At 59.6% G+C, this 55,543-nt stretch carries 61 protein-coding genes, 1 tRNA gene and 1 riboswitch (1 of these 63 cut by a window edge); of the genes, 4 read left to right on the top strand and 58 right to left on the bottom strand.

Features of this window, described 5'->3' with window-relative positions; translation table 11 throughout:
* The 29 genes from E6C55_RS14230 to E6C55_RS14095 form a co-directional block, all read right to left on the bottom strand.
* Window positions 1-388, bottom strand: partial view of a hypothetical protein gene (locus E6C55_RS14230; RefSeq protein ID WP_136370463.1) — the 5' portion only. It extends 155 nt beyond the left edge of the window; 388 of the gene's 543 nt are visible here — the first part of the coding sequence; its start codon is at window positions 386-388; its stop codon lies off the left edge, out of view.
* Window positions 389-558: 170 nt separating this feature from the next.
* Window positions 559-786, bottom strand: a complete 228-nt coding sequence (mtrB, locus tag E6C55_RS14225; protein ID WP_211093581.1) for a trp RNA-binding attenuation protein MtrB — start codon at window positions 784-786, stop codon at window positions 559-561.
* Between the two features lie 174 nt (window positions 787-960).
* Window positions 961-1,037 (bottom strand) — tRNA-Pro (locus E6C55_RS14220).
* An 84-nt stretch (window positions 1,038-1,121) separates the two neighbouring features.
* Entirely contained in the window at window positions 1,122-1,394 is a 273-nt protein-coding gene (locus tag E6C55_RS14215; protein WP_136370462.1) for an HU family DNA-binding protein, read from the bottom strand.
* A 124-nt stretch (window positions 1,395-1,518) separates the two neighbouring features.
* Window positions 1,519-2,493 carry an ABC transporter permease gene (locus E6C55_RS14210; protein WP_136370572.1) on the bottom strand — a complete coding sequence of 325 codons (975 nt, stop codon included), beginning with the start codon at window positions 2,491-2,493 and terminating at the stop codon, window positions 1,519-1,521.
* 11 nt (window positions 2,494-2,504) lie between these two features.
* Complete coding sequence (locus E6C55_RS14205; RefSeq protein WP_136370571.1) at window positions 2,505-4,010, bottom strand: sugar ABC transporter ATP-binding protein; 1,506 nt, start codon at window positions 4,008-4,010, stop codon at window positions 2,505-2,507.
* A gap of 111 nt (window positions 4,011-4,121) precedes the next feature.
* On the bottom strand, window positions 4,122-5,192 hold the full coding sequence (locus E6C55_RS14200; protein ID WP_136370461.1) for a sugar ABC transporter substrate-binding protein: 1,071 nt from the start codon (window positions 5,190-5,192) through the stop codon (window positions 4,122-4,124).
* Window positions 5,193-5,881: 689 nt separating this feature from the next.
* Window positions 5,882-7,360, bottom strand: coding sequence for a stage IV sporulation protein A (gene spoIVA, locus E6C55_RS14195; RefSeq protein WP_136370460.1), 1,479 nt, complete (start codon window positions 7,358-7,360; stop codon window positions 5,882-5,884).
* Window positions 7,361-7,625: 265 nt separating this feature from the next.
* Window positions 7,626-8,375, bottom strand: a complete 750-nt coding sequence (locus E6C55_RS14190; RefSeq protein WP_136370459.1) for a hypothetical protein — start codon at window positions 8,373-8,375, stop codon at window positions 7,626-7,628.
* A gap of 19 nt (window positions 8,376-8,394) precedes the next feature.
* Window positions 8,395-8,754 carry a 2Fe-2S iron-sulfur cluster-binding protein gene (locus E6C55_RS14185; RefSeq protein WP_136370458.1) on the bottom strand — a complete coding sequence of 120 codons (360 nt, stop codon included), beginning with the start codon at window positions 8,752-8,754 and terminating at the stop codon, window positions 8,395-8,397.
* A gap of 40 nt (window positions 8,755-8,794) precedes the next feature.
* Window positions 8,795-9,088, bottom strand: coding sequence for a 2Fe-2S iron-sulfur cluster-binding protein (locus tag E6C55_RS14180; protein ID WP_136370457.1), 294 nt, complete (start codon window positions 9,086-9,088; stop codon window positions 8,795-8,797).
* A 26-nt stretch (window positions 9,089-9,114) separates the two neighbouring features.
* The gene (locus E6C55_RS14175; RefSeq protein WP_136370456.1) at window positions 9,115-9,294 is read right to left on the bottom strand and encodes a DUF2768 family protein; all 180 of its coding nucleotides are present in this window, start codon (window positions 9,292-9,294) and stop codon (window positions 9,115-9,117) included.
* 140 nt (window positions 9,295-9,434) lie between these two features.
* A complete protein-coding gene (locus E6C55_RS14170) occupies window positions 9,435-9,710 on the bottom strand; it encodes a stage VI sporulation protein F (RefSeq protein WP_136370455.1) in 276 nt (91 codons plus the stop codon).
* An 87-nt stretch (window positions 9,711-9,797) separates the two neighbouring features.
* On the bottom strand, window positions 9,798-10,820 hold the full coding sequence (locus E6C55_RS14165; protein ID WP_136370454.1) for an NAD(P)H-dependent glycerol-3-phosphate dehydrogenase: 1,023 nt from the start codon (window positions 10,818-10,820) through the stop codon (window positions 9,798-9,800).
* Window positions 10,810-11,427 carry a glycerol-3-phosphate 1-O-acyltransferase PlsY gene (plsY, locus tag E6C55_RS14160; RefSeq protein WP_136370453.1) on the bottom strand — a complete coding sequence of 206 codons (618 nt, stop codon included), beginning with the start codon at window positions 11,425-11,427 and terminating at the stop codon, window positions 10,810-10,812. Before plsY ends, E6C55_RS14165 begins: the two co-directional genes overlap by 11 nt.
* Window positions 11,428-11,441: 14 nt before the next feature.
* The gene (gene der / locus E6C55_RS14155) at window positions 11,442-12,764 is read right to left on the bottom strand and encodes a ribosome biogenesis GTPase Der (protein ID WP_136370452.1); all 1,323 of its coding nucleotides are present in this window, start codon (window positions 12,762-12,764) and stop codon (window positions 11,442-11,444) included.
* A gap of 132 nt (window positions 12,765-12,896) precedes the next feature.
* Window positions 12,897-13,076 carry a capping complex subunit for YIEGIA gene (locus E6C55_RS14150; RefSeq protein ID WP_136370451.1) on the bottom strand — a complete coding sequence of 60 codons (180 nt, stop codon included), beginning with the start codon at window positions 13,074-13,076 and terminating at the stop codon, window positions 12,897-12,899.
* On the bottom strand, window positions 13,069-13,941 hold the full coding sequence (locus E6C55_RS14145) for a YIEGIA family protein (protein WP_230986690.1): 873 nt from the start codon (window positions 13,939-13,941) through the stop codon (window positions 13,069-13,071). Before E6C55_RS14145 ends, E6C55_RS14150 begins: the two co-directional genes overlap by 8 nt.
* A gap of 44 nt (window positions 13,942-13,985) precedes the next feature.
* The gene (locus tag E6C55_RS14140; protein ID WP_136370449.1) at window positions 13,986-14,603 is read right to left on the bottom strand and encodes a hypothetical protein; all 618 of its coding nucleotides are present in this window, start codon (window positions 14,601-14,603) and stop codon (window positions 13,986-13,988) included.
* A gap of 133 nt (window positions 14,604-14,736) precedes the next feature.
* On the bottom strand, window positions 14,737-15,966 hold the full coding sequence (gene rpsA / locus E6C55_RS14135; RefSeq protein ID WP_136370448.1) for a 30S ribosomal protein S1: 1,230 nt from the start codon (window positions 15,964-15,966) through the stop codon (window positions 14,737-14,739).
* A 139-nt stretch (window positions 15,967-16,105) separates the two neighbouring features.
* The gene (locus E6C55_RS14130; RefSeq protein WP_136370447.1) at window positions 16,106-16,702 is read right to left on the bottom strand and encodes a lysophospholipid acyltransferase family protein; all 597 of its coding nucleotides are present in this window, start codon (window positions 16,700-16,702) and stop codon (window positions 16,106-16,108) included.
* A 3-nt stretch (window positions 16,703-16,705) separates the two neighbouring features.
* Window positions 16,706-17,410, bottom strand: coding sequence for a (d)CMP kinase (gene cmk / locus E6C55_RS14125; RefSeq protein WP_136370570.1), 705 nt, complete (start codon window positions 17,408-17,410; stop codon window positions 16,706-16,708).
* A 118-nt stretch (window positions 17,411-17,528) separates the two neighbouring features.
* The gene (locus tag E6C55_RS14120) at window positions 17,529-17,732 is read right to left on the bottom strand and encodes a hypothetical protein (protein WP_136370446.1); all 204 of its coding nucleotides are present in this window, start codon (window positions 17,730-17,732) and stop codon (window positions 17,529-17,531) included.
* Window positions 17,733-17,738: 6 nt separating this feature from the next.
* Window positions 17,739-18,392 carry a flagellar brake protein gene (locus E6C55_RS14115; protein WP_168735638.1) on the bottom strand — a complete coding sequence of 218 codons (654 nt, stop codon included), beginning with the start codon at window positions 18,390-18,392 and terminating at the stop codon, window positions 17,739-17,741.
* A gap of 156 nt (window positions 18,393-18,548) precedes the next feature.
* Complete coding sequence (gene ypeB, locus E6C55_RS14110; protein WP_136370444.1) at window positions 18,549-19,913, bottom strand: germination protein YpeB; 1,365 nt, start codon at window positions 19,911-19,913, stop codon at window positions 18,549-18,551.
* 85 nt (window positions 19,914-19,998) lie between these two features.
* Window positions 19,999-20,154 (bottom strand): hypothetical protein, encoded by a 156-nt coding sequence (locus tag E6C55_RS33820; RefSeq protein WP_168735637.1) that lies wholly within the window; start codon window positions 20,152-20,154, stop codon window positions 19,999-20,001.
* A 62-nt stretch (window positions 20,155-20,216) separates the two neighbouring features.
* Window positions 20,217-20,915: a glutamic-type intramembrane protease PrsW gene (gene prsW, locus E6C55_RS14105; RefSeq protein ID WP_136370443.1), complete on the bottom strand. Its 699-nt coding sequence runs from the start codon at window positions 20,913-20,915 to the stop codon at window positions 20,217-20,219.
* 205 nt (window positions 20,916-21,120) lie between these two features.
* Window positions 21,121-21,723 carry a genetic competence negative regulator gene (locus E6C55_RS14100; RefSeq protein ID WP_136370442.1) on the bottom strand — a complete coding sequence of 201 codons (603 nt, stop codon included), beginning with the start codon at window positions 21,721-21,723 and terminating at the stop codon, window positions 21,121-21,123.
* A gap of 196 nt (window positions 21,724-21,919) precedes the next feature.
* Window positions 21,920-22,261, bottom strand: a complete 342-nt coding sequence (locus E6C55_RS14095) for a hypothetical protein (RefSeq protein WP_136370441.1) — start codon at window positions 22,259-22,261, stop codon at window positions 21,920-21,922.
* Window positions 22,262-22,451: 190 nt separating this feature from the next.
* Here E6C55_RS14095 and E6C55_RS14090 point away from each other — a divergent pair, with 190 nt between their 5' ends.
* Window positions 22,452-23,354: a polysaccharide deacetylase family protein gene (locus E6C55_RS14090; RefSeq protein WP_136370440.1), complete on the top strand. Its 903-nt coding sequence runs from the start codon at window positions 22,452-22,454 to the stop codon at window positions 23,352-23,354.
* Here E6C55_RS14090 and E6C55_RS14085 read toward each other — a convergent pair.
* Both E6C55_RS14085 and E6C55_RS14080 read right to left on the bottom strand, forming a co-directional pair.
* On the bottom strand, window positions 23,345-23,635 hold the full coding sequence (locus tag E6C55_RS14085; protein ID WP_136370439.1) for a hypothetical protein: 291 nt from the start codon (window positions 23,633-23,635) through the stop codon (window positions 23,345-23,347). The genes E6C55_RS14090 and E6C55_RS14085 overlap by 10 nt on opposite strands.
* Window positions 23,632-24,231 carry a CPBP family intramembrane glutamic endopeptidase gene (locus E6C55_RS14080; protein WP_136370438.1) on the bottom strand — a complete coding sequence of 200 codons (600 nt, stop codon included), beginning with the start codon at window positions 24,229-24,231 and terminating at the stop codon, window positions 23,632-23,634. The genes E6C55_RS14085 and E6C55_RS14080 overlap by 4 nt, the downstream gene beginning before the upstream one ends.
* Before the next feature lie 99 nt (window positions 24,232-24,330).
* Here E6C55_RS14080 and E6C55_RS14075 point away from each other — a divergent pair, with 99 nt between their 5' ends.
* On the top strand, window positions 24,331-25,251 hold the full coding sequence (locus E6C55_RS14075; RefSeq protein ID WP_136370437.1) for a hypothetical protein: 921 nt from the start codon (window positions 24,331-24,333) through the stop codon (window positions 25,249-25,251).
* A 237-nt stretch (window positions 25,252-25,488) separates the two neighbouring features.
* The gene (gene serA, locus E6C55_RS14070) at window positions 25,489-27,081 is read left to right on the top strand and encodes a phosphoglycerate dehydrogenase (protein ID WP_136370436.1); all 1,593 of its coding nucleotides are present in this window, start codon (window positions 25,489-25,491) and stop codon (window positions 27,079-27,081) included.
* Between the two features lie 342 nt (window positions 27,082-27,423).
* On the opposite strand, the gene E6C55_RS14065 is transcribed toward serA, so the two are convergent.
* The 27 genes from E6C55_RS14065 to E6C55_RS13930 form a co-directional block, all read right to left on the bottom strand.
* Window positions 27,424-28,692, bottom strand: a complete 1,269-nt coding sequence (locus tag E6C55_RS14065) for an MFS transporter (protein ID WP_136370435.1) — start codon at window positions 28,690-28,692, stop codon at window positions 27,424-27,426.
* A 67-nt stretch (window positions 28,693-28,759) separates the two neighbouring features.
* Window positions 28,760-30,190 carry an ATP-binding protein gene (locus E6C55_RS14060; protein ID WP_136370434.1) on the bottom strand — a complete coding sequence of 477 codons (1,431 nt, stop codon included), beginning with the start codon at window positions 30,188-30,190 and terminating at the stop codon, window positions 28,760-28,762.
* 3 nt (window positions 30,191-30,193) lie between these two features.
* Window positions 30,194-30,910, bottom strand: a complete 717-nt coding sequence (locus tag E6C55_RS14055) for a response regulator transcription factor (RefSeq protein ID WP_136370433.1) — start codon at window positions 30,908-30,910, stop codon at window positions 30,194-30,196.
* 30 nt (window positions 30,911-30,940) lie between these two features.
* The gene (gene ccsA, locus E6C55_RS14050; RefSeq protein WP_136370432.1) at window positions 30,941-32,200 is read right to left on the bottom strand and encodes a cytochrome c biogenesis protein CcsA; all 1,260 of its coding nucleotides are present in this window, start codon (window positions 32,198-32,200) and stop codon (window positions 30,941-30,943) included.
* Window positions 32,197-33,873 (bottom strand): cytochrome c biogenesis protein ResB, encoded by a 1,677-nt coding sequence (gene resB / locus E6C55_RS14045; protein WP_136370431.1) that lies wholly within the window; start codon window positions 33,871-33,873, stop codon window positions 32,197-32,199. The genes ccsA and resB overlap by 4 nt, the downstream gene beginning before the upstream one ends.
* Before the next feature lie 16 nt (window positions 33,874-33,889).
* Window positions 33,890-34,417: a redoxin domain-containing protein gene (locus tag E6C55_RS14040; RefSeq protein WP_136370430.1), complete on the bottom strand. Its 528-nt coding sequence runs from the start codon at window positions 34,415-34,417 to the stop codon at window positions 33,890-33,892.
* A 189-nt stretch (window positions 34,418-34,606) separates the two neighbouring features.
* Window positions 34,607-35,356, bottom strand: coding sequence for a pseudouridine synthase (locus tag E6C55_RS14035; protein WP_136370429.1), 750 nt, complete (start codon window positions 35,354-35,356; stop codon window positions 34,607-34,609).
* Between the two features lie 40 nt (window positions 35,357-35,396).
* Window positions 35,397-35,927: a spore maturation protein gene (locus tag E6C55_RS14030; protein WP_136370428.1), complete on the bottom strand. Its 531-nt coding sequence runs from the start codon at window positions 35,925-35,927 to the stop codon at window positions 35,397-35,399.
* Between the two features lie 6 nt (window positions 35,928-35,933).
* On the bottom strand, window positions 35,934-36,563 hold the full coding sequence (locus tag E6C55_RS14025) for a nucleoside recognition domain-containing protein (RefSeq protein WP_136370427.1): 630 nt from the start codon (window positions 36,561-36,563) through the stop codon (window positions 35,934-35,936).
* 24 nt (window positions 36,564-36,587) lie between these two features.
* Window positions 36,588-37,745 carry a D-alanyl-D-alanine carboxypeptidase family protein gene (locus E6C55_RS14020; RefSeq protein WP_407923729.1) on the bottom strand — a complete coding sequence of 386 codons (1,158 nt, stop codon included), beginning with the start codon at window positions 37,743-37,745 and terminating at the stop codon, window positions 36,588-36,590.
* 253 nt (window positions 37,746-37,998) lie between these two features.
* Window positions 37,999-38,487: a GerW family sporulation protein gene (gene ytfJ / locus E6C55_RS14015; protein ID WP_136370426.1), complete on the bottom strand. Its 489-nt coding sequence runs from the start codon at window positions 38,485-38,487 to the stop codon at window positions 37,999-38,001.
* Between the two features lie 84 nt (window positions 38,488-38,571).
* Window positions 38,572-39,264, bottom strand: coding sequence for a DUF2953 domain-containing protein (locus E6C55_RS14010; RefSeq protein WP_136370425.1), 693 nt, complete (start codon window positions 39,262-39,264; stop codon window positions 38,572-38,574).
* An 82-nt stretch (window positions 39,265-39,346) separates the two neighbouring features.
* On the bottom strand, window positions 39,347-39,961 hold the full coding sequence (gene scpB / locus E6C55_RS14005) for an SMC-Scp complex subunit ScpB (protein ID WP_136370424.1): 615 nt from the start codon (window positions 39,959-39,961) through the stop codon (window positions 39,347-39,349).
* Window positions 39,930-40,730, bottom strand: a complete 801-nt coding sequence (locus tag E6C55_RS14000; RefSeq protein ID WP_136370423.1) for a segregation and condensation protein A — start codon at window positions 40,728-40,730, stop codon at window positions 39,930-39,932. Before E6C55_RS14000 ends, scpB begins: the two co-directional genes overlap by 32 nt.
* Before the next feature lie 53 nt (window positions 40,731-40,783).
* Window positions 40,784-41,254, bottom strand: coding sequence for a 6,7-dimethyl-8-ribityllumazine synthase (gene ribH / locus E6C55_RS13995; RefSeq protein ID WP_136370422.1), 471 nt, complete (start codon window positions 41,252-41,254; stop codon window positions 40,784-40,786).
* Between the two features lie 106 nt (window positions 41,255-41,360).
* Window positions 41,361-42,665: a bifunctional 3,4-dihydroxy-2-butanone-4-phosphate synthase/GTP cyclohydrolase II gene (locus E6C55_RS13990; protein WP_136370421.1), complete on the bottom strand. Its 1,305-nt coding sequence runs from the start codon at window positions 42,663-42,665 to the stop codon at window positions 41,361-41,363.
* A 144-nt stretch (window positions 42,666-42,809) separates the two neighbouring features.
* A complete protein-coding gene (locus E6C55_RS13985) occupies window positions 42,810-43,487 on the bottom strand; it encodes a riboflavin synthase (protein WP_136370420.1) in 678 nt (225 codons plus the stop codon).
* A 5-nt stretch (window positions 43,488-43,492) separates the two neighbouring features.
* Complete coding sequence (gene ribD, locus E6C55_RS13980; RefSeq protein WP_136370568.1) at window positions 43,493-44,596, bottom strand: bifunctional diaminohydroxyphosphoribosylaminopyrimidine deaminase/5-amino-6-(5-phosphoribosylamino)uracil reductase RibD; 1,104 nt, start codon at window positions 44,594-44,596, stop codon at window positions 43,493-43,495.
* Window positions 44,597-45,027: 431 nt separating this feature from the next.
* A riboswitch (FMN riboswitch) is annotated at window positions 45,028-45,198 on the bottom strand.
* 1,204 nt (window positions 45,199-46,402) lie between these two features.
* Window positions 46,403-46,831 carry a peptidylprolyl isomerase gene (locus E6C55_RS13975; RefSeq protein ID WP_136370419.1) on the bottom strand — a complete coding sequence of 143 codons (429 nt, stop codon included), beginning with the start codon at window positions 46,829-46,831 and terminating at the stop codon, window positions 46,403-46,405.
* Window positions 46,832-46,893: 62 nt separating this feature from the next.
* On the bottom strand, window positions 46,894-48,225 hold the full coding sequence (gene lysA, locus E6C55_RS13970) for a diaminopimelate decarboxylase (protein ID WP_136370418.1): 1,332 nt from the start codon (window positions 48,223-48,225) through the stop codon (window positions 46,894-46,896).
* Between the two features lie 169 nt (window positions 48,226-48,394).
* On the bottom strand, window positions 48,395-50,572 hold the full coding sequence (locus E6C55_RS13965) for a spore germination protein (RefSeq protein WP_230986682.1): 2,178 nt from the start codon (window positions 50,570-50,572) through the stop codon (window positions 48,395-48,397).
* A 24-nt stretch (window positions 50,573-50,596) separates the two neighbouring features.
* Window positions 50,597-51,025: a stage V sporulation protein AB gene (locus tag E6C55_RS13955; protein WP_230986681.1), complete on the bottom strand. Its 429-nt coding sequence runs from the start codon at window positions 51,023-51,025 to the stop codon at window positions 50,597-50,599.
* A complete protein-coding gene (locus tag E6C55_RS13950; protein ID WP_230986680.1) occupies window positions 51,022-51,699 on the bottom strand; it encodes a stage V sporulation protein AA in 678 nt (225 codons plus the stop codon). The genes E6C55_RS13955 and E6C55_RS13950 overlap by 4 nt, the downstream gene beginning before the upstream one ends.
* Before the next feature lie 126 nt (window positions 51,700-51,825).
* Window positions 51,826-52,584, bottom strand: coding sequence for an RNA polymerase sporulation sigma factor SigF (gene sigF, locus E6C55_RS13945; RefSeq protein WP_136370417.1), 759 nt, complete (start codon window positions 52,582-52,584; stop codon window positions 51,826-51,828).
* Window positions 52,585-52,609: 25 nt separating this feature from the next.
* Window positions 52,610-53,056, bottom strand: coding sequence for an anti-sigma F factor (spoIIAB, locus tag E6C55_RS13940; protein ID WP_136370416.1), 447 nt, complete (start codon window positions 53,054-53,056; stop codon window positions 52,610-52,612).
* On the bottom strand, window positions 53,053-53,406 hold the full coding sequence (gene spoIIAA, locus E6C55_RS13935) for an anti-sigma F factor antagonist (protein WP_136370415.1): 354 nt from the start codon (window positions 53,404-53,406) through the stop codon (window positions 53,053-53,055). The genes spoIIAB and spoIIAA overlap by 4 nt, the downstream gene beginning before the upstream one ends.
* 206 nt (window positions 53,407-53,612) lie before the next feature.
* Window positions 53,613-54,830, bottom strand: a complete 1,218-nt coding sequence (locus E6C55_RS13930; protein ID WP_136370414.1) for a D-alanyl-D-alanine carboxypeptidase family protein — start codon at window positions 54,828-54,830, stop codon at window positions 53,613-53,615.
* Between the two features lie 321 nt (window positions 54,831-55,151).
* Here E6C55_RS13930 and E6C55_RS13925 point away from each other — a divergent pair, with 321 nt between their 5' ends.
* On the top strand, window positions 55,152-55,400 hold the full coding sequence (locus E6C55_RS13925; protein WP_136370413.1) for a hypothetical protein: 249 nt from the start codon (window positions 55,152-55,154) through the stop codon (window positions 55,398-55,400).
* The last annotated feature ends 143 nt before the right edge of the window (window positions 55,401-55,543 follow it).

Genomic DNA, 55,543 nt, shown 5'->3' with positions numbered 1-55,543 from the left:
ACAAGAGCTGGCGAATGCCGCTGGACTCTCCGAATACGCGCACGAGCAGTTGCCGGACGTTGTGCACCTTGACGAATGACAGGTCGACGAGCGTTGCCGCATCGCGCCAGACGGCGGACGCGTCGTTCTTGCCCGCCTGCACCGTCAGATCGACCGTCAGAATGCCGGATTCCCAGAGCAGCCTGCGGATGGACGTCTCGAGCGGCAGCGCGGCGAACGCGTCCACGATGCTCTCCTGGGAGAGAGTCTGGACCGACATCGGCGCGAACACGGCGTGCGGAGCGCCGCGCGCCTCCGCCGGAGCGCTTAATCTCGCCAACTGGCCCAACGCGACAACGGCCGCCAAGCTGACCGCCGCAAGCAGCAGCCCCGCCTTAACGTATGACATCGGCATCCCGCCTTCCGAGCTCTTTGTCCCTACCTTCTCATTGTACAAAGAAAAAAGGCAGGCTATGCCATCGCCTGTCCTTCCTCGGAATAGGGAATCTTGCCTGCCGCTCGGCGAGCGGGCCGCGTCGTCCCGATCAAGCTTCGTCTTCCGTCCGCCGCCGGTTCCGGTTACGCGTCGGTCTCGACCGTTCCGTACTTCGTCAGGATGGTCGCCTTGCCTCTGATCTTGATCGCCGAGGTATGGTCGGTAAATTGGGCGATCATCACCTCGCCGCGATCCAGCTTCTCCGTATGATGGAATCTTGTATCATGACCGCGGGTGAGACCGATCACGTTCACTCCGTTATCCTTCGCCTTGATGACGATATATTCTCCGCTGCCCTGCGACAGTTCCATGGTCCGTCCACCTCCTGTTGCGCTCTATCCTTCCACTATGAAGGAAGGGCCCGCCCGATGTCAATCGGAAGGGTTCGTCAATCGAAAGGGCTGCTCCACAGGTTGTCAAACCTAGTTGGAGCAGCCCCTTCTCTTGGGAACGAACTCATGAAGCAAGTCCGCTATGCTTATGTATGGTCGGAGTAGCGGGATTCGAACCCACGGCCTCATCCACCCCAAGGATGCGCGCTACCAGGCTGCGCTATACCCCGAAACAGGTTCGAGTGCCATTATAGCACAGGCTGGAAGAACTTCGCAATCCTCGATTCCGCACAATACTAAGCAAATTCGAATCTTTATTTAATGCCTTCCTTCAGCGCCTTGCCCGGCTTGAACGCCGGAATCTTGCCGGCCGGAATCTCGATCTCCACGCCGGTTTGAGGATTGCGGCCCTTGCGGGCGGAACGCTCTCTGACCTCGAAGTTGCCGAAGCCGACGAGCTGAACCTTGTCTCCGTTCTGCAACGCGTCGGAAATAACGTCGAAGACGGCATCCACCGCTTGAGTTACATCTTTCTTGGACAGATCCGTCAATTCGGATACTTTGGCAATCAGTTCAGTCTTGTTCATGACATTCACCTCCCTAAGGCGGAAACTGGCTTGTTAACTGTTTAACCGTTTCTCCAGAAATTATACACAGAGACGACTCGCCGTTTCAAGCGGGATTGGGCGCTGCGGCGTTCGCGAGGCGGATTTAAGCCGCCTTCTTGCGGTGGCTGTTCATGAAGGTGACGGCAAGCGCAAGAATCAGCACCGCTCCCTTGACGATGTCATTCTTGTAATATTCCACATGAAGCATCGTCAATCCGTTCGTCAACACGCCGATCAGCACGGCTCCGACGAAGGTGCCGACCACATTCGGGCGCCCCGCGCCAAGCACCGAATAGCCGACGAACACGGCCGCTACGGCTTCCATCAGCAGCGGAGATCCGGCGTCGATCTGGCCGGAGCCGACGCGGGCGGCGAACAGAATGCCGCCGATTGCCGCCATGACGCCGGACGCGATGTACGCGTACATGCGAACCCGCTTGACGCGAAGGCCCGACAGGCGAGCCGCCTCCTCGTTGCCGCCCGTCATGATCATCTGACGGCCCCAACGGGTGTATTTGAAGAACAAGTGAATGACAATGACCGCGATAATCATCAGAATAACCGGGAATGGAACGCCGAGCAGCTTGCCCTGTCCGATCCACAGAAAATTTTTTTCCATAATGCCCGGCGCCTTCGTTCCATCGGTCATCTGCATATTGCTGTAGATCGCATAGCCCTTCGTGTACGTCTTGTGAATTCCGTTGATGATGTACATCATCGCCAGCGTCGCAATCATGTCCGGAATTCTGACCTTGATGATGAGCAGCGCATTAAGAAGGCCGACGAGCGCGCCGATGACAAGCGGAACGACGAGGGTGACGACGAGCGGCATCTCGAACCAGACCATCATCGTCGCCGTCACGACGGTCGTCAGCGATACGGTCGCGCCTACGGACAAGTCGAAGCCGTCCACCGTGAGCGAGATCGTCACGCCGATCGCGATGAAGGTCACGATGGAGATGGAACGCAGAATATCCGTCAGGTTGCCGTACGTGAAGAAGTACTCGTTGTACAGCGAGAAGAACAGAAGCACAATCCCGATGAACACCAGAGCTCCGTATTTGTAAATATATTGCATCAGTTTGTTGTTCAAGCTAGCTCCTCCTGACCTGCGCTCGCGTAATATAACAGATTCTCCTGCGTGGCCTCGCCGCGAAGGAATTGCTTAACGATCCGGCCGTCGCACATGACAAGAATCCGGTCGGCCAATCCGAGCGCCTCGGCGAATTCGCAAGTCAGATACAGAATGCCCTTCCCCTGAGCGGCCAGCTCCCCGATGATCAGGAAGATGTCGCGCTTGGCTCCGATGTCGACGCCCTTGGTCGGCTCGTCGAGCACGAACACTTCGGCGGCCGTATTCAGCCACTTGCCGATCGCGACCTTCTGCTGGTTGCCCCCGCTCAAGAAGCCGGTCAACTGGCTCGCCGACGGCGTCTTGATGCCGAGCCGTTCGATGACGCCGGCGGCGTTGTCCTTCTCCTGGCGCCCGGACAGCACGCCCCACCGGCTCAGCTTCCCGAGAATCGGGAGACTGAGGTTGTGCAGCACCGACTCCTTCACGAGAATGCCTTCCTTGCGGCGCTCCTCAGGGACGAGCACGATGCCGGAATTCACGGCGTCAGCCGGCGCTCTCAGATCGGCGTTGCGGCTTGCGACCGCGACGGTTCCCCCGTCCGCCTCGTCGACGCCGAACAGCAGCCGGGACAGCTCGGTCTTGCCCGCGCCCACAAGGCCGACGACGGCGACGATCTCGCCTCGCCTCACGTCCAGGTCGACGCTGCGCACGCGATTGCCCTGCGACAGCCCCTTGACGGACAGCAGCACCTCACCGATCGGAACGTCCTGCTTCGGATACTCGTCGTCGAGACTTCTTCCCAGCATCGCATGGATAATGTCGGACGTGTCCAGCCCCGCCGTCGGTTCCGACACAATCATTCGCCCGTCTCTCATGACCGTGGCCCGGTCGCAGATCTGGAACACTTCGTGAAGCCGGTGCGAGATAAACACGAGTCCGATGCCCGACTTCTTCAGCTTGTCCATAATACGGAACAGTTGATCGGTCTCTTCCAGGCTGAGGGGGGCGGTCGGTTCGTCGAAAATCACGACTTTGGCTTCCTCGACCATCACGCGTGCGATGAGCACCAGTTGCTTCTCGGCGAGCGTCAGGTCGGCGACCTTCTTCCGCACGGGAACGTCCAGCCCGAGCTCGGCGAGCAGCTTCTCCGCCTCGCTGTACAGATCTCGCCACTTCACCCAGGCGCGCTGCCGCGCCGTCATCATCCGATCGAGGAAGATATTCTCCGCGACCGACAATTGCGCCACCAGAGAGGTGTCGACCTCCTGGTAGACGCAGTGAATTCCCGCCGCCTTGGCGTCCGCGGGAGAACGCAGGATCAGGTCGCGGCCTTCCAGCCGTATCGTCCCTTCGTCCGCCTCATAAGCCCCGGACAATATCTTCATCAGGGTGCTTTTGCCCGCGCCGTTCGCCCCGAGCAGAGCATGAATCTCTCCCGCCCGAACGGTGAACCCGGCGTCATGCAGCGCCCTGACGCCGGAGAACGACTTGCCGATTCCGGTCATCTCGAGCAAGCTCATCTTATCCATTCGCAGAATCCCTTCCCTTGTCGGCAGAATGCTTGCAGACAGCAGGAAACGGCGCGGCTATTCGCCAGCGCCGTAATCCAACCGCCGTTCCGAACGTATGACTTACTTCGCAGCGACGGCTGCCTCAAGCTCCTTGAGATAATCGGTGTTGCCTTGGTCGCTCTCGCCCCATCCTTCTACGTACTGGGACAGCTCGGCCGTCGTCACTTGCTTGTCCGTCGGCAGAGCGTCGCGGCTTACGTAGACGGAATCGATCTGTACAGCCGGCTCCGGCGTGTCGCCGTGCAGCGCTTGGTACAGGTAACGCACATGAACGGTGCCGATCGTCGTCGGATCGACCGCTGCCGATGCGACCCAAGGGCTCGTCGGATCTTGAATCATCGCCAGATCCTCGTCGCTCATGTCGATGCCGTATACCTTGATCTCGTCGCGGCCCGCTTGCTTGATCGCGTTGGCGGCGCCCTTGGCGAACTCGTCCCATGCCGCCCATACGGCCGTGATGCTGCCCTTCTCCGGATACTGCTTCAGGATGGCTTCCATCTTCGTCTGCGAATCCAATTGCGGGTTGCTCGCGTCGCCGAAGGAAGTGATCTCCTTGATGTCCGGATACTTCGCTTGGAAGGCCGCATACGATTCCTGACGACGCTCCATCGGCGCGAAGCCGGCCACCCACACCTTGACGATGTTGCCCTTGCCGCCCGCATCGGCAGCGAGCTGCTCAAGCGTCTGCTCGGCCATCTTCTGGTCGTTCTGAGACAGGTCCGTTACGCCGTCGATGCCGAGAGCCGCGTCGAACGCGACGACCGGAATGCCGGCTTCCTTCGCCTTCGCCACGCCGGCGGACAATGCGTCCGCATTGCCGTGGTCGATCAGAATGCCGTCGAACTTCTGGTTGACGGCCGCATCCAGGTTCGATGCCATCTTGCTGAGGTCGTTCTCGGATGCGAACACCGTCACTTCGCCGCCGAACTTCTTGACTTGGGACTTGACTCCGTCAATGTACTGCGCGGAGAATGTTCCCGTATTGAACTGCATGACGAGCGCGATCTTCTTGCCCGCCAGCGGATTATCCACACTGCCCGACTCGTTATTGTTGTTGCCGCACGCGGTGAGCGCCAGCACCAATGCCATCGCGAGCGTAAACCAGACGCCCCATTTTCTCTGTTTGATCATTCCCAACTGCCTCCTAAGTAATAATGGCTTGTCCTTATAAATCTAAAGTAAATATAAACCCAATATCCAACTATGTCAATTGGATTTATATAATTTAGCCCAATCGCTATGCCGTAGTACATTGTAGGACATATTTGTCGAATAAACAATTGATTTGTCGATATTCTCGCAAAAAAACCATATTCCCATGCGATCCGCGTACGGCGTAACCGCCCAACAACTCCAAACTGTCGCTCTTTCTCGCTCGCCCCGAGCTCTCCATCCCCCTCGAACTCTCCCACGTTCCCCGAGCTCCCCCTCGTTCCCCGAACTCTCCCGAACTCTCCCGAGCTCCCCCGAACTCTCCCGCCGCCGCGCGATCCGCTCGCCTCTTCCGATGCTCCTGCGATTTTATATGAATTTTCACATTCGTCGGCTTGGATTGGGAGGAGATTGCGGCGTTTTATGTGGTTTTTAGCATATATACGGAAATTCGATCCTGAATTCCCTCCATTTATGCTATTTTTCACATAGAATCGCCCAAACTGCCCGTTATAGCGCCGCACCAATGTGATTTTTCGCATAAAATTCGGCGCCCCCTCGGCTTCGGCGGGCGGGTTCTCCGACTTTAATAGGCGGCCCCCGCTCCGCCTTAACGACAAACAACCGGCCCCGGAGAAGCCCGGAGCCGGCCGTTCGTTCAACCATCGTTACAGAATAATCGCGATAAGTCCGCCGGAGCCTTCGTTGATGATGCGGCCGAGCGTCTCTTGCAGCTTGTAGCGGGCGTTGTCGGGCATCATCGCGATCTTGCCTTGAATGCCTTCGCGGACAATCGAATGCAGCGAGCGGCCGAAGATGTCGGACTCCCAGATCTTGATCGGGTCCTTCTCGAAGTCCTGCATCAGGTAGCGCACGAGCTCCTCGCTCTGCTTCTCCGTTCCGATGATCGGCGCGAACTCGGATTCGACGTCGACGCGGATCATGTGGATCGACGGCGCAGTCGCCTTGAGGCGGACGCCGAACCGGGAGCCTTGGCGAATGAGCTCGGGCTCGTCGAGCACCATCTCCGCGAGGGACGGAGCGGCCACGCCGTAGCCGGTCGTCTTGACCATCTCGAGCGCCTCGGCGAACCGGTCGTACTCGCGCTTCGCGTGAGCGAACTCCTGCATCAGTTGCAGCAGGTGGTCCTTGCCGCGAATCTCGGTGCCGACCACCTCCTGCAGGATGCGGTCGTACAGCTCATCCGGCGCGTACAGGTCGATCTCGGCGACGCCTTGGCCCATGTTCATGCCGCTTAAGCCCGCCTTGGCGATGAACTCGTACTCCAGGAAGTTCGAGACGATGCGGTCGACGTCGCGCAAGCGCCGGATGTCCTTCACCGTATCGCGAACGGAGTTCTCGTAGCTCGACCGCAGCCAGTGGCGCTCGTTCAGCACCATGACCCAGCTCGGCAGGTTGACGTTGACCTCGTGCACGGGGAACTCGTAGAGCACCTCGCGCAGCACGCTCATCACTTCTTCCTCGCCCATCGTGGCGACGCTGAGCGTGATGACCGGAATATCGTATTTGGCGGCGAGCTCGCTGCGAAGCGCCAGCGCTTCGTCGCTGCGAGGACGCGTGGAGTTGACGATCAGGACGAACGGCTTGCCGACTTCCTTCAGCTCCTGGATGACCCGCTCCTCGGCTTCCACGTAAGCGCTGCGCGGAATTTCCGCGATCGAGCCGTCGGTCGTCACGACGACGCCGAGCGTGGAATGCTCCTGAATAACCTTGCGGGTGCCGATCTCGGCCGCTTCCTGGAACGGGATCGGATCTTCGAACCAAGGCGTCGAGATCATGCGCGGGCCGTTCTCGTCCTCGTAGCCCTTGGCTCCTTCCACGGCGTAGCCGACGCAATCGACGAGCCGAACGTTGACCTCGAGCCCTTCCGCCACCTTGATCTGAACCGCGTTATTCGGTACGAACTTCGGTTCCGTCGTCATGATCGTCCGGCCGGCCGCGCTCTGCGGCAGCTCGTCGATCGCCCGGACCCGATCGGATTCATGGGCGATGTTCGGCAGCACGACAGTCTCGACGAACCGCTTGATGAAGGTCGATTTGCCCGTCCGGACGGCGCCGACGACCCCGAGGTAGATATCGCCGCCCGTGCGTTCAGCGATATCCTTGAAAATGTCCACTTTTTCCAATGAGATTCCCTCCTCTTCGTAATCGCGAAGCCTGCGTGGTCCGTCAGCGCGACGGAACTCGTACACGAACTTGGACTGCTATCATTCTATGAGCGATTGGACGGATTATGACGCTGTCCCATAAATATGTTGGAGATTGTCCTTCGCTCTCCCGCTTCCCTCCATACCCCATGAGCATATGAGCCTCGCTCCCGTCCTATGTCGCCCCGCGCAAACAAAAAATGCCGCCCTTCCCCATAAGGAAGAGCGGCCCGTCAGGCAGAGCTCAGGAGGCGACAGCGATCGGCTCGCCGTTCGACCAGCGATATTCCGGCGCCTTCACCGGCACGTAATAAGACGCATCGACAAGATACTCTCTCAGATCCTCGTCCGCCGCGGGCTCGCCCCCCGTCTTGCCGACGGCCGTTGCGATATCGAGCGCGTAGTCGAGGTACACGGCGCCGTTCTCGTCGATCATATAGTCCAGACTTTGGCCGGAGAACATGCTGTTTACCGAAGCCAGCTTCGTGCCAAGCTTGTCCGCATCGAGCGTCCAGAAGCCAGCGTACCGAAGCTCGCCGGAAGGAAGCCCCCCGCCGTGGTTGTCCCGATACGCATCGACCTTCTTCTGAACGTCCGACGCCTGCTGGTAGACGACGATATCGAGCAGCTTCACCTGGGGATCGGTCTCTTCGTCGATCAGCAGGAACTGGTCCTTGCCGCCGTTCTCGAACGCCACCTTCGGGATGCTGCCCAAGTAATTCATTCTCTTCAGCTTCGCCAGATCGAGCTTGAACTTCTCGTACTTCGGAACCGTCTCGTCCGCACTTACGATCGGCAGGAGCCCCGTGCTCGTCTGATACTGCTCGACCGCGTCCGTCACGGTCAGCACGGCCTGCCGGGCCGACGGGTCGTTCCCCGGCGTCTGCTCCTCCGGATAGAGGCAGCCGGAGAGCGCAAGCGCCATGACGGCCACCGCCGCCGCCGAAGCCGCCCGCTTGCCCGCCTTCAACCCCTTAGCTAGATTCCATCCCATGTCGGTCTTCCCTCCGCGTTCACCACAAATCTTCTTCCTGCTGCTCCAGCAGCCTGCGCCGGATCGCCGCCTTAAGCGGGTCCTCCGGCACCGTCAAGGCGACATCGCCCCGCACCCTTGCCTGACAGCTTAATCGCATTCCCTCGTCCAGCAGCGGGCCGAGCTTCCGCTCTTCCGGAGCGGTAGGCCGGTTCAAGCCGCCGGCCGTCTCCGGTTCGATGCGCACCTTGCACATCAGGCAGCCGGCAACTCCGCCGCACCGGGTCCGCACCGGCACTCCCGCGCGGCGCGCCGCGTCCAGCAGGGACGTCCCCGCGCGAACCGCTGCCGTCGGCCCATTCGGAAGGAAAGCCACCTTGCACAAGGGACCATGAGCCATCCCGCTCCCCTCCTTATCCGCTCTCCGGACCGGAGCCGCTTCAGAAGTATGTCTTGTTCCGGGCGACAATCGTCCCGACCCGCGCGACGACCGCCTGGCAGCCAAGCCGATAGCCCTGCTCCAGCTCGTCCTCGCCGAGCCGGTACCATTCCGCATCGGTCACCTCTTCGAGCAAGTCCGCCCCTTCCGATACGAGGCAGCGGCATCTCGCGCACGTTCCTCTGGAACAGTTGAACTGCCAATCGATCTTCGCTTGCGCGGCAAGAGTCAGCAGGCTGACCCCGGTGCGCGGCTCGACGGTGGCGGTGAGGGTTCTTCCCGTTAACGTAATCATTGCTGCAACCCCCGAGTAGGCTTCTCTTATACGATAGCGATGAATCCGCAGAGCATTCCGAACAGCAGGCAGGCGAATGCGACAAGCGACAGGCCGAAGCGGAGAACCCCCTTGGTCTTCGCCCGCGCGAACATCACAACGACCGCCGCCAATACCATCAAGCCGATCCCGACAAACGAGACCCACATCTTCATCATCGGATCCATAATCGCGACTCTACCCTTTCTGCGAACCCTGATAAAAATCCTGAATATTATACCATTTACGACTCGTGATGAAAAGAAATCCCCGCAGGCGACTGGCGCCGGCGGGGAATCTCCGCGATTCAAGGAACCGTGTGCTATTGCTATCTCTTCATCATCATCTTCATCAAGCCTTCGATGCTGTCGATGTTCATCCCGCTCTTCTTGACGGCGCCGACGATCTCCTTGACCGTGTCCTCCGACACCGGAACGCCCGCCATCGACGACACCTGCTTGATCAACTGGCGGATTTGCGCTTCGCTCTGCAGCGTGCTCGGCGTGACGCCTCCCGCGATTTTTTTGATCGAATTCTCGGATATCGTTTTGCCCGTCTTCTTGTTGACGGCGCCAAGAATGTCCTTGGAAAATTTCTTGTCCATATTCGCCCTCCTCCGGGATTCTGCCTTGTATCCTATGAAGGGGAGGGCCAAACGGTGTAGGCGGGCAGACTGGCGACAAGCGATCGTCTACAAGTTTAAATTCTCGTATTCGTGCGTGCGAACGCGTCCCATCAAGGCGCCGACCGCCTCGGAAGGAGATTTGCCTTCGAACAGCACCTTGTACAACTGCTGCGTAATCGGCATCTCGACGTCATGAAGCTCGGCCAGCCGCTGCGCCGCCTTCGTCGTGCGAACGCCTTCGACGACCATGCCCATCCGCTCCAGCACTTCTTCGAGAGCGAGGCCTTGCGCCAGCATGGAGCCGGCTCGCCAATTCCGGCTGTGCCGGCTTGTGCAGGTGACGATAAGATCGCCGACGCCGGCCAGGCCGGCGAACGTCATCGGGTTCGCGCCCATCGCGTTCCCGAGCCTCGCGATCTCGGCGAGGCCGCGGGTGATGAGCGCCGCCTTCGCGTTGTCCCCGAAGCCGAGCCCGTCGGACAGGCCGGCCCCGAGCGCGATGATGTTCTTGATGGCGCCCGCCGTCTCGACGCCGACGATGTCGGAATTCGTATAGACGCGGAAGTACGAATCGTTCATGAACAGGTCCTGGGCCGCCTCGGCGCAATCCAGACGCCTGGAAGCGACGACGACCGTCGTCGGATGCCGTTCGATGACTTCTTCCGCATGACTCGGGCCGGACAGGTCGACGATCTCGTCCTCGGGCCGCCCGAGCTCTTCCGACAGCACGACGGACATCCGCTTCATCGTATCGGTCTCGAACCCTTTGGTCGCGTGAACGATCAACGTATCGCGGCTCAGGAACGGAGCGGCCGCGCGAGCGACCTCCCGCGTTGCGGAGGACGGAGAGACGAACACGACGGCGGCCGCGCCCGTCACGGCCGAGGCGAGATCCGTCACGGCCATGATTCCTTCCGGCAGCTTGGCATCCTTAAGGAACCGCGAATTGCTGCGTTCTTCGTTGATCTCCTTCGCCTGATTGGCATTGCGGGTCCAGAGCGTTACCTCGTGGCCGTTGTCCGCAAGCACCCTGGCGAGAGCGGTTCCCCAGCTTCCCGCGACCAGCACGGTTACGGCTTTACGCTCCATGAGGCTCTCCCTTCTTCCCGCTGCCAAGCTTGTTCTCGGTTCCGTTCAGAAGCTTGACGATGTTCCTCCGGTGCCTCGCAATGGCCAGGACGGCGATAACGACCGCGCCCCAGATATAAGGAGCGCTCCAGCCCCCGATCGCCAGAATGATCGGCACAAGCACGACGAGCAGCATCGAGCCGAGCGACACATAACGCGTGACAACGATAATAATAATCGCGATGATGCCGGCGATAAGAACCGGGATGAAGCAGAGGCTCGCCATAACCCCGACGGTCGTGGAGATTCCCTTGCCCCCCTTGAAGCGGAAGTAGATCGGCCAATTATGGCCCGCAATCGCGGCCAGACCGCACAGAACGGGCACCCAATCGGAATCGCCGCCGAGCCACCGGCCAAGCAGCACGGCGACAATTCCCTTCAGGATATCCAGCAGGAACACGGCGATCCCCGGCCCCTTGCCGAGCACGCGGAGCGTGTTGGTCGCTCCCGCATTGCCGCTGCCGTGTTGGCGAATATCGGTCTTCATGAGCCAGCGCGCGATGAGGATGCTGAACGATACGGAGCCTAGCAAATAACTGATCGCAATCGCGATAATGGATGCGGTCACGGAAGCAGTCTCTCCTATTCTTGGTCGGACTTGCGCCGAGTGAACAGCCTCAGCGGCGTTCCTTCGAAGTCGAACGCAGCCCTGATCTTATTTTCCAGAAAACGCTCATACGAGAAATGCATCAGCTCCGGATCGTTGACGAACACAAGCAGAGTCGGCGGCTTGACCGCCACCTGGGTGACGTAATTGATCCGCAGCCTTCTGCCCTTGTCGGTCGGAGGCGGCGTCACGGCCACCGCATCGGATACGATGTCGTTCAGGACATGCGTCGGAATGCGCATCGCATGCTGCTCCGCGACGCGGTCGATGACCGGGAACAGCTTCTGCAGGCGCTGCTTCGTCTTGGCGGACAGGAACACGATCGGCGCGTAAGACATGAAGAGGAAGTGGTCGCGGATGGTGGTCGTGAAGTTCTGCATCGTCTTCTCGTCCTTCTCCACGGCATCCCACTTGTTGACGACGAACACCGATGCCTTGCCGAGCTCGTGCGCGTAGCCTGCGATATGCTTATCCTGCTCGATGATGCCTTCCTCGCCGTTGATGACGATCAGCGCAACGTCGGCACGCTCGATCGCCTTCATCGAACGCATGACGCTGTACTTCTCCGTCGTCTCGTACACCTTGCCGCGCTTGCGCATGCCCGCCGTGTCGATCAGCACGTACTTCTGTCCGTCCTTCTCGAACGGGGTGTCGATCGCATCGCGGGTCGTGCCGGCGACCTCGCTGACGATAACGCGCTCTTCTCCGAGAATCGCATTGACGAGCGAGGACTTCCCGACGTTCGGTCTGCCGATGAGGGCGACCTTGATAACGTCGTCGTCATATTCCTGGTCTTCCTTGACCGGAAGCAGCTTGACTGCCGCATCCAGCAAGTCGCCGATCCCGATTCCGTGAGAGCCCGAGAGCGCGACCGGGTCTCCGAAGCCCAGGCTGTAGAACTCATAAATATCGTCCATCCGTTGAAGGTTATCCACTTTGTTGACCGCAACGACAACCGGCTTCCCAGAGCGGAACAGAATCTGGGCCACCTCATCGTCCGAGTTCGTCACTCCGGATTTGGCATCCACCATGAACACGATAACGTCCGCTTCCTCGATCGCAAGCTCTGCCTGCACACGAATAAGACGAAGCATGCCGTCATCTCCGTCGATCTCGATGCCGCCGGTATCGATCACGCTGAACGCGACGCCGTTCCATTCTCCGGTTCCATAGATACGATCCCGGGTCACTCCGGGCTTGTCCTCCACGATGGCCAGCCGGTCGCCGATAATCCGGTTAAAAATCGTGGACTTGCCAACATTCGGCCTCCCCACGATGGCGATTACGGGTCTTGCCATGCCTTCACTCCTCAATTAGCTTCATCATACATACAACCATCATCATAACAAAAAAATCCGGGAATGGCTAACGCTTCTTCTTGCCCCTTCCCTCTCCTGCTTTTCAATCGTCCTTCGGCGTCAGGGCGGCCTTCAATGCCGATCCACCAGAATGTACAGGTCCTCGGCAAGCCGGTGCGCGGCCGCGTCAACGATTTTCTCGATCAGCCCGGCCAGAGCCATCGTCTCCTTCGCATCGCCCGCGTAGAAGATAGGCAGGCCGCCGCCCGCCTTCGTCCTGTCGCTGGTCACGACCGCCACGATATTAGCCATTCGGCATCGCCCCTCCCTTGCGATGGTTCGCTTCCGTCGGCATCCGGACCGCCGCTTCGAGCAGCGGAACGTCGCTGACAGCCCTCAGCGCGACCTCGCGGTCGTGCTCGCGCGGCAGCAGCAGAATGCCCAGCCGGCCGGAATGCAAGTCGAGCTTGGCCAGCGGCAGCAGCGCCGGCTCCCCGTCGTCGCGATAGACGCCAAGGCGCACCGACACGTCGTGCAGAATCGCCTGGCGCTGCCCGAGGTTCGAGATCGTCACCTTCGCATCGTCGCTTCTCGGCGTGAGCACGAAGCCCATCCCGATCTCGCGGATGATTCTCTGATTGTCTTCAAGCCCGACATTCATCATGTAGATCCCGCCGACGGAGACGTCCGGTCCATCCACCTCGACCTCCGCGAACTCGATCGTCGCCGCGTCCTTGATCGTCTTCCCTCTTCGGAACCGTATAACGATCAACAGGCAGAGAATGCCGACGATCGCACCGACGATCCAGCCGAACAAGGCGACTCCCAAACTCGTCAGGAAGGCCGCCAGAATCGACAAGTAGTTGCGGCCTTCGAAGACGACGGCCGTGCCTTCTATGTAAGTAATCCCCCGCGGGACGAGCTCCTGCTGGTCGATCGCGCTCAGCGTGTTGCGCTCCATGTTGCGCACCTCGCGGAATTGCTGTGCGGCCATGCCGAGGAACGTAATCGCCGTGAAGTCCTTCTTCAGCAGCGCCGGCACCGCGACCGACCCGAGAGCTGCGGCGATCGTGCCGAGCGCAAGGTGAATGATCTTCCCGTGCGGATAAGCCGGGTATTGGCGGTAGTCGCTCTTCAGCATAAGGAATCGGGTCGCCACTCCGATAACGGTTCCCATCACGACGCCCGTCAGATCCGATTGTTCGAATACCCGCCATGCATTCACGAGCGTTCCCCGCTTTCTCTCCAAGTCAATCTGCTCCAGGCAGCCGCCAGCCTCTGCAGCAGGTAGAACACGATCCGGGAGCATCCGATCGCAAGCCACCAGCCGGCCATCCAGTCGGAATCGCCAAGGATGGCGAAGCCTCGCGACTCGGCGTGAAGCCAGACGTCGGCCAGATGAGCTGCGATCGCTCCTAAGCTGACGGCCAGCCATTGCTCGAGCGGATCGCGCAGAAGCACAGCCGCAATCGTCCCGACCAGCGCCGCGATCGCCCATTCCGGATTCCCGGCGAGCAGGAAGGGGAGCAGGAATGCCAGCTTCCCGAGGAACAACGCGATGGAGCCGAGCAGCAATCCCGCGGCCAGCGCGGTCCAGCGGCGCACCGCCTCCAAGCGCAAGCAAGCGGCCAGCGCCGCAACGGCAATCAGGACGAGCCCGAGATTCACTTCGGCAAGCGTCCCGAGCGGAACGACACGGCCGAACGCGAACGGCCAAGCGGCGAGGAATAAGGAGACACTCCATTCCGGCACCCCGAACGCAAGCTCCTTGCGCCAGCCGCACCACCAGAGAATCAGCGCCGCCAGCCAGACGACGAAGCACAACAAGCCGGGCTGCATCCTCTCTCCCCCTCCCCCGCTCCCGCGAACCTCATTCCGGGCATCGTCCGCCCGACGTCGCTTAGTATTTGCCATTCCACGCAAAAAAAGCCCCCGGAAGCGAATCCTTCCGGGGACTTGATCGTCATTGGACTTATTTGAACTTGCTCAGCTTGTCGCCGAACTTCTCGCCAAGCGTGAAGCTCATCGTCTCTGCCGGCGGCAGGTCCACGTTCTCGCGCGGAGCACGCGGTCCGCGAGGAGCACGATCGCCGCGCGGTTCGCGTTCTTCGCGAGGAGGAGCTTCTTCCGTCTCCTTGATGGAGAGGGAGACGCGCTTCTCGGCCGGGTTGAAGTCGAGAATCTTCGCCTTCACTTCTTGGCCTTCCTTCAGCACTTCGAACGGCGTCGCGATGTGGCGATGCGCGATCTGGGAGATATGAACGAGGCCTTCCACGCCCGGTGCGATCTCGACGAACGCGCCGAAGCTGACGAGGCGCTTCACAACGCCCGTTACGATCTCGCCGGTCTGGAACTGGCCGGCAGCCGTCTCCCAAGGACCCGGTTGCGCGGCCTTGATGCTCAGGCTGATCTTGCCGATCGACGGATCGACCTTGAGAACCTTGACCGTCACGCTTTGTCCTTCGGATACAGCGTCGGCCGGATGAGCCACGTGTGTCCAAGCGATCTCGGATACGTGCACGAGGCCGTCGATGCCGCCGATGTCCACGAACGCGCCGAACGGAGTCAGGCGTTGAACCGTTCCTTCGATCACTTGACCCGGAACGAGGCTTGCCATGATCTCTTGCTTCTGCGCTTCGTATTCCGCTTCCAGAACTTCCTTGGCGGACAGGATCACCTTGTTGTTCTCGCGGTCGATCTCTTTGATCTTCACGCGAATCGTGCGACCCTTGTAGCCGGAGAAGTCTTCCACGAAGTGGCGCTCGACCATCGAAGCCGGGATGAAGCCGCGAACGCCGATGTCGGCGACCAGGCCGCCCTTAACGACGTCTGCGATCGTTACTTCAAGCACTTCGCCGTTGTCGAACTTCGCTTGAAGCTCATCCCAAGCCTTCGTGCTGTCGATCTGACGCTTGGAGAGAACGAGGCTCTCCTTCGCATCGTTGATGCTGACTACCTTCGCTTCGACTTCTTGGCCGAGTTGAACGGCTTCCGAAGCGTTATCCAGGCTTACGGAAGACAGTTCGCGAAGCGGAATGACGCCGTCGTATTTATATCCAAGGCTAACGAACGCTTGGTTATCATCGATTTTGACGATCGTTCCCTTGACGGTGTCGCCCTTCTTGATGGATACGACATTCTCGAGCGCATCCTGGCTTACCGCTTCGGAAGCCGAATCCTGAACATTGATTTCTTCAGACATGAAAATACCTCCTCAGATCTACCCCAACTTTATTTAAACCCGCTTCGTTCGCGGCGTTTAAATCGCTCTTAGTTAACCCAATTATACCCGTAGTATGATGGATATTCCGGCTAATCATTCATGCCGAACCGATTCGCCGTCAGTTCGTCGGCTTGCCGGTGCGAAGCAACTCGCGAATCCGGGCCATCAATTCGTCGGTCGCGGCGTCCAGATCCTCTTCGCCCTTCACCAGATACGGCGAGAGATCGAGCGGCTCGCCATAGATGGCAACCATCTTGCGGAACCAACGGTACTCTCCGACGAGAGCGACCGGAACGACTGCGGCGCCGGCCCTGACCGCCATGCTGATCGCGCCTCGCTTGCCCATCGCCACGCCTTCGACCCGCTCTCCCTTCCGGGTGCCCTCCGGGAAGATTCCCATGACCTTGCCTTCGCGAAGAAGGTTGATCGCGGTGCGAATCGCTTCCTTGCTGACGCCGCCGCGCTTGACCGGGAAGGCGCCGACCGCCCGAATCGCGGCACCGAACACCGGGATGCGGAACAGCTCTTCCTTCGCCATGTAGTGAACCATGCGAGGGACGGCGATGCCTAACGTAATGGGATCGAATAAACTCTTATGATTGCTTGCGAGCACCACGGCGCCGTCCTTCGGAATGTTGGAGACGCCTCTGGCTTCGAACCGGAACGCGACCTTGAAGAAGGCACGCAACAATGATCTGGCAAACCCGTATAGCATAATTTACTTCTCCCCCGCCGAAATGGTTCTCGTCGCAGCTCTTCCCCATTCCGAGATTCGATCCGCGACCTCCTGAACGGACAGCCCGGTCGAATCGAGGTACCTCGCGTCCGGCGCTTGCAGGAGAGGCGCGAATTCCCTCTCTTGGTCCTTCCGGTCCCGCTCGGCGATATCGATCTCCAGTTGATCAAGCGTGATGCCCGGGTTGTCCCCCAGCTCCTTGAACCGCCGCAGCGCCCTCTCTCTCGGCGAAGCGGTCAGGAACACCTTGAGCTCGGCGTCCGGAAGCACATGGGTACCGATATCTCTGCCGTCCATGACGACGCCCTTCGAATCGGCCATTCGCCGCTGAAGGTCCGCCATTCGCCGACGCACCGCCTCGATGGCCGAGACGGCCGAGACGTTCCGGTTGACCTCGTGGGTTCTAAGCTTGGCGGTGATATCGCTTCCGCCTGCCAGCACGCGCTGACCGTCGTCTCCCGGAAGAAGCTCGATCGCAAGCTCGCGAGCGAGAAGGCCGATCTCCGCCTCTTGCTCCGAAGACAATCCGCGTTCCAAGGCAATCGCAGTGACTGCCCGGTACATCGCTCCCGTATCGACATAGATATACTGGAGCGCGTTAGCGACGAGACGGGCTACGGTGCTCTTGCCGGCTCCGGCCGGCCCGTCGATCGCAATATTGATTCGGTGACTCGACTGAACTCCCATAGTGTAAGACAAGAGCCTCCTAATCAACTACCGTTAAGAAAAAAGCAGGCAGGCGCTGCCTGCCGCGGATGAGAAAATTATACCACAGCCCGCCCCGCGAATGCAAAAACAAGCGCAATCAGCGAACGCTGCGGCTCGAAACGTAAGGAATCCCTTCCCATTCGTCCGTATTCGTCAGATGATGTCTAAGCAGCGGGAGCCGAAGCGCAATCTGCGCGACGAGCAGCGCGACCGCAAGCCAAGCCGCGGTCCGGAGCAGGATGCGGCTTCCCCGCTTCAGCCAATCTTCGTCCCGATTCGGGGCGCTTGAGCGATTCCTCACGGATCATCAGTCCTTGCGCATGTCGAGTTGTCGCTCGAAGCAATAGCGGATGACCTTCTGCTGCTCCGAGTCCTGAATGTCGTCGAACCTCATCATAACCATGTAATGCTTCGGCTCCACTTCGTTCACCCGGACGACCTCGCCGATGAACTGGGCGTGCGTGACGGTATTCGTGCGGAAGGGGACGAGCAGCCAGCAGTTCAGCTTCATTCCCTTGACGATCGGCCACTTGCGCTCGCAGCGGAACGAGATGCCGCCGCCGCCGACATCCGCCGTCAATGCCGTGAAGCGCACCTTCTCGCCGAGTCTCACCGCGATCTCAAGCTCCGTCTCTACCCGCAGGAAGCTGCGCCGCTGCTCCTTCGAGATCTCGTCCGGATGCGGCATGCGGATCTCGATCAGCGTGACGACGTCCTTGGCGATGCCTCTGACAACGGTCGTGAATTGATGTTTGACGCCGTCGGCCGTATAGTAGCTGGCCGTCATCTGCTCCCCGGGCTGGGTGCGATAATACCGTTTGGTCTCTTCGTTCATCGGAATTTCGATAAAGATCGATTCCGCGGTCAAGTCCGCGATTCGGGATCGATAAGTGGGCGCTTGATCCTGGCCGGCTTCGCCGGATATTTGCAAGAACATGGTCTGATTAACTTTGGGAAGCACCCTGAACCCTCCAACTCGCGCGGCATCTTCCATGCGAATTCGCACGGTTTTTGTCCAATTATACCACGCAAGCGGGAAGTGCGGCACCGTCCTTTTGAAGAAAAAACCGCCTCTCGCTTGGGGCAAGCTTAAGGCGGCCGGGCATTCGTTCTTCCGTTACTTCAGCAGCGCCTTGGCCGATTCGGGAATCTTCTCGATCGATTCCTCGACGCCCGTGTCGGCATTGATGTACATCCGATAGCTCGAACCGTTGACCTTGCCGACGAATTCATGGCAGAGCACTTGCTTCTTCTCTTCGTTCTCGATCAGCGACAAGCTGTAGCCCTGCACCTTGAATTCCGGATGGAGCACCTTGGCGGCCTCCTGCTTCGCGATCTTCGGAGCGGCCAGCTTCGTCGTCTTCTCCGCGAAGACATGGTCCTTGGCCTGCAGGCCGACCGCCTCCCCGTTGTCCATGGCGATGCGAACCGTCACCTTGTCCGGATAGACCTTGACATTGTCTTGCTGCCTGACGAACGTGAACACCGAGACGTGATCGTACTGATCGTACGTGATCGGCGTCATGTCCTTGTAGCCGTGCCGAAGAAGGAATTGGGACGCCTTGTTCCTCGTCTCGTCGAGGCTCAGCTTCCGCACGGCGACCTTCCGGGGGTTCATGTACCACAGAAGCTCCCCGCCCTTGCGGGTGTAGTCGAGAGAGAGCTGATCTCCGTTCTTGCTCTTGATCGTGACCGAGTAGATCGGCATCTGCGTCTTCGTGCCGGTCTCTTCGACCTTCACCTCCGACTCCTTGTCCGAGAAGGCGCGCGTACCGAGGAAGGAGAGCGCCTTCTGCTTGATCTCGTCCGAGGAGGTGTCCGGACCGGTCAGCATCTGCACCGTCTTCTTGCTCTTGGTCGACATCGAAGACGGTCCCCAATCGTTCTCGGGGTACGATCCGATCTTCTTGTCGACCGCCTTGAAGCCGTCGATGATCGTGCTGCCTCCCGGCTCGTCCTTGCTCGCCATCGCCACCTCGACGTCCATCCAGCGCAGACGGTCCGAGAGCACCGCGCTCTCGACCTTGTCGAGATCCTTGTTGATGTCCGAAGCCTTGGCGTACAAGGACTTCATCGTCTTCAATTCGTCATTCGTCAGCGGCTGCTTGGTCAGATCCCGCACCGATGTCGAATAAGCGAAGTCGGAGATGCGGGACAGGAAGTCGCTCGCCTGATTAAACGGCAAGAGCGCGAGCGGAAGCTGGTTGACCTCGTTCTGGGCTTCGCTCGTCAGTCTCCATACCTTGACCAGCCCTTTGCGCTGGGCCCCTTGGGAGACGGAATTGACGGCAAGGGTCTGCCCAAGCTCGTCCTGCAGGCGTGACATATGGTTCGTCAAGTCGTGGAACGCACGTTGGTACTGATTCTCCGCCTTGATCAGCACCGAGTTTTTCTCCTGATGCTCCTGGTAGCCCCAGATCAGCGAACCGACCAGCAAGATCGCCGCGATGGGGAACAGAACCGAGCTAAGACGCGCATACATGCAAAAGCCGACCCCTTTCATTCCCATACTGCATTTCGGCGTTAGTGTGGGATGAGGAGGCCGACTTTATTCATGCGGCGGCATTCTAGCACTTCTCTTCGATGGCGAAATCGTCCGCATTGCTGCAGACGCACATCTTGAACCCGGTATCGATGCGCCCGCGGTCCCTTCGTCCCCGGAGGACGAACTTCTCGCCGCACCAATTGCAGCGAATCGTTACTTTAACTCTTAGCGACGACAATCCCATTCCCTCCAACCCGCTTCCGGCTTCGAGGCCGATACTAGGAAGTATGGTCAGGCTTGTCAGAATTTAATCTCTTCCTCGCGCTTGATCCAGCGGAACGGCGATCGGGCATTGGCCCGATTGACGCTGCGGATGCCGCGCAGCCAGAGCACCACCATGAACGGCACGACCACCCACAGCCAATCGGACGGAACCGTCTGCATCAAGAAGTCGTACAAGCCGTGAACGAACCAAGGCGTGAGCAAGGAGATCGCCAGGTGGAGCTTGACGGCTCGTCCGGTAGAGAACTTCGCCCTTCCGAGCGAATAGCCCATATAGACGCCGAACAGCGCGTGGCCGGACACCGGAAGCAGCGCTCGGCTGAGCAGCATGCCGAAGGTAGCCTGCTCGGTGAAGGCGTACAGGACGTTCTCGACCGTCGCGAAGCCGAGCGAGATGGCCGTCGCGTAGACGATGCCATCGTAGGGCTCGTCGAATTCGGTGTGATTATAGATGATGTGGAACAGCACGAACCACTTGACGAACTCCTCCACGCCCGCCGAGATGACGAACGAGAAGGCCACGGGCGAATCGTCGCCCATCCAGAGCATCAAGCCTCGCTGTATGATCATGACCGGCAGCACGATCAGGACGCCGGCCAAGAAGAGCTTCATGACGACATGCAGCGGTTCCGCGTCATAACGATCCTTCCAGTAGAAGTAGGCAAGCAACGCGACCCCTGGAGCGATGGCTGCTGCGAGCACTGACAAGAGTAGCACTCTGCGCCCTCCCCCCTTTCTCATACATATCCCCATTATACAACGGAGCGGCCTTCCCGACATCCCCATGGGACCAAGTTCCTCTTCCGAATCCGGATATCGTGAACAAAAAACGAACAAATCGCGTACGGCGGCTTGCGCTCGCTCGCGACTTGTTCGCATGGCGTACTGCTGGCGATTCCCGAATCGGCCTTGTGCGCCAATCTCAGGAGAAGTTGTCGGCGAGCACCTTGACGGCGTTCGATCCGATGACGAGCTTGCCGTATTCCTCCAGAACGGCCGGCGTAACGGAAGTCGCTTCCCCGAATTCGGCGAGAACGGCGATAAGCGCATGATAGCTTCCCGACTCGAGACTGGCGGGATCGAAGCAGAGGATCCAATGATTCTGGTAACGATACATTCGGCCCTCTTCCGTCAGGTGCGCACTAAGCATCTTGGCCGCACCGATGGCGTCTTCAATATCCCGGAATCGATATATGATGGCTTCGCTCTGTTCGAGCGTAACTTCCATTTCGTACACTTCTTCGTCGATCTCGTCGTCCGACGAAGAATCGGAATCCTTGTCGACCTTGCCTCTTGTGACGATGACGACCATTCCTTGGGCAGGCATTGCGAATACCTCGACTGCAAGCGGCCCCGAAGCGTCGAAGCCCAGCTCGCTGTAGGCTTGATCCATCATCTCGCTAAACAGCTCGTGAACCTTCGGAATCTCCCGCCACATGTCTTCCTTCTGAATTCCGCGTTCCGTCAAGTCGTCAAAGGTAAGGAAAATCCTAATCTTGTCTTGGCTAAGCCGCTCCATCCTCATGACAGGATCCTCCCTTCTGCACACGATGGGTGATATCAGCGTATGACGTGGCATATAATGTGTGAGTGTTTTTTGCTTTTACAGCATTTTATCACTTCTCCCTATGAATTGCACTAGGGAAAACCAACGAAATGAAAAAATCGGCACCCGGCTTCAATTCTGGAAGCGAAGGATGCCGATTTTTTCAGATGTTGGCTTAATTCCGGTGCTCTCCGCCGCGGGAGAAAATCTCGTCCATGGCCTCCTTGACGTCCGGGTCCCGCTCCGCCAGATGCGACAGCTCGGACAGGCCGCTCCGGTGCGAATCCGCATGCTCCGAACGGGAATGGGAGTCGCGGCCTCTTGCCGAAGAATTATCTTTGCCCCCGAATTTCCGGGTCACCATCCGGCCGATGGCATCCTCCTTCATCCCGCTCCATCGGCTCTTCATATGCTCTCCGACCATGCCGGCGGCTGCGTTGACCATCCGGCTGCGCCGGGCGATCATCACGAGGGTCGCCCCCGCCAAAGCGCCCATCAAGAATGTCGTCGTCTTCATCATACGCCCTCCTGCCCGTGGTACAAATAGTGCGGCCTATTGGCCTTCATCGTGTAGTGTGGCCGGATCTGCGAAGCTCATCCTCCAACAAATTAAGGAAGACGCACCGTACCCCGCCGGATCGGGTTATGCTATGATCAGCAGTAGCACACGGACAATCCCACTACTTAGATGAAGGAGCTCAGATGCCATGCGCCGCTTATCCGCCGCTGCAGCCATTCCCGTTCTGCTCTACGCCCTGTCCGCTTGCGGCCATTCGAATTCCGAAGATCGGGCCTCGCTGCCTACCGCCGCCTCGAGCGCCGGGACGCAGGCGCCCTCCGCTTCGGCATCGCCTGCCCTGCCTTCCGCGCCGGCAGCCGAAGCCGCTTCGTCCGCCCCGGCCGCTTCCGCCTCTTCCGAGGAGTCCGCGGAACCGTCATCGGCGGCGGATAACGGGGTGCCGCTGTACCGCATGAACGCCAACTACGATATCGTTCCGATCGACAAGGACAAGACGGAACGCAAGGTCGTCCTTCTCACCTTCGACGACGGGCCGAAGGATTCGACTACACTCGCGCCCATCCTCGACACGTTGGACAAGCACCATGCGAAGGCTATTTTCTTCGTCAACGGTTACCGGGTCAAGAAGCATCCCGAGCTGCTCCAGGAGATATTCGATCGCGGACAGACGATCGGCAATCACTCGTGGGACCACATCCAGCTCGGCAAGGAGTCGGCCGATACGATCCGCAAGCAGCTAAGCGACGTTCAGGATATCGTGAAGGCTACGGTCGGCTCTCCTCCTGTGTTCTTCCGCCCTCCCCACGGGTCCGGGAACGCGGACACCCATGCGATCGCGAAGGAGCTCGGCCTGCTGTATATGACATGGTCCGACGGCTCCCTCGACTGGGAGATGAGCGGCGACAAGATCAAGGACAAGACGGCCGCCATCACTCGGAACATTACCGATCAACTGCACGCCGGCAGCAACATTCTGATGCATGAGCTGTCATGGACGGCGGAAGCTCTGGACAGCGTTCTGACGACGCTTGAGGACAAGGGCTACTCCTTCGTCGATCCGGGCCTCATCGACGTCTCCGATCAGCCTTGACTGCGGTTGCCCCACCAGATGAGGCCCGCGACCAGAGCGAAGAAGACGAGCACGAGCAGCCGGTAGAACCAGCGGCTCCAGGAGCCTTTGTTCGAGGGGTGGACCGACGCTCTGGGCGGCATGCCCGTCTCCGGAATGCCGGACGACTCCGCCGCTCTGGCGATCGCCTCCTCGAGCTCCTCGAGCGTCCGAGGCTCGCCCGTCCGCTCCTCCTCGGAGAAGGCTTGCCGCTTCGCTTCCATGTAACGCTCCCAGGTACCCGAACGATCTTGCCCGCTCATCGGTCCGTCTCCTTCCGGAACCGAATGATCAGCCCCATGATCAAGTCGAAGACGAAGTGCGCGGCGATCGGGGCCCATATCGTTCCGGTATGATCCTGAACCCATCCGAGCGAATAGCTGATGCCGAACACCATGCCCGTCGGGATCCAATGTTTTAAGTAGCGGACGTGAATGGCCGCGAACAGGATGCTCGTCCAATAAGCTCCGATCGCGTGCTGGATCGCGCCGCGGAACAGCAGCTCCTCGCAGACGCTGACGACGAGGCAGATCAGAACGATGTGCCAGAGCGGCCGCTTGCGGAACATCTTCTCGTTCACGCCGCCGTCGTCCATTGCCTGCTCGGGCACCCACCTGGAGATCGCGATGTCGAACAGGACGATAATCGCCGCGAGCGCCGCCCCCCAATACAGGAATTCGGGGGTCTCCGGCAACCGGAACAAATTTATCACGTTTCTGCCCTGTAAAATTACCCATAGGAAACCGATAATGAAAGTAATCAGTTGCGTCAAATACAAATTGATAAGCAAGAGACGATCGTCGAGCTGCCCGATGTCTACCTTGCGCACCTTGATGTTGCGGATGTCGAATTTTTTCATTTGCCCTCTGATTCGTTTCAAGTTTTGTGTTGTGCAACGTTTTGTGCTCTGCCAAGTCTATGCCCGATTCTACCAATTGACCGCAAAGAGGAGTTACCGATGGACAAACGCCTAGCTCGCACCGATATTTTATTCGCATTGGGATTTCTTTTTATGCTCGTCGTAGCGGTCGCTGCCTTCTTCTACGGCGTCCAAGTCGGCACCGAACGAGCGAACGACGGCACGCAGCAAGAGTCTGCCGCCGCGCACGAAGAAGTCGAAGCTTCACCGAACGCTTACTCCCTGCAGGACCTGGTGTCTTTCTATCATACCGTATTTTTGCCCTATCGGGAATTCGTCAACGAATGGAACGAAGCCGAGCGGAAGTGGCTGTCCGTGGAATCCGCCGACCGCTCCTCCGCGATCAAGGAGCTCGTCAAGCTCGCTTCCGCGCAGTACGATTCGGCGAAGATCGCCTATATCCCGCCCGTATCGCCGCTGCTGCAGGAGGCTCAGGACGATTACCTGAAGAGCCTTAAGCTGTACATCAACAGCCTCTCCTCGTTCGCCTCCAGCGCGAATGAAGGAACCGGCTCCATCCTGCTCAGCCAGATCAAGAAGGACGCCTTCTACAAGGAAGCCGTGAAGATGGCGCTGGCGGGTCAGACGGCGTACTATCGGTCGATGGCCAAGTGGGCCTCCATCGTCGACATGACGACGGATTACGATTCGCAGGCCAAGACGCTTCTCGAGCTGTCCGAGTGGAAGTCCCTTCCGCTCATCACCAAGAACCTGCTCTCGGCCAAGTATATGGAGGAGCAATCGCTGACGGGAAGTTTCCTTCCGCAGGACCTGACCGCCCGAATCGACGGCTTCCTCGCCTCCGGTCAGGCCGAGACAATGAAGCTCAAGACGATGGGCTCCGTGGCGGACCTGCTGACGAGAACGGACGCCGTGCGGGACGGGGATTTCCTGCAGCAGAAGTCAAGGTTCTACGGCTCGCAGATGCTGCCGCAGCTTCCGTTCTTCTCCGCGAGCTGACAGAATAAGCGCAACGTCAGAAGCAATGTGCGATTTTAGCCATTGCTTTTGTCTGTATTATTGCTATAAAATGAGTTACGTTATGGAAAGACAGACAAGCTTTCTTTATGCACGTTTGCTAAATGCAGCATCATTCATCCGTTCACGGCATCACTCTCGGCGTAACGTTCTTCGCTTGGATGCGATGGGCGCCGCCTGGAGTGATTTCTACATTTAATAAGCTTAGGGGGCTTTCAAATGTTTAAAGTGTTGGTATCGGACCCGATCAGCGATCTGGGCATTTCGCTTCTTGTTGAGGCGTCCGACATCTCCATCGACAAGAAGACCGGACTTTCCGAAGACGAACTCGTTCAGATCATCGGCGAATACGACGCTCTTCTTGTTCGCAGCCAGACACGCGTGACCGAACGAATCATGACTGCAGGCAAGCAATTGAAGGTGATCGGACGCGCCGGCGTTGGCGTCGACAACATCGACCTCGAAGCCGCCACGAAGCGCGGCATCGTCGTCATCAACGCTCCGGACGGCAACACTATCACCACTTGCGAGCATACCTTCGCGATGATGATGGCGCTCGCCCGCCATATTCCTCAAGCCTATCTGAAGACCGTCGGCGGCGAATGGGACCGCAAGTCGTTCGTCGGCGTCGAGCTTCGCAACAAGGTGCTGGGCGTTCTCGGCATGGGCCGCATCGGCAGCGAAGTGGCTGCGCGCGCGAAGGCGTTCGGCATGACCGTGCTCGGCTATGATCCGTTCCTGACCGAAGAGCGCGCCGAGAAGCTCGGCGTGAAGCTCGCCTCCGTCGAGGACGTCGTCCGCGAGGCCGACTTCATTACGGTGCACACGCCGCTGACGCCGGAGACCCGCCACATGATCGGCAAAGAACAGTTCTCCCGCATCAAGAAGGGCGTCCGCATCATCAACTGCGCACGCGGCGGCATCATCGACGAGCTGGCTCTCGTTGAGGCGATCGACGCCGGCATCGTTGCCGGAGCCGCATTCGACGTGTTCGAGGAAGAACCGCCGACGAAGGAGCACCCGTTCCTCTCGCACCCGAAGATCATCGTGACTCCGCACCTTGGCGCCTCCACCGTGGAAGCGCAAGAGAACGTCGCGATCGACGTGTCCGAGCAATTGCTCCACATTCTTCGCGGCGAGCCGTACAAGAATGCGGTCAACATGCCGCCCGTCCCGGCGGACGTGCTGTCCAAGCTGGAGCCGTACTTCCCGCTCGGCGTGAAGCTCGGCAGCTTCGCGGCCCAGATCGCTTCGGGCCCGGTCAAGGAGATTGTGGTCGGTTGCTCCGGCGAGCTCGCGGACGTCGACACGCAGCCGCTGACTCGCTATATCGTTCAAGGCGTGCTGGCTCATCACCTCGGCTCCGACCAGGTCAACGCGGTTAATTCGATGCACCTGGCCAAGACGCGCGGCGTGAACATCGTCGTGAACAAGTCCCACGCCAGCAAGGGCTTCACGAACCTTGTATCCGTAACGCTGCGCACCGACAAGGAAGAGCGCACCGTTGCCGGCGCCCTGCTGAACGGATTCGGCGCCCGCATCACGCAGATCGACCAGTATCCGGTCGACGTCGCTCCGGAAGGCAATCTGCTCCTCATCTCGCACAATGACAAGCCGGGCATCATCGGCCGCGTCGGCACGCTGCTCGGCAGCAACGACGTCAACATTGCGACGATGCAGGTCGGCCGGAAGCTCGTCGGCGGTGCCGCCATCATGGTTCTCGGTGTCGACAAGGCGGTTCCGAAGGACGTTATCGCCCAAGTCGCGGATCTGACGGACCTCGTGACCGCGAAGGAAATTCAGCTTTACTAAAGCGTGGCAGGAGTTCGACGGCGAACAACAACTCGGGCCGTCCCGACGTCATTTATGACGTCAGGGCGGCCCGAGTTTTGTTATATTCGCGATACTGTCGAGACTGCCGGAGCTGCCGAAGCCGCCCATGCTGCCGTACATCCGGGTTTTATGTGAGAATCCACATTGGCGCAGCTCGAAAACGGGCAGGTTGGGCGATTATGCGAAAAATCACATCCATAGCAGAAATTCCGGCTCGAGCCGCCGAATGTATGCTAAAAACCATATAAAAGCGGCACAAACGAGCCTTGAAGCGTCAGATGTATGCTAAAAATCACCTAAAACGCCGCGATTCCGCTCAATTCAAGCCTTCTCCCGTTCGATTGTCCGTCCGCTGATCTCCTGCCCCTTCTTCCGTACAAGCGGGACGATGAGCATGTGCAGCAGCGCCGCGAGAACGAGTACAATCGGCATCGCCCGGGAGTCGGGATCGTCGGCGAACAGAATGAGGAAGAGGATCGACAGCACGCGCCCGATATTCAGGAACAGCTCCTTGATAACGACCGACTCGATTCGGAACTCTCCGCGCAGCGGAAGGAAGTCCATCAACCGATAGTTGTAGGAGGTCAGCGTGTTCACCGTCAGCGGATTAAAGAATGAGAAGATGGCCATGAAGAGCAGCACACTCCACCAATCGATATCGATGAGCAGCAAGCAGGCGGCCGACGTGACCAGCGACGTGCTGAGCGCCAGGCTGCCGCGCACGGAATCCCGATCGCTGCGGCGGGAGATGTACAACCCCATCGAGATCGTAAGCATGGCGAAGAACATGGTGAGCAGGCCGACCCAGCGCTCGCTGCCGACGGTCTGATAGAGCAGAATGTTCGGCAGGAACAGCATGATGCCCTGGAAGATTCCAAGCAGCAGGAAGCCGAACAACCCCTGCAGCCAGACAGGCTCCTTCTTCAGCACGGACAGCGTGTACTTCAAGTAATATGTCCGGTGATGGGACGGCTTCTTCCGAATTCGGGTGCTGAACAGCGCGGCGATCATGAACATGAAGCAGGCGACGGAGAACATCACGATATACCCTTGAAGCCCTTCGAACCAGCCGATCAGGAAGCCGGCGAGCGCCGGTCCGATCAAGCCCGCCGTATTGAATACGACCATGTTGATGCCAAGATACCGTCCCCGCCCTCGCGAATCTACCACGTCATACATCAGAACAAGATAGCCGTTCCAATAGAGCCCCAGAGCGAAGCCATTGCAGAGAGCGAACAACGGGTAATAATCGACGACGCTGTCTCTTGCGATAACGACGACCAGATAGAATACGGCGATCAGGACGATGCCGACGCGGTACGTGACCATCCGGTCTCTCCGCTTCGCAATGTAGCCGCCGACGGCGAACGCGATCGGAGTCACGCCGTAGACGATCAGATTAAACATCCCGTTGATCCATAGGTTCTCGGTCAGCCGCCAAAGATACAGGTTCAAGAACAGCCCGGACATCGAAGCTCCGAATTGGAAGCATCCATGGATGAACAGCGACACGATCGCCTCGCCGCCAAGCCCGAGCTTCCTCTTCAAGCTCTCGGACGCGGTTGTCTGCAAGCGCCTCCAACTATACATGCTGATCCCTGCCTCTTCCCCGGGAAGGCGGCAAGCTCATCGCCGCCTTCCGCGATCTCTAAGATGATTACGACTTGCCTTGCATCGGAAGATGAATGGTGAAGGTCGTTCCGCTTCCCACCTCGCTGGCCGCTTCGATTCGGCCGCCGTGGGCTTCGACGATATTGCTGACGATCGCGAGGCCAAGCCCGGTCCCCCCGCTCGCCCCGTTCTGATCGCGCTTGCGGGCTTTGTCCGCCTTGTAGAACCGCTCGAAGATATAAGGCAGATCTTCGGCGGGAATGCCTTGGCCTTCGTCGGCGACGACAAGCTTCGCCTCGTTGCCCTTCTTCGTCGGAACCAGCTCCGCGTGAAGCCGGATCGAGGACCCGGTCGCCGTATGACGGATCGCATTGTCCATCAGGTTCGTCAGCACCTGCTCCAGCCGGTCCCCGTCCGCTTCCTGAAGGACAAGCGGCTCCTTGCTCTCCTCATAGAGCAGCGCAATTCCCTTGTCCTTCGTAAGCGCCGCGAACTTGCGGTACACGCGATTCATCAGTTGCCGGACGTCGAGCACCTGGGAATTCAGGTCCAGGTGTCCCGCCTCCATGCGGGCGAGATCGAGCAGGTCCTTGACGAGCCGTCCCATCCGCAGCGATTCGTCGTGGATCACCTGGACGAGCTCCTTCCTCTCCTCCGCCGACGTGACGATCTCGTCCAGCAGCGCTTCGCTGTAGCCCTGCACCATCGAGAGCGGCGTCCGGATCTCGTGCGAGATGTTCGCCACGAAGTCGGTGCGCAGCTTCTCGACCTTGAACTCCTCCGTCACATTCCGGAACACGGCGACGGCGCCGCGCACGCCCTCGGCAGAGACGAGCGGGGTCATAACGACGGAGAACACCTCGTTCTTCACGTGAACCTTGCTCGTCATGTCCTGGCCGCAGCGAATGACCTCGTGGAAGATCTCCTGAATCGGACGAGGCACCTCTCCCTCCCCGTACGCTTCCTCCTCGCTCCAGTCGGTGGCGATCCAATCGCCCAGCAGATGCTTGCCCGGCGGATTCGTCAGAATGACCTTGCCGTCGGCGTTAAACGAGATGACGGCATCCGTCATGCTTCTCAGCACGCTGCTCAGATGGTCCCGCTCATGCTGGAGGATCTGGATAAGCGAGTCGATCTCGGCGGCCATCGAGTTGAACGTGTTCGCCAGCTCGCCGATCTCGTCCGTGGAACGAATGGCGACGCGGGCGGTGAAGTCGCCCTGGCCGATCTGGCCGGCCGCTTCCTTGATTTCGCGCAGCGGCTGTGTAATCTTCTTCAGCAGGAAGAACGCGAAAAAGGTTGTCAGCAAAAAACCGACAGCCCCTGCGTAAATAAACAAATGCTTAACCTCGCTGGAATCCACGAAGTTAAGGTCGATATAATTCAGGAAGAACAAGCCGTTAACGGAGATGACGACAGCCACCAGCGCGATGATCGTCAGCCATAGCTTGCCGACGACGGTTTTCCAGATGGCCATCGCTTACTTCGCCACCTCAAGCTTGTAGCCGACTCCCCAGACGGTCGTGATCATCGAAGCGGCCTCGACCGATACCCGGTTCAGCTTCTCGCGCAGACGCTTGACGTGGGTGTCGACCGTGCGGAGGTCGCCGAAGAAGTCGTAGTTCCATACGTCCTTGAGCAGCTCTTCGCGCGAATATACCTTATCCGGCGAGCTTGCCAGGAAGTGCAGCAGCTCGTATTCCTTCGGCGTCAGGTTGACCTCCTGGCCGTCCGCCGTGACGCGATGGGCATCGTGCTCGATAACCAGATGGGGGAAAACGATATTGTTGCTCGTGGCCAGCTCCTTCGAGAGGAATGCGGTCGCGGACGAGCGGCGGAGAATCGCCTTGATCCGGAAGATCACTTCGCGCGGGCTGAACGGCTTGACGACGTAATCGTCGGCGCCGACCTCGAAGCCCTGCACGCGGTTCACTTCCTCGCCCTTCGCGGTCAGCATGATGACCGGCGTCGCCTTGCTCTGCCGAAGGCGCGTGCATACCTCCATGCCGTCGATGCCGGGCAGCATGAGATCGAGAACGATCAGGTCGTAATCCATCTGCAGCGCCTTGCGCAGCGCGGATTCGCCGTCCTCCGCTTCCTCGATGACATAGCCTTCCTTCTCCAGGTACATGCGCAGCAGACGACGGATTCTCTCTTCGTCGTCCACCACCAGAATGCGATTGCCTGCTTCGTTCACCCGAATCGACTCCCTTGCCTTAATGGATAGTTACACTCCCGCGTACGAATGAAGCCCCGCTATAACCAAGTTTACCCCGATCAAGGTAAACAGAACGACGATAAAGCCGATGACGGCGAGCCACGCCGACCTCGTTCCCTGCCAGCCGCGAGACAGCCGGAGATGGAGATACGCGCTGTAGAACAGCCAGGTGATGAGCGCCCATACTTCCTTCGGGTCCCATCCCCAGAAGCGCGACCAGGCAATCTGCGCCCAGATCATCGCGAAGATAAGCGCCCCGAGCGTAAACACCGGGAAGCCGATCGCGATGGAGCGGTAGCTGATCTCGTCCAGATCTTCCGGATCGATTCCGTCAAGGTGCGGATGAATGACGGCAGCCAGCGGCTTGCGTGCGATGAGGCGCGCGATTCCGTACAGGATTGCGCCGGAGAGGAGCGACCAGATCACCGTGTTGAGCTTGCGGCCCGCGTTGACTCCGTTCATCCAGGAAGGAGCTTCGAACAGCGGCTCCGACAGCCCGAGGAACGACTTCATGCTCACCGTCTCGCTGTTGTACGGAGCGACGATCGGCGGCAGGTCGTACTTCACGGATGCGGTCGAATCCAGCGCTTGGCCTTGCTGGTCGATCTCGAAGTTCTCTTGCCGGAATTCGGCCTCGTAGCCGCCGGCGCGGAAGCCGAAGACGGAGACGAGGAAGCCGATGATGACGATGATGAAGATCAACACCCATTCCACGCCGCGCTGCTGCCTGACCGCCGACTTCTCCTTGCTCTTGAAGTCGACGACCCGCAGCAATTGCACAAGCGCCGCCGCGAAGCTGACGGCGAAGAACGCTTCGCCGCTCGCGGCCGTCGTGACGTGAATCTTGAGCCAGATCGAGTTCAACGCCGGAATGAGCGGCTGAACCTCCGAAGGGAACACCGACGCATAAGCGATAATGATGACCACAAGCGGAGTCGCGAACGCGCCGAGCAGCGTCGTGCGATAGATCAAGTATACAACAATGAAGGCGAACATGATGGCCATGCCGAGGAATGTCATAAATTCATACATGTTGCTCGTCGGAATGTGGCCGCCGCCCTTCCAGCGGGTGAAGAAGAAGACAAGATGGCTCACCCAGCCGAGGATCGCCAGGGAGAAGGCGATTCGCGACCATCTCTTCTTATGGACCTCGATGTCGCGATTGCTCCAGCGGCTCCCTCCGATCGCGATGCAGAAGCCGATGAACGAGAAGCAATAGAGAAAGAATGCGATAATGAATGCGTCGCTGCTGACCGATAGCCAATTCAATGGGTATTCCTCCTGTTATCGAGTGCCTTGGGATTCACTTCGATGCCTGCCTTCTTGAGGGCGCCGGCGACTTCGTTGCGAACGCCGAACGTGTTCTTGTTCGTGTGCGCGCCGAGCGTAAGCACGCCGCCGTCGATCCGGAGCCAGACGCGGCGATGCTGCCAGTAGAAGCCCATGACGAGGCCGATCATGGAGATCGCGGCCCCGACCCAGATGAATGGCATGGCGCGATCGACGCGCACGTTCAGGTAAGTCGTGTATTCGGAGTACGACACGTTCTCCATCTTCCCGACCTTGAAGGAGAAGCGGCCCGTGTTGTTGCCGCTCTTCTTGAAGCTCTCGTTAAGAAGCTGCTGAAGCTGCTTGTCCTCCGCGTTCGGAAGCGGGAAGTAGATGTACATCTCTCCGCTCTCTTGCAGGCCCGGCCCCGTGACGATGAACACGAACGCCGGGTTGTTCGGGTCGCGGGACTTCGTCATCGGGCGGCTCTGCTCGTCCATTCCGAAGTCCGGGAAGAAGTCGCTTAACTTTAAGGTATAAGGGCCCGCCGTATAAGTCAATGGCGGATTCGACACGGGCAGCTCGAACGGCCCGTATTCCTCTCCCGTCTGCGAATCGACGAGCAGCGGCTTGACCGTAATGAGCCGGATTCTCTGCTCGTAATTGTATTGATAGAGTTTGAGCCCCTTGTAGGACAACGGGCTGTTCACCTGGATGTCGTGGCGCTCGACTTCCTGCAGAACCGGGTCCTTGATCGGATCGTCGCAGTCGGCCGTGCATTCGTACAGAACCGCCTTCGTCTCGTAGAGCTTGGCGCGCGCCGTGCCCTTGAGCGCGTCAGGAAGCTCCTCGTCCTTGTAGTATTCGACGGTGAAGTCCTCGTTCTTCACGTAATAGTTCGTATTCGGAATCTGCTTCGTCTGCCCCTCGTCCATCGACACGTATTGGTCCATGTGCCAGGCGGGCACACCTCTTCCGAGCACCGCGAGCAAGAAGACGATCAGCCCGATATGGTTGATATACGGTCCCCACCGGCTGAAGCGGTTCTTCTCCGCGAGCAGCGCCGTCCCGTCGCGCTTGACGTTGTAGCGCTTGCGCTTAAGCTGCTTGCCGAAGCTCTCGACCCATGCCTCCGGCTCCCCTTCAATCGTTGTGCTGAATATCGTCTGCTGACGATTGATGAACGTCAGATGCTTGCGCACCTGCTGCTTCGAGAGCGCTTTATACAGCGGCAGGACGCGGTCCAGGCTGCAGATGACCAGCGAGGTTCCGATCATGACGAGCAGGCCGACGAACCACCACGATTCGTACGTTCGCGAGAATCCGAGCGCCTGATAGATGGCTCCCGACGTGCCATACGCCGCCCGATAATAGCCCGCCGGATCATCCAGATTGATGAAGGTGCTCTCCTGCGGGTAGATTGTCCCGACCGCGGCTCCGACCAGCGTGATGATAATGAGATAAACAGCGATTTTGACAGATGAGAAAAAATTCCACACGCGGTCGATCAACGCGGGATTGCTCTTCTGGGAACGGCGGGCTATCCCGTCGTAACGCATCTCCAGAGGGCTATCCAGCGGCAGGTCCTCAAGCAGAGGCTTGCCGCAGTATTCGCAGAGAACGGTGCCCGTCGGATTCTGATGCCCGCATTCGCACTTGGTGTTCTGAAACAACTTGTGACAGCCTCCCCTATTGTCCGAACAGTCGCCTGATGCGAGAGTCGATGTCCTCCTCGCTCATCGGACCCCCGATGACGATATCCTGGATCTCCCCGTCCGCCGTAATGAAGAACGTCGTCGGGTATTCCTTGAGTCCGTACTTCTTCTCGGTCTTCTTGCCGCGATCGAGCAGAATCGGGAAGTAAGCGCCGACTCCTTCGGCGAATCGCTGCACCGCGATTCGATCCTCGCTCAGGTTGATGCCGACCAGCTCCAGCCCCTGGTCCTTCCACTTCTCGTATTCGTACTGCAGCGCCGGCATCTCGTTGCGGCACGGCGGGCAGAACGTCCCCCAGAAGTTGAGCACAAGCGGCTTGCCCTTGTAGGAGTCGAGGTCGTGAACCTCTCCCTGCAGATCCGCCAGCGTGAACGCGGGCGCGGCTTGTCCCGGCTTGAGCACCGTCGACGTCTCGAAGAAGGAGCGCCCGATGGCATAGCCCCCGATCAGAAGAACAAGCGCGAGAATGACGTATTGAATCGGCTTGCGGTAACGCTTCACAGTCTCACCACCGGTATGTATTCGCTTCGCAGTCGCATGGCCCCTTATCGGTCATTATCGGCAACACGAAACGCCCCATACCGGGGCTGCCGTTTTTTTGCCGATTTTTCACCGAATTAGTTCCATTATAACGAAAACACCGGGGTCAAGGATATCCCCTGAACCGCCGGTTATGAACATTGTGTGACGTCAATCTTCCTTGGAGGAAGGCGCCTGTGACGATTCTGCGTCTTGAAGAAGCTCCTGGAGCTCCGTCTTCGACAGCTTCCGGTGCTTGCCCCGTTGAAGATTGTCCAATTGAAGGCTGCCGAACGAGATTCGCTTCAACCGAATGACCGGATGGTGGATGGCTTCGAACATGCGGCGCACCTGGCGGTTGCGGCCCTCGCGGATCGTAATGCGAATCGTCGCCTGCTTGTTCTCTGTATCGACATCGTGGTATTCGACTTCGGCCGGCGCCGTCATGCCGTCCTCAAGCTTGATGCCCTTCGCCAGCTTCTCCAGCGCCGAGCCGTGCGGCACGCGCTCGACCGTCGCAAGATACGTCTTCGGCACGTGATGCTTCGGATGGGCCAGCTTGTTCGCCAGCTCCCCGTCGTTCGTCAGCAGGAGCAGCCCTTCCGAGTCGTAGTCCAGCCGACCGACCGGGTACACCCGCTCCTTGACATCCTTCAAGTAATCCGTCACGACGGACCGCCCCTTCGGGTCGCTGACCGCCGTAATGACACCCTTGGGCTTATTGAATACGATATACACTTTCTTCTCCTTAAGAATCTTCTTCCCGTTAACCGCGATCTCGTCGACGGTCGGGTCCGCCTTGACTCCGAGCTCCGTCACCGTCTCTCCGTTGACGGTCACCTTGCCGCCCGTAATCAATTCCTCGCACTTGCGCCGGGATGCGATGCCGGCATTCGCGAGAATCTTCTGCAAACGTTCCAAGTCGGTTCACCTCATCCCCCATCATACCTTCAAGACGGGTTTAAAACAACAGCCAACATGCGGCCACCGCCGCAAAAAAACCGACCGCGTCCGAGAAGAGGCCGACCTTGAGCGCATAACGGGTGTTGCGGATGCCGATCGCGCCGAAGTAGACGGTCAGCACATACAGCGTCGTATCGGTGCTGCCCTGGATCGTGGCGGCGATTCGGGCGATCATCGAGTCGGCTCCGTGCGTCTTGATCAGATCGGTCGCATAGGCGAGGGAGCCCGCTCCGGTAATCGGGCGAAGCAAGCCGAGCGGCAGCACGTCGCCGGGCACCCCGATCCGCTCGAACAGCGGGCGGACCAGAGCGACCATGGCATCCATCGCGCCGGACGCGCGGAACATGCTGATCGCGGTCATCATTCCGACAAGGTGGGGGATGATGCCGACGGCGGTGCCGAAGCCTTCCTTGGCGCCGTCCACGAACGTCTCGTAGACCGGAACTTTGCGCAGCGCCGCGTAGAGGGGAATAAGCACGATCATCATCGGCACCGCCCAGGCGGACACCTGATGGAGGAAGGCGACCATCGCTCGTTACCCTCCCTTCGTCTCGGCGGAGCCGCCGACCGGAAGCGGCGGCAGGCGATGCCGGTCCCGGCTGCGGTACCAGCGGTCGGCGGCAATCGCGGCGCCGGTCGCCACGAACGTCGCAAGCAGCGTGCTCACGACGATGTCCGTCGGGCTCGCCGAGCCGAAGTTCATGCGGATCGCGATCATCGTCGTCGGGATCAGCGTAATGCTCGCCGTGTTGAGCGCGAGCAGCGTGCACATCGCCGGCGTCGCCGTGTCCTGGGAAGGGTTCAGCTTCTGCAGCTCCTGCATCGCGCGAATGCCCATCGGCGTCGCCGCGTTGCCAAGTCCGAGCAGGTTGGCGCTCATATTCGTCAGAATATAGCCGAACGCCGGATGATCGGCCGGAACGTCGGGGAACAGCCTGCGCACGAGCGGCGCGACGAGCCGCGCCAGCTTGCGCACGAGCCCCGCCTGCTCGGCGATTCGCATGAGGCCAAGCCAGAACACCAGGATGCTGACGAGGCCGATGCACACCGTCACGCCGGTCTGCGCGCCTCCGAACGCGGCTTCCGTCACCTCGCGCACACGGCCTTTGACTGCCGCGAACGCCACGCTGACCACCATCATGCCAAGCCAGATCCAATTGACCATTCTGACCTCTCCCTTCCCTGCTCCTTACTTCTTGATTCTCTCCGCGAACGTCCGCCGCTTCTCCGGCTCGTTCGCCGGCTGCCGCTCGGCGATCAGGCCGACCGTGGCGATCGGGCGCTCCTCCAGCCGCACGGACAGCTTCCCTCTCGCTCCGAACACATAATCGATCGTATCCGAAGCGATGGGCTGGATTCGCAGCCGGAGCTTCTCCCGCTCTCCCTCCGCAAGCGGATAACGGAAGTCGTTCACGGCGACGTACGGGTAGCCGGCGACCGCTTCTCCCTTGCGGACAATCGTCTGCAGCGGGTACTTCGCGAAGCCGTGATCGAGCAAGCGGCGGTGATCGAGCCAGTCGTCCCGGTCGTTCAGCGTAACCGCGACGAGCTGCTGCCCGTTCCGGGTAGCCGAGCTGACGAGGCAGCGCAGCGCCTTCTTCGTATACCCGGTCTTAACCCCGTCCGCACCGTCGTATTGGAACAGCATCTTGTTCTTGTTCGCCCACTTGTAATCCCAATTCTCGTTCGGATTCGGCGCCGTCTTCACCTTCGTGCCCACGATGGTGCGGAACGTCTCGTTACGGAGGGCGTACGAAGTGAGCCGCGCCAGATCGTTCGCCGAGGAATAATGCCCGTCCTGATCGAGGCCCGACGGATTGCCGAACCGGCTGTGCTTCATGCCAAGCTCGTCCGCCTTGCGGTTCATCAGATAGACGAACCCTTCGAGCGAGCCGCCGACGTGTTCCGCGATTGCCGTGGCCGCGTCGTTGCCGGATCTAAGCATAAGCCCGTACAGCAGGTCCTCCAGCTTGATCTTCTCTCCCGCCTTCAGGTACAAGGACGAGCCTTCCTTCCCCGCCGCCCTGACGCTGACGGTGACGACGTCGTCCAGCCGATCGTTCTCGATCGCCACGATAGCCGTCATGATCTTCGTCAAGCTGGCGATTCGAAGCTCGCGGTCCCCGTTCTCCTGCGACAGCAGCCTGCCGGAGGTCACATCCATCAGCGCGGACGCGGCGGCGGACGTATGAAGCACCGACGAGCCGCCGGAGACCGGCATCGCCTCTACGGCGGACAATTGCTTGGGCGCGGCCGTCGCCGGCGTCTCGGCGGCATTCGCGGCTGCGAGTCCGACCGTCGTCAGGAGCAGGGCGGAGCGGAACAAACGGTAAACATTGGTTGGCATAAGCTGTCTCGTTCCTCCTCGGCATTACGCGGACAGCCTTGTGGCGAAGGTTCTTCTACCATTTTTATGTAGGCATGTCCGGTTTGATTCTTACGATTGGATGATCGGGGAGCAAGGTCAAGGCTCGTCGCAGCAAAAAAAATTCCGGCCTTAGCGGCCGGAATGGCGAGATCGACTGCATGAGGCGGCATTGCGCGACATGGGCAACGCGGAACGACTGCGGCGATGACGCGAATCCGGCGCCGAAGGGCGCCTACATCACATTGTCGGAAGACGAATGCAAGGAGATTCGTTCCGCGCTCTCTTCGGGACGGCGGAAGATGTTCTGGATCTTGTCGACCCACCGAGGCGCTTCGTCGATGATTCTCTCGAACAGATGCGTCTGGTTGTCGAGCGGAACGACCTTTACGCCATGCGAACCGACGACCAGGAATGCGATCGGCGTAATGGATACCCCGCCGCCGCTGCCGCCGCCGAACGGAAGCGACACCGCCGCATTGTGCCCCTTGGCTTCGCCGGAGCCGGAAGCGGAAGAGACATGTCCCGTCTTCGTTCCGTGCAGCTCCTCCGTCTGGAACTCGCTGCCTCCCGCTGCGAACCCGAAGCCCACCTTGGAGATCGGCATGATGACGCTGCCGTCCGGAGTTTGGACGGGTTCGCCGACGATGGTGTTGACGTCCACCATCTCCTTGATGTTCTCCATGGCGGTCTGCATAAGGCCTTGAATCGGATGTTCGGACATAATAGCCACCCTCCTTTCTTCCGATAGGTTGCCCTGCGCCGGTCTTCGTTTATTCGCCCGACGAATCGAAGCCTGCAGAAGCTGTCACACATGGCCCGGGCCGGCCTTCCATGTGCGCCATGCGCGCAGTGCGGCTTTGGGTTTGATCGTTCGAGTGCCCAGGCCGATCAGGGACGAGACGAGGCTCGATACCCGAATCAGGAAGTCCGCTTCCCACACTAGCGAGAACTCCTTGCCGGAATAGACGGGCTCCACCTTGCCATGAGGATGGGTTCTCCAGCGAACGAACCGGCTCGCCGCCCCGTTGATGCACCCCATCAGCGTCCAACAGAGGCCGGACAGCACGGCCGTATGCGCGGCATTGCCCGTGCCGAGCCTGACGTCGATTCTCCAGCGCGTGCATTCCACGTGCTGCAGAGTCTCCAGCGCCCACTCCTTCAGATTCGAGATCGACAGCCGCAGGTTCCGGAACGCCTTCCACAGTCTGCGCACGGTTCGCTCTCCGATCATCCGCTTGCCCCGGCGCCCCTTCTCCGCTCCAACGGCTCCTGCCTTCTGTTTTTCCTCGTATAGAATGCCCCAGCCCTTGATCGCGATCGTCGGGATCGTGCGCTGCGTCTGCACGGCTCCGTATAAGGCTCGGACAATGATGACGAGCTGGTCGAGCTTGCCGCTTCGCGAATAGCGAATCCGAACCCGGACGGAAGACAGCAGAACCGCGACCGACAGCAGCAGCACAGCGGCGAAGATGCCGCCTATCCATAACCAAAAAGCCATACTTCCCCCGCCTTTCGCTCAAGGGTAGTATGGCCTTCGGTCTTCGTTATTCATTCCGATTGAAGGAGAGAATGGAACCGATTCACTTCGTCTCCAGCGCCTTCAGATCGTCGAGCGACAGTTGCCTGCCTTCGATCTTCTCGAACAGCAGCCGCGATTGCTCTTCGATCTCATCGTCGTTCTCGCTGATCATCGGGTCCGGAAGCTGGTCGATGCCCGCCAAGCCGAAGTAATCGAGGAACGACTTGGTCGTGCCGTACAAGATCGGCCTGCCTAGCGCCTCGGCCCGCCCGACCTCTTCGATCAGGTCCTTGACGACGAGCGTATGGATCGCGCGGTCGGCCTTGACGCCGCGAATCTCCTCGATCTCGATGCGGGTGATCGGCTGCCGGTAAGCGACGATGGAAAGCGTCTCGAGAGCCGCCTGGGAGAGCACGCTGCGGGACGGATTGTAAGCGAGCTTCTCGAAGTAGGGCGCATGCTCCGTAGCCGTCGTCAGGCGGAAGCTGCCCGCCACTTCGGCGATCCGAATGCCGCGCTTCTTCTTCTTCAGATCGGCTTGCAAGTCGCGAAGCACGTCCTTCACGACGTCGGCGTTCATCTCGACGACCTCTGCGATCGTCTTGACGGTAATGCCTTCGTCGCCGGATACGAACAGCAAGCCCTCAATAAGGGACTTCAGGCTCGAATAATCCATCGTAAGTCTCCTCTCTTCCCGTCCACGTCAGCACGATCTCGTCGAACAGTTGATTCTGGAAGCACGACACCCAGCGTCTCTTCATCAGCTCGAGAACGGCAAGGAACGTCACCACGACCTCATGGCGTTCAACCTCGTCTCCGAGCAGCTCCGAGAACAGAAGCTTATCGTCGCCGTCATCCGCTCTTCCCCGCATCAGAGTCGCGATATCGCGAATCCGGTCGGTGATCGAGATCTCGTCCCGCTGAATCGCCGTGATCCGGTTGCGTCCCGCCACTCTGCGCAGCGCCTTCCGGAATGCGCGAACGAGATCGTCCACATGCAGCCCTTCGACCGGGTTCTGCGGCACGTCGGGCACGAACGGCTCCAGATCGACAGGCTCCCGGGTATACGTCTGGCTTCGCTCGAATTCATGCTCGCGCAGCTCGCTGGCGATCGCCTTGAACTTGCGGTACTCGATCAGCTTGCGAATCAGCTCTTCCCTCGTGTCCAGCCCGTCGTCCTCTTCGTACGTGAGCCACGGCTCGTCGGTGACCGGCGGCTTGGGCAGCAACTGTCTGCTCTTCATGGCCAGCAGGGTCGCCGCCATGACGAGAAATTCGCTCGTGACATCGAGCACGAGCTCCTGCATCGCCTCCAGATAAGCGATATATTGGTCGGTGATCTCGCTGATGGAGATATCCTGGATATCGATCTCCGCTTTGTCGATCAGGTGGAGCAGCAGATCGAGCGGTCCTTCGAACGTTTCCAGCTTGTATAGCACCGTCACGCGGGTCCTTCATCCTTCCCGGCTTAAACTTTCCTTCCCGTGCGCCTCCGCAATCAGGCTTGCAGAGACTTGGTCAGGTTCGCCATCTCGATCGCCGAGACGGCCGCTTCCCAGCCCTTGTTGCCTGCCTTCGTTCCGGCGCGCTCGATCGCTTGCTCGATGCTGTCGACGGTCAGAACGCCGAAGATCGTCGGAACGCCGGTCTTGAGCGCCGTTGCGGCGACGCCCTTGGCGGCCTCGTTGCAGACGTAGTCGAAGTGCGGCGTCGATCCGCGGATGACCGCTCCGAGCGTGATGACCGCGTCGTACTTGCCGCTCTCCGCCATCTTCTGCGCGATCAGCGGGATCTCGAACGCTCCCGGCACCCATGCCACTTCAACCTCGTGCTCCTCCGCTCCGTGACGCTTGAACGCGTCAAGCGCGCCGCTGAGAAGGCGAGCCGAGATGAATTCGTTGAACCTGCCGATGACGACCCCGTACTTCAGACCTTGCGATACCAGATTGCCTTCATAAATAACCGCCATTGTTCCTCATCCTCTCTGTATGTGCAGCTCATCTGCATGACATCTGCGTGACATCTGTATGACATCTGCATGATCATCTGTATAAAAATCCGCGTGAACCTTCTGCTTACACTTCCAACGTCTCGTTATTCTCGGTATTCGGCTCCGGGTCCGTCTTCTTCTCCGCAGAGAGATTCAGCAGGTGGCCCAGCTTCGTCTTCTTCGTGTTCAGATACCCGGCATTCGACCGGTTCGCCTCGGTCTGGATCGGAACGCGCTCCACGACGTTAAGCCCGTAGCCCTCCAGCCCGCGAATCTTGCGAGGGTTGTTCGTCAGCAGGCGCAGCTTGCGAACGCCCAGATCCTTCAGAATCTGCGCGCCGATTCCATAGTCCCGCAGATCGGGCTTGAAGCCCAGCTTCAGGTTCGCATCTACGGTGTCGAGCCCTTCCTCTTGAAGCTTATAGGCTCTCAGCTTGTTGATCAGGCCGATTCCGCGGCCTTCTTGTCTCATATACAATAACACGCCGCTTCCCTCTTCGTCGATCTGTCTTAAGGCCGCTTCCAATTGAGGCCCGCAGTCGCAGCGATGGGAATGGAACACGTCGCCCGTCAAGCATTCCGAATGAACCCGCACGAGCACCGGCTTCTCCCCGTCGATCGCGCCTTTGACGAAGGCAACGTGCTCCTTCGAATCGACCAGGTTCGTGTAGGCGATCGCGCGGAATTCGCCGAAGTCGGTCGGAATATTCACTTCGACTTCCCGTTTGACGAGCTTCTCCATCTCGTTCCGGTACCGGATCAGCTCTTTGATCGTGATCAGCTTCAGCTCGTGCTGCCGCGTGAATTCGATCAAGTCCGGCAGCCTCGCCATCGTCCCGTCTTCCTTCACGATCTCGCAGATAACCGCAGCCGGGTGGGAATCGCACATCCGCGCGAGGTCGATTGCAGCCTCCGTATGGCCGGAGCGTCGCAGCACGCCGCCATTCTTGGCAATCAGCGGGAAAATATGTCCCGGACGGCGGAAGTCGGAAGGCTTCGCCTCGGGATCGATCAGCCCCCGCACCGTGTCCGCCCGCTCGAAGGCGGAGATGCCCGTCGAGGTCGAGACGTGGTCGACCGATACGGTGAACGCGGTCCCGTGGTAATCGGTGTTATGCGTAACCATCGGCGGCAGGTCCAGTTGCTCGGCTCGCTCTTGCGTGATCGGCACGCACACGAGCCCCCGGCCTTCGGTGATCATGAAGTTGATGATCTCCGGCGTCGCCTTCTCGGCGAGAACGATCAGATCGCCTTCGTTCTCGCGGTCTTCGTCGTCGACGACAACGATCGCCTTGCCCGCCTTGAGGTCCGCAAGCGCGTCCTCGATCCGATCGAATTCGAACTCGGCCGACGACGCGGCGGGCTCTCCCTGTTGTTCGTTCGTGCTCATCGTGATTTCCTCCTCTTGCTCTTGCTGGATTTTGGAGCATATTCGTACGGTTCGCTTGATTCGCTTGTTCTCGTCCCGTTCTTGTTGGCGTTGCCTCTGTTCCTCTATTCTCCTCTATTCGCCGCTGCGGCTCGAGCCCGCCTGTTAGAAACCGAGCTCGCGAAGCTTCGCTTCGGTCAATCCGCCGCTCTTGGCGCCGCTTGGCGCCTGCTCTCGCTCTCCGAATCGCACAGCCAGCAGGTGGTCGACATACTTGCCGAGAATATCGCACTCGATGTTGACCGTATCGCCCGGCTTCTTGCCTCGCAAGGCCGTCTCCTGAAGCGTATGGGGGATGATCGACACGGACAGCGTTCCCGCCTCGCGATCGACGGCGACGACCGTGAGGCTGATGCCGTCCAGCGTCACCGATCCTTGCGGGACGATCTGACGAAGCGTTCCCGCATCATGCGGCTTGACGGTGAAGACGACTGCATTCGCGTCTTCCTTCCGCCCGACGATCGCGCCCGTCCCGTCCGCATGACCTTGGACGATATGGCCGCCGAACCGGCCGCCCGCCAGCATCGCGCGTTCGAGATTGACCGGCTCGCCCGGCTTCAGCTCGCACAGATTCGAGTGCCGGAACGTCTGCGGCATCACATCGGCGTTAAAGCTTCCGCTGTCGCAGGACACGACGGTCAAGCACACGCCGTTCACGGAAATGCTGTCGCCCAGCTTGACGTCCTCGAGAACCTCGGAGGCCGAGATCGTCAAGATCATCGCCTCGCCTCGCCGCTGCACCCGGCGGAGAATGCCAATCTCTTCGATAAGTCCGGTGAACATGGGCCTCAGCCCCCTTCCTGTTCCGGTTCCGGTTCCGGCTTCGCCCGGTTCGACGGATATCCCGTTACGCACCAGTCGCGGCCGTAGGATTCAATCGCGACATCGGTCAGTTCCAGCGCTTCGCCCATCTCCTTCGGTCCCTGCATCGCGAAGACCGGCGGCCCTTCCGAGCCGACGAGCTTCGGCGCGTAGAACAGCATCAGCTTATCGACCAGCCCCGCTTCCAGCAGCGAGCCGTTCAGCGCTCCGCCTCCCTCGACGAGAATGGAGCTGATCTCCTTCTCGCCCAGCTTCCGCAGCGCCAGCTTCAGATCGACGCGCGGCCCCGGGCCGCACACGAGCACTTCGGCGCCTTGCGCTTCGAGCGTGCGGATTCGCTCCTCCGGAGCCCGTTCCGTCGTCAGGAGGACGGTCGGCGCTTCGCCGTTAAGCACTCTCGCTTCCGGCGGCGTGCGCAGCGACGAGTCGACAACGATGCGGATCGGGTGGATGCCCGGTACCGACAGCCTGGTCGTCAGTTCGGAATCGTCGGCCAGGATCGTGCCGACCCCGACCATGATCGCGGCGTGACGATGACGCAGCGTATGGACCGCTTCGCGGGCTTCGGGCCCCGTAACCCAGCGGCTGTGGCCTGTTCGCGTCGCGACGCGGCCGTCCAGCGTTACCGCCGTCTTGACCGTCACGAACGGGAGCTTCGTCAGAATGTACTTGTTGAACACTTCGTTCAGCTTGCGCGATTCTTCCTCAAGCAGACCGACACGCACTTCGATCCCGGCTTCCTCCAGCCGCTTGATCCCTCTTCCCGCGACGAGAGGATTCGGATCGGTCGCCGCGACAACGACCCGCTTGACCCCTTCCTCGATCAACCGCTCGCAGCAAGGAGGCGTTCGCCCGTGATGGCTGCAAGGCTCGAGCGTCACATAGGCCGTCGCTCCCTTCGCCTGGTCGCCCGCCATATTGAGCGCGTGAACCTCGGCATGCCCTTCGCCCCTCTTGAGGTGAGCGCCGATGCCGACGACTCGGCCCTCATTCACGACAACGCAGCCGACGACCGGATTGATGCTCGTCTGTCCCGATGCCGCGGAGGCCGCCTGCAGAGCCAGCTTCATGTAGAATTCGTCGTTCAGAATGTCCAGCTCTCCCACTCCCGTCTTGCCAAAAATAAACACAAAGAAGCCCCTGGAACTTGTCCCGGGGGCTGAGAGTTGCACACAGCGTAAGTCAGGCCTCAAAGCTCCTGCGTCCGTGCACGGAAGACAAACGGCTCGCTTAAAGCCGGACACCGCCGCAATTGGCAGGCCCTGGCGCTAAACGAACGGATGACGAAAGGCGATGCCCTCTGCCGCATCGACGAAGAAGACACGCCACGTTGGCGTATCGGTTCTGTCTCAGGCAGGAGAACATCCGCTCATCACCATCAGCATCGGAATATAAGGAACGGTTCACTTTGTGAAAAAAAGGACAAAGAAGGGGCTAATCCGCCCGGTTCCGGTAAATCCGATGGTCTCGTGCAAGTCGAACGCGGCATGGCCGCGCGCTGCGCTTCCTTCTCCCATCCAGACTGTAACTGTCGGTCCCGGAGTCGCACCGGGTCAACCGCTCTGCCGCTCCGGCGTTCCGGAAGCTGCATCCGCGGGTCACGGACTGACGGCGGACCGATGGTCTGCCGAACACCGTCGGTGGGGAATTACACCCCGCCCCGAAGGTAAGTCGCTTAAATCAAATCTTGCAATGGTTGCCGTTAGCCGCGAGTAGTAGCCCGGAAAGCTAACGTTGATTGGAATACTACCACTCCGCGGCCGAAATTGCAACCGTTTTGGTTGCGTTTCTCATGCGTAAGCGCATCCAATTGATCGATTTAGTCGGAATTGATTTGTTTATGTTTGTGGCTTGTTTTTTTGTGTGCATGGTGTGGGCTGTCGTTGCGGCCAGCAAGCCGATTAATGCCGGGTTGCGATACCTACTCCCGTTGCGAATTCCTCTTCCGGACACTTAATCGTAACCGGTACAGACTCTCACTCGATTCCCATGCCCCGTCATTCCTATGAGTTTTATATGTTTTTTCACATTCGTCCGCGAGAAAATCCACCATTTCGACGCATTTTATGCTAATTTTAGCATTCGTCACGAAGTTTTCTCCCCAGTTGAGCGGTTTTATGTGATTTTTCAGGCTTATTCGCTCAATCTGGGTACAGATCGCGAAATGTAATCGAAATTTCAGGCTTATTCGCTAGATCTGGCTACAGACCGCGAAATGTAATCGAAATTTCAGGCTTATTCGCTCAATCTGGCCGCGGGTCAGGAGTTTCCAGTTCGCCGTTCTGTGCAATTGTAACTTGCTAGATTAAATTCAATTTGTTGCGGGTACTTGTTACGCTTGTCTGGTGCCGATGCTGTTGCGGGTGTTTGATACAATCGCTAGTTGCGGGATATTTGTTGCGGATACTTGTTACGTTTGTCTGGTGCCGATGCTGTTGCGGATGTTTGTTACGGTGTCTGTTCCGGTATAGACTCTCACTCGATTCCCATGCCCCGTTCCTATGAGTTTTATATGTTTTTTCACATTCATCCACGAGAAAACCTACCATTTCGGCGCATTTTATGCTATTTTTAGCATTCATTACGAGGCTTTCTCTCCGACTGAGTGGATTTTATGTGATTTTTCATATTCATTGCAACAATTCATGCGATTTCAGCGAGATGAATGTGATTTTTCACATTCATTCAGCATACCGTACGGAATTTCGTGCAATATTCCTTCCCAGACTCCGCCCCTGCCCCCTGCCCGGAAGGCGCACCTGAATCCGCAGAGAATTCGATCGCATCCGAACGCAACGAAGAGCCCCCCATCCAACAAAAATGGATTGAGGGGCATCTTCTGCCCGGTCGTCAGCTCCTATTCGAGCTATTCCCGATTATTCTTCCCACACCTTGACTTCGCTCATCTTGCTGCCGCCCTTAAGCGCGTCGACATGCTCCATGCCGCCGGTCACCTTGCCGAACACCGTGTGCACGCCGTCCAGGTGCGGCTGCGGAGCGTACGTGATGTAGAACTGGCTGCCGCCCGTGTTCGGACCGCGGTGAGCCATGGCGAGAGCGCCGCGCTCGTGCTTGTTCGGGTTGATCTCGCACTTGATCTCGTAGCCGGGGCCGCCCGTGCCGTTGCCGTTCGGGCAGCCGCCCTGCGCGACGAAGCCCGGGATGACGCGGTGGAACGTCACGCCGTTGTAGAAGCCGCTATTCGCCAGCTTCTCGAAGTTCGCTACCGTACCCGGAGCATCCTTATCATAAAATTCAATCTCAATCACATTGCCGTTCTCAAGCGTAATCGTGCCTTTCTTCATTCCAGTCACCTCATGAGCGTATAGGATTAGCGGCCGTGATGCGGCCCGATTCCGTTCGCGCTTTAGTTCGCGACGCCTTGCTTGCGCAGGCGCGCCGGGATCAGGTCGTTGCCTACGATATTATCATAAGACTCACGGGCAACCACGAGGTCGGCCTGTCCGTCGCGGACGAAGACGACCGCCGGACGGCGAATCCGGTTGTAGTTGCTTGCCATGGCATAATTGTACGCTCCCGTGCAGAAGACCGCAAGCAGGTCGCCCGATTGCACCTTCGGCAGGTTCAGGTCCCAGATCAGCATGTCGCCGCTCTCGCAGCACTTGCCGGCGATGGAGACGACTTCCTCGGCCGTCTCCTTCGCGCGATTCGCGAGCACCGCTTCATACTTCGACTCGTAGAGCGCAGGACGAGGGTTGTCGGTCATGCCGCCGTCGACGGCGACGTACTTGCGCACGCCCGGGATGTCCTTGCTCGTGCCGACCGTGTACAGCGTCGTGCCGGCATCGCCGACGATGCTGCGGCCCGGCTCGACCCAGATCTCCGGCAGCGGGTAGTCCGCTGCGGTGAACTCGCCGATGATCGCGTCGGTGATCGCCTTGACGTACGTACCGAGCGGAAGCGGCTTGTCGCCTTCCACATAGCGGATGCCGAAGCCGCCGCCCAGGTTGATGACCGGGAACGTCGCTTCGAGCTTGGCCCGCACCTCGATCGAGAACGCGGCGACCTTCTCGACGGCCATGCGGAAGCCTTCAACCTCGAAGATCTGCGAACCGATGTGCGAGTGAACGCCAAGCAGCTTAAGCTGCGGCAGGCCGAGCGCCGTCTTGACCGCTTCGAACGCCGTGCCGTTGCCGATATCGAAGCCGAACTTCGAATCCTGCTGGCCGGTGGAGATGTAATCGTGCGTATGGGCTTCGACGCCCGGAGTGACGCGCAGCAGGATGTTGACCTGCTTGCCGTGGTCGGCGGCAATCGCGTTCAGAAGCTGCAGCTCGACGAAGTTGTCGACGACGAAGCAGCCGATGTTCGCTTTAAGCGCCATCTCGATCTCTTCCGGCGTCTTGTTGTTGCCGTGGAAGTGGATGCGTTCCGCCGGGAAGCCGGCTTGCAGTGCCGTGTACAGCTCGCCGTCGGAGACGACATCGAGGCTCATGCCTTCTTCTTCGGCCAGGCGGCACATTGCCATGACGCAGAACGCCTTGGACGCGTAAGCGACTTGGAAGCGCAGCCCCGTCTCGCGGAATGCGGCCACGTATTCCTGCGCGCGCTGGCGCACAAGCGCCTCGTCGACGATATAAAGCGGAGTGCCGAACTCCTTCGCGAGATCGGTGACGTCGCAGCCTCCGATCTCCAGATGTCCCTTGTCGTTAATGCGGCTCGTACCATGCAAATACATTCTTGTTATCTCCTTTGGCGAATAAGATCGGATTCGTGTCGACCGCAGTGAGTCACGGTCCGGTTGTGCGCAAGATATTCCCTAGTATATCCGATCCGACTCGCGCGGGAAATGGAGGATTTGCAAGAACATTTGCATTCGTTTCTTTGAACATCCGTTCCAATCTCGGTTAACTGCCGGCTCCCGCTTCGCCGCCCCGGTGCCCGAACGGCTGCTTGCGGTTCTGCTTCGGGCGGTTGATTGACGGACGGTAGCGGTTCTTGGGCAACGGTCGGCGCAGCAGAATCGCCAGCATCGCTCCCGCATTAAACGGAATCAGCGGCCACAGGTACGGCGAATTGAACGAGCGCGTCAAGGCCAGCCAGATGAAGATAACCGTCGCCGCGACGACCAGCCCGGGCGCCTGGAAGGCGAACGCGGCCAGCAGCAGCACCAGACGCACGATCCGATTGGCAAGGCCGAGCTCATAGCTGGGCGTGGCGAACATGCCGATTGCAGCGACCGCCATGTACAGGATGACCTCGTTGATGAACAAGCCCGTCTTGACGGCGATGTCGCCGACGAGAATCGCGGAGACGAGCGACATGGCGGTCACGAGCGGGGACGGCGTATGGACCGCGGCCAGCCGCATCAGATCGACCCCGATCTCCACCATCAAGAACTGGAGAATGAGCGGCAGATCGCCCGTCTTATCCGCCCCGAGGAACCAGAGCCAGTGCGGCCGCAGCTCCGGATTCTCGGCGAACAGGAACCAGAGCGGGAGCAGGAAGATCGAAGACAATATGCCGAAAAAACGGACCCAGCGCAAGTAAGTCCCGATAAAGGCGTTCTGCCTGTTCTCTTCCGCGTGCTGCACCAGATCGAAGAACGTCGTCGGCAGCAGAATCACGCTGGGCGACGTGTCCACGACAACCGTAACGCTTCCGTTCATCAGGTGCGAAGCGACGACGTCCGGCCGTTCGGAATACCGAACGAGCGGGAACGGGTTCCAGTCGGTCTTGACGGTCATCTCCTCAAGCTGCTTGTCGCCGAGCGGAATGCCGTCGATGTTGACCGCCTGGATCTTGTCCCGCAGCGCCTCGACGAGCTTGGCGTCGGCGATGTCCTCGACGTAGCCGATCGCGACATCCGTCTGCGTCCGGGTGCCGACCTTCAGAATCTCGAAGCGGAGATGCGGATCGCGCAGCCTTCGGCGAATGAGCGCCACATTCGTCAGCAGCGTCTCCGTGAAGCCGTCCTTGCTCCCCCGGACAACCTTCTCGAGCACCGGCTCGTCCGGCGTGCGAGCGGGGTACTGCTTCGCATCGATGATCAGGGCGGCGCTCTCCCCATCGACATAGAACGCCGTGTTGCCGATCATTACTTCCTCGATCAGCTTCGACATCGACCTCGTCACCGTCACCTGAATCGCCGGAAGATAGAACTCGAAGAACGTCTTGAGCGCGCTGCTGCCGTGCCGGAACGATTCCGGATCGAGCTGGCTCAGCCGCTTGAGAATCTCCGTCAAGGCCGTATCCTTCGCGAAGGGACTAAGGAACAGAATCCCTGTCCGCTTATGCCCGAACGTCATCTGCCGGACCTGCACATCGAAGCTGGTATCCAGGCCGCTCTCCTTCTTCAGCTTCTCGAGCCATTCGTCGATCCGGTCCGGAATGCGATCCTCCGGCTTGACCTCGCCGTCGCCGCCGGCGCTGAAGCTGCCAGGCTCCGCCTTGGCGTCCTCCTCGCGCCTCCCATCTTGTGCGTGCCCCTTATGCCTCTCCGCCCGCTCATTGTCTCGTTCCCGGCCCCGCTGCTTCCCCCGTCCCCGTTCCTCGTCGATCTCCCGCCGCCGCTCCTGTCCTCGATCTCCATCCGTTCTCTGATCCCATACCCGATTCTCATCTCCCCGATCCTCATCCGCTCCCCGTTCCCAATCCCGCCCCTCATGCACGCTCCGTTCCCAATCCCGCCCCTCATGCGCGCTCCGTTCCCAATCCAGATCCCCATTCCCACTTCGTTCCCAGTCCGGTTCCCCATCCGCTCTCCGTTCCGAATCTCTCCCCTGCTCCCGGCCTCGTTCCTCTTCATCCCCTCGTTCCGGTCCCCGCTCCCGTACGCGCTCCCAATCCCGTTCCCGCTCCAGCCCGCTCGCCCATTCCCGCTCCAGCTCCCGTTCCGCGCGCAGGCGGCTCTCCCGTTCCGATCGCTCCTTCGCTTCGCGTTTCCTCGGCGCGCCGATCGGCTTCGGAATGACCATTCCGTGCTCGTTGCGCCCCTCCTCGCCATGCTCATGCAGGTCCACGGCCCCGTGACGGTTGTTGTCCTCCGCGGACAGGTCCATGCTTCCACGCTCGTTCGTCTCCATGTACGATCTCCTCCTTGGTGTTCGCTATCTAGGTTGCAATATGAGCCAATCCACGAGAGATCCGGTCGTCTTGCCGAGAACCAGCGCAATGAGCAGCGCGAACAGGTATCGCTTGAGCCCGAGCTGCTTCGTCAGAATCGGGATCACGTTCAGAACTTCCGTCAGCGCGGCCGACATCATGCCGACGAACACCCCTTGCAGAACGGCGGGCACGAGCAGCACCGCCTTCGGCAGCGCGAACGTCCAGCCGAAGAAGTCCGCGCAGCACCAATACACCGCCCCCGCCAGAAGCGCGGATTCGAACACCTCGGAGCGCCGATGCGCCCTCGTGATCTGCACGAGCCGGGGGATCAGGTCAAGCACGATGAGCAGCGCGATGAACGCGCTCCCCACCGCGAACCCTCCGGCCAGCGCGACGAGAACGACAAGCGTCAGCCCGACCGCCCCCATCATATCGGACCTCCCGGCTCCCGCTCCTGCTTCTTGCGGAATTCGTCCGTGATGACGTAATGGTTGACGTTCTCCTGGTACATGAACATCTCCACCTCGAGCGGATTGGGCTCGTCGCTTCTCCGCTTGCGGAACAGCCGATTGAAGAACAGCAGCATGCCGAGCCCGACGCCGATCGAATACGGAATCTGGAACAGCCACGGATGCCGGTCGCCGCTTCCGGTGAGCAGCTCGACGACCCGCCGCTGCACCTCGGGCATGTTCACGTCCGCATGGAAGTTGACGATCGTCATGCCGGACCCGAAGAACAGCAGCAGCCACGCAAGCGCAAGCGCGATCTTCCGCGGCTTCTGCTGCCCGCTCTTCGTAACCTCGACGAGCACGTGCGGCTCCCCGTACGTCTCGATCGCAACGCCCGGCGCCGCCTGCCGGATGCAGCGCACGATGTGCAGCATATCGACGATCAGCCGGTCGCCGTCGTTCGGCCGCACCCGAAGGAGCGAGAGCGCCGCAAGCTTCCGCTCCAGCTCGGGCTCCGCGACGATTCGCGCGATGTCCCCCAGCCGCACCTCGGCTCCTTGCTTGATGACAATTCTGCGCTTAAGACGCAAGTAGACGGTCGTCTCCATCCGCTCCGCTCCCCTCTTCGGCGCGATCCGCGATCGCGATTGTTCCATTGCCGCCGCTTCGGCCCATCCTTGCCAGTAGTATGAAGCAAACAGAGCTGCCGTACTCCGGCAAAAATCAACAAAAAACCGTCCGGTCCAAGCTCCCGAAGGAACCCGGACCGAACGGCCGGCCGCTCATTGCGCGATCTGTTCTTTGATGCTCTGCAGTATTTTTTTCTCAAGGCGGCTGACCTGAACCTGCGAGATTCCGAGCCGGCTGGCCACCTCGGACTGCGTCTGGTCGCGGAAGTACCTTAAGAACACGATAAGCCTCTCGCGCTCGCTCAAGCCTTGTATCGCTTGCGTCAACGCCAGCTTGTCGAACCACTTCTCCTGCGTGTCGTCCGCGATCTGGTCCATCAGCGTAATCGGATCGCCGTCGTTCTCGAACACCGTCTCGTGGATGGACGTCGGCGGCTTGTTCGCCTCCTGGGCGAACACGATCTCTTCCGGCGTCACCCCAAGCTCCTCCGCCACCTCGCCGATTGTCGGCTGCCGTCCGTTGCGCTTGGACAGCTCGTCCTTCGCCTTGCGGACCCGGTTCGCCATCTCCTTCAGCGAGCGGCTCACCTTAAGTGTCCCGTCATCCCGCAGGAACCGCTGGATCTCCCCGATGATCATCGGCACGGCGTACGTCGAGAACTTCACGTCGTAGCTGAGATCGAACTTGTCGACCGCCTTCAGCAGGCCGATGCACCCGATCTGGAACAGGTCCTCCGAGTCGTATCCCCTTCCCGAGAAGCGCTGGACGACGGACCAGACGAGCCGAATGTTGCTGGAGACAAGCGTGTCGCGAGCCGTTCCGTCGCCGGATTGGCTGAGCGCGATCAGACGCTTGACTTCGGAATCGTCCAGATATCCTTGCGGCGACGTTCGCTTCCATTCGATTTCCATTGCTCCAACCCCTGCCGCGCGGTATTTAGTTGAACAGCGCCTTCTTGGATTCGATGCGTTTTTTCATGCGAAGACGGGTGCCCTTGCCGGGTTCGCTGCTGACATCCAGCTCATCCATGAAATTCTCGATAATCGTGAAGCCCATGCCGCTGCGCTCCAGCTCCGGACGCGACGTATAGAGCGGCTGGCGGGCCAGGTCGATGTCCTCGATGCCGCGGCCTTCGTCCGACACGGTGATCGTCACCGTATCCCCGTCGATCTCGGCCTCGAGCAGCACGACGCCTTCCGGCTTGTTCTCGTAGCCGTGAATGATCGAATTCGTCACCGCCTCCGACACGACGGTCTTGATGTCGTTCAGCAGATCCAGCGTCGGGTCCATCTGGGAGACGAACGCGGCCACCGCCACGCGGGCGAAGCCCTCGTTCTGCGAACGGCTGGCGAAGCTCAGCTTCATGAAGTTGCTTGCACTCATGATACGACCTCCAATCCGGCCAGAGCCGACCGCTCGGTCTCGTAGAACGACATGATCTTGAACAAGCCGGACAGCTCGAACAGCCGCTTCACTCCCGCATGCACGTCGCAGACGACCATTTTGCCCCCGCGGCCCTTGATCAGCTTGTATCTTCCGAGGATAACCCCCAGACCCGAGCTGTCCATGAACTGCAAGTCTTTGAGGCTCAGAACGACATGATCCACACGGCCTCTCAGAATCGCATCCTCCATCTTGAAGCGGACGATATCCGCCGTATGATGGTCCAATTCCCCTCTCAATCTGACAACCAGCACGTTCCGATGCTGCTCCAATTCCACCTGCAAGCTCACGCCGATCCCTCCCCATCATGTACCAACGGCGGTGCAACGCCTCCGGCTTACCGTTATCTCAATTCTACGAAGCCGAATTCCATTCCTGCCCCCCGACAAAACTAGAAGCTAGCCCCTTCCCCCCGACAAAATACAGCAAAGAGGCGCGGTTGACGCCTCTTGCCGTTCGCCGCCGAATCCCGAACGGTTGCCGGATCAGTCAGCTCTTATTCGTTCAGGAACAGCTTGCCCGTCGAGCGCTTGAACAGCTTCCACCAACCGGCGCGGTCCACGGATGCCGGCGCTTCGATCGGGAACTCGTTCATCACGTCGCCGCCGCGATACACGATCAGCTTGCCGACTTGCTGGCCCGCCTTGACCGGCGCCTCCACCTTCTTGTCGAGCACCAGCTCATGCCGGATGTCTCCCTTCGCGTCGCCCTTGCGGACAAGCACGCTGTACGAGTGCTTCGCGACGATCGGCAGCTTGGCCACGGCTCCCTTCTGCACTTGCAGCGTGCCGATCGTGTCGCCCTTCTTGTAGATCGGAACGTTCGTGAACTGCGCGAACGCGTAATCGAACAGCTTCGACACCTCGGCATTGCGCGTCTTCGTGTTCGGTTCCCCCATCACGACGGCGATCAGCCGCAGATTGTCGCGTTTGGCCGTGGCGGACAAGCAGAACTTCGCTTCCCCGGTGTAGCCCGTCTTCAGCCCGTCCGCGCCGGTGTAGAACCGCACCAGCTTGTTCGTGTTGACGAGCCAGAACGGCTTCGGCTGATCCTTGCGCAGATAGTCCTGGTAGAGTCCCGTATACTTCGTAATCTCTTCGTGCTTCAGCAGCTCCCGGCTCATGAGCGCGATGTCCCTGGCGGACGAGACGTGCCCCTGTGCCGGCAAGCCGTTGCAGTTGACGAAGTGTGTGCTGGTCATGCCGAGCTCCTTCGCCTTCGCGTTCATCCGCTTGACGAATTCCTCCTCGCTGCCGGCCAGCTTCTCCGCCAGGGCGACCGATGCGTCGTTGCCGGAGGCGAGCGCCACTCCCTTCAGCATGTCCTCGACCGTCATCTGCTCGCCGGGCTCGAGGAAGATCTGCGAGCCCCCCATCGACGCCGCGTATTCGCTCGCCTGCACCTTGTCCGTCAGCTTGATCGAGCCTTCGTCGAGCGCCTCCATCACGAGCAGCATCGTCATGATTTTGGTAATGCTGGCCGGAGGCAATGCAGCCGTGCTGTTCTTCTCGAAGATGACCGTGCCGCTGTCCGCATCCATCAGAATGGCGGAACGGGCGGAGCCGGTCAGATCGGTCTGCGGAGCGGCGGACTTGGACGGCGGCGTAGCTTCCTCCGCGTGGGCGGGAGCTTGGACGGCCGAAGCCGCGAGCGCGAAGGTCAGGGCAGCGATCGTCAGAGGACGGGCCCATCTGCGGTGTCTCTTGTTGTGCATGGGTGTTCGATTTTCCCCTCTCCAGATGCCGGTAAGGCAGGCTATGGTGTCTTCTTCTCTCTATTGTTCCCTGGGGAAAAACAAAATATTCCACGTTCCCCATGCTTCCGCGGCTTCCGGCGCTTAAGGCTCCCCTCGTTCGTTCTCCGCCGCTCCATCCGCCATTTGCCGCTCATTGCCTTATGTAAACGGTTGCTTTTCTGCAAATAATCATTTTTTTCAACATTATTTTACATACACCTGACATACCTACTTCCATCCATTTACTTTCAGCGTGTATACTGACAAAAAAAGAGAGAAAATATGGAGAGGAGCCTGCATATGGAGAGTTTATCGACGGTTGAGATTTCCCTGGCGGCAATGGATTGGAGGAGCGAATTCGATCTGGAACGGCTGGGAGCCTCCATTGAATCGCAGCAGATCCCGCAGTGCAGCATCGACCGGATGACAACCCTCGGCTACACGCAGCTCCGAAGCTTGCAGGACGAACTGGCGGACCTGGTCGGCGAACTCGAGCAGTTCCTGGAACACAGAGGCATCCGCGTGATCCGCACGATTGCCGCCGCATAAGCCGCCGGAAGACAACAATCATAACCACCCGTCCAACGGGTGGTTTGCTCTTGGGGTATAACCCCTTGTTGCCAAACTGCGCCTAAAGACGCCAGCCTGACAACAAGGTTGTTCAGGCTCAGGGTAATTTGTCACCTTCACGT

The sequence above is a fragment of the Cohnella fermenti genome, assembly GCF_004801405.1.
Lineage (GTDB): Bacteria > Bacillota > Bacilli > Paenibacillales > Paenibacillaceae > Cohnella > Cohnella fermenti.
This window is presented reverse-complemented; position numbering and strand designations above follow the sequence as displayed.

Excerpts from the sequence above, each read along its gene's own strand:
- der (WP_136370452.1), bottom strand. The coding sequence starts at position 12,764 with ATGGCAAGACCCGTAATCGCCATCGTGGGGAGGCCGAATGTTGGCAAG.
- E6C55_RS14200 (WP_136370461.1), bottom strand. The coding sequence starts at position 5,192 with ATGATCAAACAGAGAAAATGGGGCGTCTGGTTTACGCTCGCGATGGCA.
- spoIIAB (WP_136370416.1), bottom strand. The coding sequence starts at position 53,056 with ATGAGTGCAAGCAACTTCATGAAGCTGAGCTTCGCCAGCCGTTCGCAG.
- lysA (WP_136370418.1), bottom strand. The coding sequence starts at position 48,225 with ATGTATTTGCATGGTACGAGCCGCATTAACGACAAGGGACATCTGGAG.
- E6C55_RS14090 (WP_136370440.1), top strand. The coding sequence starts at position 22,452 with ATGCGCCGCTTATCCGCCGCTGCAGCCATTCCCGTTCTGCTCTACGCC.
- E6C55_RS14020 (WP_407923729.1), bottom strand. The coding sequence starts at position 37,745 with ATGCCAACCAATGTTTACCGTTTGTTCCGCTCCGCCCTGCTCCTGACG.
- cmk (WP_136370570.1), bottom strand. The coding sequence starts at position 17,410 with ATGGGAGTTCAGTCGAGTCACCGAATCAATATTGCGATCGACGGGCCG.
- E6C55_RS13965 (WP_230986682.1), bottom strand. The coding sequence starts at position 50,572 with ATGGAGACGAACGAGCGTGGAAGCATGGACCTGTCCGCGGAGGACAAC.
- E6C55_RS14095 (WP_136370441.1), bottom strand. The coding sequence starts at position 22,261 with ATGAAGACGACGACATTCTTGATGGGCGCTTTGGCGGGGGCGACCCTC.
- E6C55_RS14150 (WP_136370451.1), bottom strand. The coding sequence starts at position 13,076 with ATGGCTAATATCGTGGCGGTCGTGACCAGCGACAGGACGAAGGCGGGC.
- E6C55_RS14100 (WP_136370442.1), bottom strand. The coding sequence starts at position 21,723 with ATGAGGATGGAGCGGCTTAGCCAAGACAAGATTAGGATTTTCCTTACC.
- E6C55_RS13955 (WP_230986681.1), bottom strand. The coding sequence starts at position 51,025 with ATGATGGGGGCGGTCGGGCTGACGCTTGTCGTTCTCGTCGCGCTGGCC.
- ribH (WP_136370422.1), bottom strand. The coding sequence starts at position 41,254 with ATGGCGGTTATTTATGAAGGCAATCTGGTATCGCAAGGTCTGAAGTAC.
- E6C55_RS14180 (WP_136370457.1), bottom strand. The coding sequence starts at position 9,088 with ATGATTACGTTAACGGGAAGAACCCTCACCGCCACCGTCGAGCCGCGC.
- E6C55_RS14205 (WP_136370571.1), bottom strand. The coding sequence starts at position 4,010 with ATGAGCTTGCTCGAGATGACCGGAATCGGCAAGTCGTTCTCCGGCGTC.
- E6C55_RS13925 (WP_136370413.1), top strand. The coding sequence starts at position 55,152 with ATGGAGAGTTTATCGACGGTTGAGATTTCCCTGGCGGCAATGGATTGG.
- E6C55_RS14175 (WP_136370456.1), bottom strand. The coding sequence starts at position 9,294 with ATGGATCCGATGATGAAGATGTGGGTCTCGTTTGTCGGGATCGGCTTG.
- E6C55_RS14165 (WP_136370454.1), bottom strand. The coding sequence starts at position 10,820 with ATGGAGCGTAAAGCCGTAACCGTGCTGGTCGCGGGAAGCTGGGGAACC.
- E6C55_RS13985 (WP_136370420.1), bottom strand. The coding sequence starts at position 43,487 with ATGTTCACCGGACTTATCGAAGAGATTGGCATTCTCCGCCGGGTGCAG.
- rpsA (WP_136370448.1), bottom strand. The coding sequence starts at position 15,966 with ATGTCTGAAGAAATCAATGTTCAGGATTCGGCTTCCGAAGCGGTAAGC.
- E6C55_RS13950 (WP_230986680.1), bottom strand. The coding sequence starts at position 51,699 with ATGGAACAATCGCGATCGCGGATCGCGCCGAAGAGGGGAGCGGAGCGG.
- ribD (WP_136370568.1), bottom strand. The coding sequence starts at position 44,596 with ATGAAGCTGGCTCTGCAGGCGGCCTCCGCGGCATCGGGACAGACGAGC.
- scpB (WP_136370424.1), bottom strand. The coding sequence starts at position 39,961 with ATGGATTATTCGAGCCTGAAGTCCCTTATTGAGGGCTTGCTGTTCGTA.
- E6C55_RS14210 (WP_136370572.1), bottom strand. The coding sequence starts at position 2,493 with ATGCAATATATTTACAAATACGGAGCTCTGGTGTTCATCGGGATTGTG.
- ytfJ (WP_136370426.1), bottom strand. The coding sequence starts at position 38,487 with ATGTCCGAACATCCGATTCAAGGCCTTATGCAGACCGCCATGGAGAAC.
- E6C55_RS14080 (WP_136370438.1), bottom strand. The coding sequence starts at position 24,231 with ATGAAAAAATTCGACATCCGCAACATCAAGGTGCGCAAGGTAGACATC.
- E6C55_RS14065 (WP_136370435.1), bottom strand. The coding sequence starts at position 28,692 with ATGTATAGTTGGAGGCGCTTGCAGACAACCGCGTCCGAGAGCTTGAAG.
- E6C55_RS13975 (WP_136370419.1), bottom strand. The coding sequence starts at position 46,831 with ATGAAGAAAGGCACGATTACGCTTGAGAACGGCAATGTGATTGAGATT.
- E6C55_RS13930 (WP_136370414.1), bottom strand. The coding sequence starts at position 54,830 with ATGCACAACAAGAGACACCGCAGATGGGCCCGTCCTCTGACGATCGCT.
- E6C55_RS14145 (WP_230986690.1), bottom strand. The coding sequence starts at position 13,941 with ATGGGAACCGTTATCGGAGTGGCGACCCGATTCCTTATGCTGAAGAGC.
- E6C55_RS14060 (WP_136370434.1), bottom strand. The coding sequence starts at position 30,190 with ATGGCCATCTGGAAAACCGTCGTCGGCAAGCTATGGCTGACGATCATC.
- E6C55_RS14130 (WP_136370447.1), bottom strand. The coding sequence starts at position 16,702 with ATGCTATACGGGTTTGCCAGATCATTGTTGCGTGCCTTCTTCAAGGTC.
- E6C55_RS14170 (WP_136370455.1), bottom strand. The coding sequence starts at position 9,710 with ATGGACAAGAAATTTTCCAAGGACATTCTTGGCGCCGTCAACAAGAAG.
- E6C55_RS13990 (WP_136370421.1), bottom strand. The coding sequence starts at position 42,665 with ATGAGCACGAACGAACAACAGGGAGAGCCCGCCGCGTCGTCGGCCGAG.
- E6C55_RS14085 (WP_136370439.1), bottom strand. The coding sequence starts at position 23,635 with ATGAGCGGGCAAGATCGTTCGGGTACCTGGGAGCGTTACATGGAAGCG.
- mtrB (WP_211093581.1), bottom strand. The coding sequence starts at position 786 with ATGGAACTGTCGCAGGGCAGCGGAGAATATATCGTCATCAAGGCGAAG.
- sigF (WP_136370417.1), bottom strand. The coding sequence starts at position 52,584 with ATGGAAATCGAATGGAAGCGAACGTCGCCGCAAGGATATCTGGACGAT.
- E6C55_RS14025 (WP_136370427.1), bottom strand. The coding sequence starts at position 36,563 with ATGGTCAATTGGATCTGGCTTGGCATGATGGTGGTCAGCGTGGCGTTC.
- serA (WP_136370436.1), top strand. The coding sequence starts at position 25,489 with ATGTTTAAAGTGTTGGTATCGGACCCGATCAGCGATCTGGGCATTTCG.
- E6C55_RS14190 (WP_136370459.1), bottom strand. The coding sequence starts at position 8,375 with ATGGGATGGAATCTAGCTAAGGGGTTGAAGGCGGGCAAGCGGGCGGCT.
- E6C55_RS14030 (WP_136370428.1), bottom strand. The coding sequence starts at position 35,927 with ATGGTCGCCTTCCTCCATCAGGTGTCCGCCTGGGCGGTGCCGATGATG.
- E6C55_RS14215 (WP_136370462.1), bottom strand. The coding sequence starts at position 1,394 with ATGAACAAGACTGAACTGATTGCCAAAGTATCCGAATTGACGGATCTG.
- E6C55_RS14010 (WP_136370425.1), bottom strand. The coding sequence starts at position 39,264 with ATGGCTTTTTGGTTATGGATAGGCGGCATCTTCGCCGCTGTGCTGCTG.
- ypeB (WP_136370444.1), bottom strand. The coding sequence starts at position 19,913 with ATGTATGCGCGTCTTAGCTCGGTTCTGTTCCCCATCGCGGCGATCTTG.
- E6C55_RS14075 (WP_136370437.1), top strand. The coding sequence starts at position 24,331 with ATGGACAAACGCCTAGCTCGCACCGATATTTTATTCGCATTGGGATTT.
- E6C55_RS14140 (WP_136370449.1), bottom strand. The coding sequence starts at position 14,603 with ATGCAGCCCGGCTTGTTGTGCTTCGTCGTCTGGCTGGCGGCGCTGATT.
- E6C55_RS14185 (WP_136370458.1), bottom strand. The coding sequence starts at position 8,754 with ATGGCTCATGGTCCCTTGTGCAAGGTGGCTTTCCTTCCGAATGGGCCG.